Annotated in this window: 56 protein-coding genes (1 of these 56 only partly in view); 27 read left to right on the top strand and 29 right to left on the bottom strand. The window is 61.1% G+C overall.

Translation table 11 applies throughout. The features are described from left to right. The 3 genes from Q0478_RS11630 to sucC all read right to left on the bottom strand — a co-directional run. Positions 1 to 1,202, bottom strand: a 1,202-nt coding sequence (locus Q0478_RS11630) for a thiamine pyrophosphate-dependent enzyme (protein ID WP_298679459.1), incomplete at its 3' end; no start/stop codon positions are given. 98 nt (positions 1,203 to 1,300) lie between these two features. Then, positions 1,301 to 2,185 (bottom strand): succinate--CoA ligase subunit alpha, encoded by an 885-nt coding sequence (gene sucD / locus Q0478_RS11635; protein ID WP_298679461.1) that lies wholly within the window; start codon positions 2,183 to 2,185, stop codon positions 1,301 to 1,303. An 83-nt stretch (positions 2,186 to 2,268) separates the two neighbouring features. After that, positions 2,269 to 3,462 (bottom strand): ADP-forming succinate--CoA ligase subunit beta, encoded by a 1,194-nt coding sequence (gene sucC, locus Q0478_RS11640; protein WP_298679463.1) that lies wholly within the window; start codon positions 3,460 to 3,462, stop codon positions 2,269 to 2,271. A gap of 268 nt (positions 3,463 to 3,730) precedes the next feature. Between sucC and Q0478_RS11645 the strand changes: the two genes are divergently transcribed. Further along, the gene (locus Q0478_RS11645) at positions 3,731 to 4,345 is read left to right on the top strand and encodes a sulfotransferase family 2 domain-containing protein (protein WP_298679464.1); all 615 of its coding nucleotides are present in this window, start codon (positions 3,731 to 3,733) and stop codon (positions 4,343 to 4,345) included. Between the two features lie 41 nt (positions 4,346 to 4,386). Here the strand turns inward: Q0478_RS11645 and mdh are convergent, their stop codons facing one another. Then, the gene (gene mdh / locus Q0478_RS11650) at positions 4,387 to 5,349 is read right to left on the bottom strand and encodes a malate dehydrogenase (protein ID WP_298679466.1); all 963 of its coding nucleotides are present in this window, start codon (positions 5,347 to 5,349) and stop codon (positions 4,387 to 4,389) included. 159 nt (positions 5,350 to 5,508) lie between these two features. Between mdh and Q0478_RS11655 the strand changes: the two genes are divergently transcribed. Further along, positions 5,509 to 6,255, top strand: coding sequence for a sulfite exporter TauE/SafE family protein (locus tag Q0478_RS11655; protein ID WP_298679469.1), 747 nt, complete (start codon positions 5,509 to 5,511; stop codon positions 6,253 to 6,255). A gap of 3 nt (positions 6,256 to 6,258) precedes the next feature. Here Q0478_RS11655 and Q0478_RS11660 read toward each other — a convergent pair whose 3' ends face one another. Continuing rightward, complete coding sequence (locus Q0478_RS11660; protein WP_298679471.1) at positions 6,259 to 6,591, bottom strand: hypothetical protein; 333 nt, start codon at positions 6,589 to 6,591, stop codon at positions 6,259 to 6,261. 302 nt (positions 6,592 to 6,893) lie between these two features. Here Q0478_RS11660 and Q0478_RS11665 point away from each other — a divergent pair, with 302 nt between their 5' ends. The 10 genes from Q0478_RS11665 (at position 6,894) to Q0478_RS11710 (ending at position 14,570) form a co-directional block, all read left to right on the top strand. After that, positions 6,894 to 7,742 carry a CoA ester lyase gene (locus Q0478_RS11665; RefSeq protein WP_298679473.1) on the top strand — a complete coding sequence of 283 codons (849 nt, stop codon included), beginning with the start codon at positions 6,894 to 6,896 and terminating at the stop codon, positions 7,740 to 7,742. A 12-nt stretch (positions 7,743 to 7,754) separates the two neighbouring features. Then, positions 7,755 to 8,300: an NnrU family protein gene (locus Q0478_RS11670; protein WP_298679476.1), complete on the top strand. Its 546-nt coding sequence runs from the start codon at positions 7,755 to 7,757 to the stop codon at positions 8,298 to 8,300. 4 nt (positions 8,301 to 8,304) lie between these two features. Then, on the top strand, positions 8,305 to 8,508 hold the full coding sequence (locus Q0478_RS11675; protein WP_298679478.1) for a DUF1737 domain-containing protein: 204 nt from the start codon (positions 8,305 to 8,307) through the stop codon (positions 8,506 to 8,508). 13 nt (positions 8,509 to 8,521) lie between these two features. After that, positions 8,522 to 9,553, top strand: a complete 1,032-nt coding sequence (locus tag Q0478_RS11680) for a MaoC family dehydratase (RefSeq protein WP_298679480.1) — start codon at positions 8,522 to 8,524, stop codon at positions 9,551 to 9,553. A gap of 259 nt (positions 9,554 to 9,812) precedes the next feature. Further along, on the top strand, positions 9,813 to 10,196 hold the full coding sequence (gene sdhC / locus Q0478_RS11685; protein WP_298679482.1) for a succinate dehydrogenase, cytochrome b556 subunit: 384 nt from the start codon (positions 9,813 to 9,815) through the stop codon (positions 10,194 to 10,196). An 11-nt stretch (positions 10,197 to 10,207) separates the two neighbouring features. Next, the gene (sdhD, locus tag Q0478_RS11690; protein WP_298679484.1) at positions 10,208 to 10,579 is read left to right on the top strand and encodes a succinate dehydrogenase, hydrophobic membrane anchor protein; all 372 of its coding nucleotides are present in this window, start codon (positions 10,208 to 10,210) and stop codon (positions 10,577 to 10,579) included. 13 nt (positions 10,580 to 10,592) lie between these two features. After that, on the top strand, positions 10,593 to 12,398 hold the full coding sequence (gene sdhA / locus Q0478_RS11695) for a succinate dehydrogenase flavoprotein subunit (RefSeq protein ID WP_298679489.1): 1,806 nt from the start codon (positions 10,593 to 10,595) through the stop codon (positions 12,396 to 12,398). After that, positions 12,398 to 12,736 carry a hypothetical protein gene (locus Q0478_RS11700; protein WP_298679490.1) on the top strand — a complete coding sequence of 113 codons (339 nt, stop codon included), beginning with the start codon at positions 12,398 to 12,400 and terminating at the stop codon, positions 12,734 to 12,736. Before sdhA ends, Q0478_RS11700 begins: the two co-directional genes overlap by 1 nt. A gap of 13 nt (positions 12,737 to 12,749) precedes the next feature. Next, complete coding sequence (locus tag Q0478_RS11705; RefSeq protein WP_298679491.1) at positions 12,750 to 13,535, top strand: succinate dehydrogenase iron-sulfur subunit; 786 nt, start codon at positions 12,750 to 12,752, stop codon at positions 13,533 to 13,535. A gap of 192 nt (positions 13,536 to 13,727) precedes the next feature. After that, on the top strand, positions 13,728 to 14,570 hold the full coding sequence (locus Q0478_RS11710) for a DUF1989 domain-containing protein (RefSeq protein ID WP_298679492.1): 843 nt from the start codon (positions 13,728 to 13,730) through the stop codon (positions 14,568 to 14,570). A 102-nt stretch (positions 14,571 to 14,672) separates the two neighbouring features. Here Q0478_RS11710 and deoD read toward each other — a convergent pair whose 3' ends face one another. Together deoD and Q0478_RS11720 are read right to left on the bottom strand one after the other, a co-directional pair. Further along, entirely contained in the window at positions 14,673 to 15,380 is a 708-nt protein-coding gene (gene deoD, locus Q0478_RS11715) for a purine-nucleoside phosphorylase (RefSeq protein ID WP_298679493.1), read from the bottom strand. 68 nt (positions 15,381 to 15,448) lie between these two features. After that, complete coding sequence (locus Q0478_RS11720) at positions 15,449 to 17,416, bottom strand: protein meaA (protein ID WP_298679494.1); 1,968 nt, start codon at positions 17,414 to 17,416, stop codon at positions 15,449 to 15,451. 164 nt (positions 17,417 to 17,580) lie between these two features. On the opposite strand from Q0478_RS11720, the gene Q0478_RS11725 reads away from it, so the two are divergent. From Q0478_RS11725 to Q0478_RS11755, 7 genes are all read left to right on the top strand, one after another. Continuing rightward, the gene (locus Q0478_RS11725; RefSeq protein ID WP_298679495.1) at positions 17,581 to 18,936 is read left to right on the top strand and encodes a 1-acyl-sn-glycerol-3-phosphate acyltransferase; all 1,356 of its coding nucleotides are present in this window, start codon (positions 17,581 to 17,583) and stop codon (positions 18,934 to 18,936) included. 147 nt (positions 18,937 to 19,083) lie between these two features. Beyond that, positions 19,084 to 20,370, top strand: coding sequence for a crotonyl-CoA carboxylase/reductase (gene ccrA, locus Q0478_RS11730; protein ID WP_298679496.1), 1,287 nt, complete (start codon positions 19,084 to 19,086; stop codon positions 20,368 to 20,370). A 193-nt stretch (positions 20,371 to 20,563) separates the two neighbouring features. After that, positions 20,564 to 20,776 (top strand): hypothetical protein, encoded by a 213-nt coding sequence (locus Q0478_RS11735; protein WP_298679497.1) that lies wholly within the window; start codon positions 20,564 to 20,566, stop codon positions 20,774 to 20,776. Further along, the gene (locus Q0478_RS11740; protein WP_298679498.1) at positions 20,712 to 21,440 is read left to right on the top strand and encodes a LuxR family transcriptional regulator; all 729 of its coding nucleotides are present in this window, start codon (positions 20,712 to 20,714) and stop codon (positions 21,438 to 21,440) included. The genes Q0478_RS11735 and Q0478_RS11740 overlap by 65 nt, the downstream gene beginning before the upstream one ends. Positions 21,441 to 21,515: 75 nt before the next feature. Further along, a complete protein-coding gene (locus tag Q0478_RS11745) occupies positions 21,516 to 22,151 on the top strand; it encodes an acyl-homoserine-lactone synthase (protein ID WP_298679499.1) in 636 nt (211 codons plus the stop codon). Positions 22,152 to 22,212: 61 nt separating this feature from the next. Further along, positions 22,213 to 23,739 carry an ATP-dependent RecD-like DNA helicase gene (locus Q0478_RS11750; protein WP_298679500.1) on the top strand — a complete coding sequence of 509 codons (1,527 nt, stop codon included), beginning with the start codon at positions 22,213 to 22,215 and terminating at the stop codon, positions 23,737 to 23,739. After that, positions 23,736 to 24,455, top strand: coding sequence for an SDR family oxidoreductase (locus Q0478_RS11755; protein WP_298679501.1), 720 nt, complete (start codon positions 23,736 to 23,738; stop codon positions 24,453 to 24,455). The genes Q0478_RS11750 and Q0478_RS11755 overlap by 4 nt, the downstream gene beginning before the upstream one ends. 23 nt (positions 24,456 to 24,478) lie before the next feature. On the opposite strand, the gene Q0478_RS11760 is transcribed toward Q0478_RS11755, so the two are convergent. From Q0478_RS11760 to trpS, 15 genes are all read right to left on the bottom strand, one after another. Beyond that, entirely contained in the window at positions 24,479 to 24,997 is a 519-nt protein-coding gene (locus Q0478_RS11760; protein WP_298679502.1) for a DUF2478 domain-containing protein, read from the bottom strand. 116 nt (positions 24,998 to 25,113) lie between these two features. Beyond that, positions 25,114 to 25,875: a TIGR02186 family protein gene (locus Q0478_RS11765; RefSeq protein WP_298679503.1), complete on the bottom strand. Its 762-nt coding sequence runs from the start codon at positions 25,873 to 25,875 to the stop codon at positions 25,114 to 25,116. Beyond that, positions 25,875 to 26,795: a sulfite exporter TauE/SafE family protein gene (locus tag Q0478_RS11770; RefSeq protein ID WP_298679504.1), complete on the bottom strand. Its 921-nt coding sequence runs from the start codon at positions 26,793 to 26,795 to the stop codon at positions 25,875 to 25,877. The genes Q0478_RS11765 and Q0478_RS11770 overlap by 1 nt, the downstream gene beginning before the upstream one ends. Before the next feature lie 240 nt (positions 26,796 to 27,035). Further along, on the bottom strand, positions 27,036 to 28,013 hold the full coding sequence (locus Q0478_RS11775; protein WP_298679505.1) for an ABC transporter permease: 978 nt from the start codon (positions 28,011 to 28,013) through the stop codon (positions 27,036 to 27,038). Further along, positions 28,013 to 29,116, bottom strand: a complete 1,104-nt coding sequence (locus Q0478_RS11780; protein WP_298679507.1) for an ABC transporter permease — start codon at positions 29,114 to 29,116, stop codon at positions 28,013 to 28,015. The genes Q0478_RS11775 and Q0478_RS11780 overlap by 1 nt, the downstream gene beginning before the upstream one ends. Continuing rightward, positions 29,116 to 30,666, bottom strand: a complete 1,551-nt coding sequence (locus Q0478_RS11785) for an ABC transporter ATP-binding protein (RefSeq protein WP_298679509.1) — start codon at positions 30,664 to 30,666, stop codon at positions 29,116 to 29,118. The genes Q0478_RS11780 and Q0478_RS11785 overlap by 1 nt, the downstream gene beginning before the upstream one ends. Before the next feature lie 69 nt (positions 30,667 to 30,735). Continuing rightward, positions 30,736 to 31,740, bottom strand: coding sequence for a BMP family ABC transporter substrate-binding protein (locus Q0478_RS11790; protein WP_298679511.1), 1,005 nt, complete (start codon positions 31,738 to 31,740; stop codon positions 30,736 to 30,738). Between the two features lie 135 nt (positions 31,741 to 31,875). After that, complete coding sequence (gene rimI / locus Q0478_RS11795; RefSeq protein WP_298679562.1) at positions 31,876 to 32,301, bottom strand: ribosomal protein S18-alanine N-acetyltransferase; 426 nt, start codon at positions 32,299 to 32,301, stop codon at positions 31,876 to 31,878. Then, positions 32,291 to 32,863 carry a tRNA (adenosine(37)-N6)-threonylcarbamoyltransferase complex dimerization subunit type 1 TsaB gene (gene tsaB / locus Q0478_RS11800; protein WP_298679512.1) on the bottom strand — a complete coding sequence of 191 codons (573 nt, stop codon included), beginning with the start codon at positions 32,861 to 32,863 and terminating at the stop codon, positions 32,291 to 32,293. Before tsaB ends, rimI begins: the two co-directional genes overlap by 11 nt. Next, positions 32,853 to 33,419 carry a NifU family protein gene (locus Q0478_RS11805; protein ID WP_298679513.1) on the bottom strand — a complete coding sequence of 189 codons (567 nt, stop codon included), beginning with the start codon at positions 33,417 to 33,419 and terminating at the stop codon, positions 32,853 to 32,855. Before Q0478_RS11805 ends, tsaB begins: the two co-directional genes overlap by 11 nt. Before the next feature lie 330 nt (positions 33,420 to 33,749). After that, entirely contained in the window at positions 33,750 to 34,325 is a 576-nt protein-coding gene (locus tag Q0478_RS11810) for an ATP-dependent Clp protease proteolytic subunit (RefSeq protein ID WP_298679515.1), read from the bottom strand. A 24-nt stretch (positions 34,326 to 34,349) separates the two neighbouring features. Then, on the bottom strand, positions 34,350 to 34,805 hold the full coding sequence (locus Q0478_RS11815) for a universal stress protein (protein ID WP_298679516.1): 456 nt from the start codon (positions 34,803 to 34,805) through the stop codon (positions 34,350 to 34,352). A 72-nt stretch (positions 34,806 to 34,877) separates the two neighbouring features. Next, the gene (locus tag Q0478_RS11820; protein ID WP_298679518.1) at positions 34,878 to 35,477 is read right to left on the bottom strand and encodes a 2-hydroxychromene-2-carboxylate isomerase; all 600 of its coding nucleotides are present in this window, start codon (positions 35,475 to 35,477) and stop codon (positions 34,878 to 34,880) included. Then, positions 35,470 to 36,333 (bottom strand): branched-chain amino acid aminotransferase, encoded by an 864-nt coding sequence (locus tag Q0478_RS11825; protein ID WP_298679520.1) that lies wholly within the window; start codon positions 36,331 to 36,333, stop codon positions 35,470 to 35,472. The genes Q0478_RS11820 and Q0478_RS11825 overlap by 8 nt, the downstream gene beginning before the upstream one ends. Before the next feature lie 173 nt (positions 36,334 to 36,506). Beyond that, positions 36,507 to 37,547 carry a tryptophan--tRNA ligase gene (trpS, locus tag Q0478_RS11830; RefSeq protein WP_298679521.1) on the bottom strand — a complete coding sequence of 347 codons (1,041 nt, stop codon included), beginning with the start codon at positions 37,545 to 37,547 and terminating at the stop codon, positions 36,507 to 36,509. An 88-nt stretch (positions 37,548 to 37,635) separates the two neighbouring features. Between trpS and Q0478_RS11835 the strand changes: the two genes are divergently transcribed. Continuing rightward, positions 37,636 to 38,322 carry a rhomboid family intramembrane serine protease gene (locus Q0478_RS11835; RefSeq protein WP_298679523.1) on the top strand — a complete coding sequence of 229 codons (687 nt, stop codon included), beginning with the start codon at positions 37,636 to 37,638 and terminating at the stop codon, positions 38,320 to 38,322. Here Q0478_RS11835 and murJ read toward each other — a convergent pair. The 3 genes from murJ to Q0478_RS11850 all read right to left on the bottom strand — a co-directional run bounded on the left by murJ (position 38,297) and on the right by Q0478_RS11850 (position 43,899). Then, positions 38,297 to 39,838, bottom strand: coding sequence for a murein biosynthesis integral membrane protein MurJ (murJ, locus tag Q0478_RS11840; protein WP_298679525.1), 1,542 nt, complete (start codon positions 39,836 to 39,838; stop codon positions 38,297 to 38,299). The genes Q0478_RS11835 and murJ overlap by 26 nt on opposite strands. A gap of 109 nt (positions 39,839 to 39,947) precedes the next feature. Continuing rightward, positions 39,948 to 42,719: a [protein-PII] uridylyltransferase gene (locus tag Q0478_RS11845; RefSeq protein ID WP_298679527.1), complete on the bottom strand. Its 2,772-nt coding sequence runs from the start codon at positions 42,717 to 42,719 to the stop codon at positions 39,948 to 39,950. A gap of 7 nt (positions 42,720 to 42,726) precedes the next feature. Further along, positions 42,727 to 43,899 carry a penicillin-binding protein activator gene (locus Q0478_RS11850; protein ID WP_298679529.1) on the bottom strand — a complete coding sequence of 391 codons (1,173 nt, stop codon included), beginning with the start codon at positions 43,897 to 43,899 and terminating at the stop codon, positions 42,727 to 42,729. Positions 43,900 to 44,039: 140 nt separating this feature from the next. Between Q0478_RS11850 and rsmI the strand changes: the two genes are divergently transcribed. From rsmI to gshB, 3 genes are all read left to right on the top strand, one after another. Then, on the top strand, positions 44,040 to 44,867 hold the full coding sequence (gene rsmI, locus Q0478_RS11855; protein ID WP_298679564.1) for a 16S rRNA (cytidine(1402)-2'-O)-methyltransferase: 828 nt from the start codon (positions 44,040 to 44,042) through the stop codon (positions 44,865 to 44,867). Between the two features lie 33 nt (positions 44,868 to 44,900). After that, positions 44,901 to 45,296 carry a YraN family protein gene (locus Q0478_RS11860; protein WP_298679531.1) on the top strand — a complete coding sequence of 132 codons (396 nt, stop codon included), beginning with the start codon at positions 44,901 to 44,903 and terminating at the stop codon, positions 45,294 to 45,296. 62 nt (positions 45,297 to 45,358) lie between these two features. Continuing rightward, positions 45,359 to 46,294: a glutathione synthase gene (gene gshB / locus Q0478_RS11865; RefSeq protein ID WP_298679533.1), complete on the top strand. Its 936-nt coding sequence runs from the start codon at positions 45,359 to 45,361 to the stop codon at positions 46,292 to 46,294. A 2-nt stretch (positions 46,295 to 46,296) separates the two neighbouring features. Here the strand turns inward: gshB and Q0478_RS11870 are convergent, their stop codons facing one another. Both Q0478_RS11870 and Q0478_RS11875 read right to left on the bottom strand, forming a co-directional pair. After that, positions 46,297 to 47,817, bottom strand: coding sequence for a YifB family Mg chelatase-like AAA ATPase (locus Q0478_RS11870; protein ID WP_298679535.1), 1,521 nt, complete (start codon positions 47,815 to 47,817; stop codon positions 46,297 to 46,299). Positions 47,818 to 47,895: 78 nt separating this feature from the next. Further along, on the bottom strand, positions 47,896 to 48,582 hold the full coding sequence (locus Q0478_RS11875; RefSeq protein WP_298679537.1) for a glutathione S-transferase: 687 nt from the start codon (positions 48,580 to 48,582) through the stop codon (positions 47,896 to 47,898). Between the two features lie 140 nt (positions 48,583 to 48,722). Here Q0478_RS11875 and coaBC point away from each other — a divergent pair, with 140 nt between their 5' ends. The 4 genes from coaBC to Q0478_RS11895 all read left to right on the top strand — a co-directional run bounded on the left by coaBC (position 48,723) and on the right by Q0478_RS11895 (position 53,496). Continuing rightward, positions 48,723 to 49,916, top strand: coding sequence for a bifunctional phosphopantothenoylcysteine decarboxylase/phosphopantothenate--cysteine ligase CoaBC (gene coaBC / locus Q0478_RS11880; protein WP_298679539.1), 1,194 nt, complete (start codon positions 48,723 to 48,725; stop codon positions 49,914 to 49,916). 78 nt (positions 49,917 to 49,994) lie between these two features. Next, positions 49,995 to 50,411: a dUTP diphosphatase gene (gene dut / locus Q0478_RS11885; RefSeq protein ID WP_298679566.1), complete on the top strand. Its 417-nt coding sequence runs from the start codon at positions 49,995 to 49,997 to the stop codon at positions 50,409 to 50,411. Beyond that, entirely contained in the window at positions 50,411 to 51,436 is a 1,026-nt protein-coding gene (moeB, locus tag Q0478_RS11890; RefSeq protein ID WP_298679541.1) for a molybdopterin-synthase adenylyltransferase MoeB, read from the top strand. Before dut ends, moeB begins: the two co-directional genes overlap by 1 nt. A 47-nt stretch (positions 51,437 to 51,483) precedes the next feature. Then, positions 51,484 to 53,496 carry a M3 family metallopeptidase gene (locus Q0478_RS11895; RefSeq protein ID WP_298679543.1) on the top strand — a complete coding sequence of 671 codons (2,013 nt, stop codon included), beginning with the start codon at positions 51,484 to 51,486 and terminating at the stop codon, positions 53,494 to 53,496. Positions 53,497 to 53,559: 63 nt separating this feature from the next. Here Q0478_RS11895 and Q0478_RS11900 read toward each other — a convergent pair whose 3' ends face one another. Continuing rightward, positions 53,560 to 55,053 (bottom strand): phosphomannomutase/phosphoglucomutase, encoded by a 1,494-nt coding sequence (locus tag Q0478_RS11900; RefSeq protein WP_298679545.1) that lies wholly within the window; start codon positions 55,051 to 55,053, stop codon positions 53,560 to 53,562. Between the two features lie 26 nt (positions 55,054 to 55,079). Beyond that, on the bottom strand, positions 55,080 to 55,368 hold the end of the coding sequence (locus Q0478_RS11905) for a capsule biosynthesis protein (RefSeq protein ID WP_298679547.1). It continues 1,313 nt past the right edge of the window; the window shows 289 of its 1,602 coding nt (coding positions 1,314–1,602); its start codon lies off the right edge, out of view; it ends in the stop codon at positions 55,080 to 55,082.

The following is a 55,368-nucleotide window of genomic DNA, read 5'->3' on the forward strand; positions in this document are numbered from 1 at the left end:
ACGCCCTGGCCTGCAAAGGCTGCGTCCCCGTGCAAGAGCACGCCCATAACCTGCTTGCGCTCTTTGTCGCCCAGCTGGTCCTGCTTGGCGCGCACCTTGCCGATCACCACGGGGTTGACCGCCTCAAGGTGGCTCGGGTTGGCCGTAAGAGACAGGTGCACGGAGTTGCCATCAAAACTGCGGTCCGAGCTGGCGCCGAGGTGATATTTCACATCGCCGGAGCCGTCGACATCTTCGGGCTTGAAGCTGCCGCCCTGAAACTCGTTGAAGATCGCGCGGTAGGGCTTGCCCATGACGTTGGCCAGAATATTGAGGCGGCCACGGTGGGGCATCCCGATGACGATCTCTTTGACGCCAAGCGCGCCGCCGCGTTTGATGATCTGTTCCATCGCAGGGATGAGGCTTTCGCCGCCATCAAGGCCGAAGCGCTTTGTGCCCATGTATTTCACATGCAGGAACTTCTCAAAGCCCTCGGCCTCGACCATCTTGTTGAGGATCGCCTTGCGGCCCTCGCGGGTGAATTTGATTTCCTTGTCGTAGCCCTCGATGCGCTCCTTGAGCCAGCCGGCCTGCTCCGGATCGGAGATGTGCATGTATTGCAGCGCGAAGGTGCCGCAATAGGTGCGCTTCACGATGTCAAGGATCTGGCGCATGTTGGCAAAATCAAGGCCCAGCACCTTGTCGATGAAAATCGGGCGGTCCATGTCGGCCTCGGTGAAGCCGTAGGATTTTGGATCAAGCTCGGGGTGGGGTGTTTGTTCCACCATGCCGAGCGGGTCCAGATCGGCGATCAGGTGGCCGCGTATACGGTAGGCGCGGATGATCATCAGCGCCCGGATGCTGTCGAGCACGGCCTGGCGCACGGCTGTGTCTGAGGCGTCAACGCCGGCTTTGGCCGCGCCGTCCTTGATCTTGGCAGTGGCGGCCTTGGCCTCGGGCTCGCTCCACTGGCCTGTCAGCGCCTGGGTGAGGTCATCGGCGGGCATGGGGGGCCAATCGGTGCGCGCCCAGCTGGGGCCTTGGGCCTTGGCTTTCACATCAAGCTCGCCATCCCCCAGAGCGGCAAAGAAGCTCCGCCAGGCCTCATCTACCGCGTTCGGATCGGCGGCATATTGGGCGTAGAGCTGTTCCAGATACTCCGCATTGTGGCCCTGCATGAAAGAGGAAGCGTGAAACTGGTCGTTGGAGGATTGGTCGGTCATGAAAACACCTATGCGTTCGAGCCTGTGGGTCTGCGCGTTTTGGCTCGTGACGGGTTGAGGGGCAGCGGCACCGCCTGGCGCCGCTGCTGTTTGGCTTGTTATTTGCCGATCGCTTCGATCACGGCTTCGCCGAGGCTGGCAGGGCTTTCAGCCACCACGATACCGGCTTTGCGCATGGCTTCGATCTTGTCTTCCGCGCCGCCCTTGCCGCCGGCGACAATGGCGCCCGCGTGGCCCATGCGGCGGCCGGGAGGGGCTGTGCGGCCCGCGATGAAGCCGGCGGTTGGCTTCCAGCGGCCCTTTTTCTTCTGGGCGGCGAGGAATTCGGCGGCCTCTTCCTCGGCGGAGCCACCAATTTCGCCGATCATGATGATGCTCTGTGTTTCAGGGTCATCAAGGAACATGTCGAGCACGTCGATATGCTCTGTGCCTTTGATGGGGTCGCCACCGATGCCCACGGCAGAGGACTGGCCGAGGCCAAGATCGGTTGTTTGCTTGACGGCCTCATAGGTGAGCGTGCCGGAGCGGGAGACAACGCCGCAGGAGCCGCGCTTGTGGATGTGACCCGGCATGATGCCGATTTTGCACGCCCCTGGCGTGATGACACCGGGGCAGTTTGGCCCGATGAGGCGGCTCTTGCTGCCTTCCAGCGCGCGCTGCACGCGCATCATGTCGAGCACGGGGATGCCCTCGGTGATGCAGACGATCAGCGGCATTTCAGCGTCAATCGCTTCAAGGATGGAGTCTGCCGCGAAGGGCGGGGGGACGTAGATCACCGAGGCATTGGCCTCTGTCACATGCATGGCCTCATGCACGGAGTTGAAGACCGGCAGCTCAAGGTGGCTGCTGCCGCCTTTGCCCGGCGTGACGCCGCCGACCATCTTGGTGCCATAGGCAATGGCCTGTTCAGTGTGGAATGTGCCCTGCGAGCCGGTGAGGCCCTGACAGATGACTTTTGTGTTTTCGTCTACGAGGACTGCCATTTTTTGGCTCCTGTGTTGGTAGGGTGTGCCCTTGTGGCGCACCTGAATCTGGGGAAGGTGCGCAGAGACTGCGCACCCTACGATTAACCTTTCACGGCTTTCACGATCTTCTGCGCGCCGTCCTTGAGGTCGTCCGCGGCGATCACGTCGAGGCCGGAATTGTTGATGATGGCTTTGCCTTCATCAACATTCGTGCCCTCCAGGCGCACAACCAACGGCACCTTGAGGCCCACTTCTTTCACGGCCGCCACAACGCCCTCGGCGATCACATCACAGCGCATGATGCCGCCGAAGATGTTGACGAGGATGCCTTTGACCTGCGGGTCAGAGGTGATGATCTTGAAGGCTTCCGTCACCTTCTCCTTGGTGGCGCCGCCGCCCACATCAAGGAAGTTGGCAGGCTCGGCACCATAGAGCTTGATGATGTCCATGGTCGCCATGGCCAGGCCTGCGCCGTTGACCATGCAGCCGATCTCACCATCCAGAGCGATATAGTTGAGGTCATATTTGGAGGCCTCAAGCTCTTTGGGGTCTTCCTCGGTGGTGTCGCGCAGTTCGGCGATGTCGGCGTGGCGGTAGACAGCATTGCCATCAAAGCTCACCTTGGCGTCAAGCACCTTGAGATCGCCGCCATCTGTGATGATCAGCGGGTTGATCTCGAGCATTTCCATATCCTTCTCAAGGAAGGCCTTATACAGCAAGCCCATGAGCGCCACACATTGCTTCACCTGTGGGCCTTGCAGCCCCAGCGAGAAGGCAATCCGGCGGCCGTGGAAGGCCTGATAGCCCGTGGCCGGATCAACAGAGAAGCTCAGGATCTTTTCGGGCGTCGCTTCGGCGACCTCCTCAATATCCATGCCGCCCTCTGTGGAACATACGAAGCTGACACGGCTTGTGCCCCGGTCGACCAGCAGGGCGAGATAAAGCTCGCGCTCGATGCCGGAGCCGTCTTCGATGTAGATGCGGTTGACCTGTTTGCCCACGGGCCCGGTCTGATGGGTGACAAGGGTGCGCCCCAGCATCCGCTTGGCCTCTTCGGCGGCTTCCTCGACAGAGCGCGCCAGGCGCACGCCGCCGGCCTCGCCGGCATCGGCTTCCTTGAACTTGCCTTTGCCGCGCCCGCCTGCGTGGATCTGCGCCTTGACAACCCAGAGGGGTCCGTCAAGTTCGCCTGCGGCTGTTTTGGCATTTTCGGCTTTGAGAACGACACGGCCATCTGAAACTGGCGCGCCGTAGGAGCGAAGGAGGGCCTTCGCCTGATACTCATGGATGTTCATGAAGCTTTCCCGTCTGGTTGCTGCTGTTCTGTGTCTACTTGCACAAGGTTTCTCAAAACCTAAGACTATTTTGCTTATTTGGGGGGTCTGACCGCATATTTCTGCAATTTGTGATCACAGGAAATATTTGTGTGATCACAAAAGCCGCTTCCGCAGCGTCCCGCAGAATCACTTTGGCGCAAATGACGGCTTTGGGCGCTGATGGGTCGTTGATGTTGCGTCCTGCGGTGGCAGCGGGCAGACTTGGGGCAGTTTTCGGGAGTGTGACATGCCGCTGCTGCACAGCGCGACGAGTGTGATTTTTTTTGCCCATATCCCCAAAACCGGGGGGTCAAGCCTTGAGCATTGGCTGGCCGGGCGTGGCCAGCTGCGCTTGCGCGGGCGCACCCCCCTGCCGGGTGCGCGCTGCACGCCGCAACACATGCACGCCGCAGACTATGCGCCGCTGTTGGAGGGACAGCTGATTGATGCCGAATTTGCCGTGCTGCGCGACCCTGTGGCGCGCATGGTGAGCGAATACCGCTATCGCCGTGCGCAGGTGCTCAAGAGAGGGCGGCGCGAGATGCCGCCTTTTGAGCGCTGGGCCGCTCGGGCGATGCGCCTTTACGCGCAAGACCCGTATTTTCTGGACAACCACATCCGCCCACAGGCGCAGTTTGTGCGCGCCACGACACGGCTCTTTGCCTTTGAGGCGGGGCTTGCGCCCATCACGCACTGGCTTGAGGCGTTTTGCGGCGTGTCAGGGCCCAAGCTTGAACACCGGCTGGCCAGCACGGGGGAGGATGTGCCAGTGAGCGCGGCGATGCGCGCGCGGATCGAGGCGTTTTACGCCGAGGATTACGCGCTGATTGCCCAGAGCTTTGGCGGCACAAAAAACGGCTGATGCCTTGGGCACCAGCCGTTTTTGTTGTGTCAAAAAGAGGCTCAGGCCAGGGTGGCGTCGATCTCTTTACAGGCGGCAACCAGGCCTTTGACCGCATCGACAGATTTGTCGAACATGGCTTTTTCGTCCTTGTTCATGCTGATCTCGACCACACGCTCAACACCGCCGGCGCCGATAATTGTGGGCACGCCAACATAAAAGCCGTTGAGGCCATAGGCGTTGTCAACATGCGCCGCGCAAGGCAGCAGGCGCTTCTGGTCTTTGAGGTAGGCTTCGGCCATTTCGATGGCGGAGGCAGCGGGGGCGTAATAGGCGGAGCCTGTTTTCAGCAGGCCAACGATTTCGGCACCGCCGTCACGCGTGCGCTGCACGATGGCGTCGAGCTTCTCTTGCGTGGTCCAGCCCATGTCCACAAGGTCAGGCAGCGGGATGCCACCAACCGTGGAATAGCGGGTGAGCGGCACCATCGTGTCGCCGTGGCCACCCAGAACGAAGGCTGTCACGTCGCGCATGGAGACGTCGAACTCTTCGGAGAGGAAATGCCGGAAGCGTGCGGAGTCAAGCACACCCGCCATGCCGCAGACCTTGTGCGCGGGCAGGCCGGAGAACTGCTGCAGCGCCCAGACCATCGCATCCAGCGGGTTGGTGATGCAGATCACGAAAGCGTCGGGCGCGTGTTTGGCAATGCCTTCGCCCACAGATTTCATCACCTTGAGGTTGATGCCAAGCAGGTCATCACGGCTCATGCCGGGCTTGCGCGCGACACCGGCTGTCACGATGCAGACATCTGCGCCGGCGATATCGGCATAATCGGTTGTGCCGGACATGGCGGCGTCGATCCGCTCGACAGGGCCGCTCTCGGCAATATCAAGCGCCTTGCCTTGGGGGATGCCATCGGCGATGTCAAACAGCACGATATCACCAAGCTCCTTGAGCGCTGCGAGGTGGGCGAGCGTGCCGCCGATCATGCCTGAGCCGATGAGGGCGATTTTGGGTCTGGCCATGAGGGTTCTCCAAATGAGAGTTGAATTTGGCGCATGGCCTAGGCGTTTTATCGGCGCAAAGCAAGGGTGCTGCGCCGCGGCATCTGCGCGGAGTGGCTTGTTCTGTGGCGACGGATAGCGCTAAACCGGTTGAGAAACCGTAACTTTAGGGCCGATACCGTGGATTTTGCATTTTTCGCCATTGCCGGCGCGGCGGTGACCTTTGCGGGCATTTCCAAAGGCGGGTTCGGCTCGGGTGCGGCTTTTGCGGCGGCGGCGATTCTGGCGCTGGTGGTGCCCCCGGCCCAGGCGCTGGGGATCATGCTACCGCTTCTGATGCTGATCGATTTTGCCACGCTGAGGCCCTATTGGGGCCGCTGGCGCTGGGCGGAGGCGCGGCTTCTGGTGCTGGCGGGCATTCCCGGTGTGGGGCTGGGGGCGTTGTTTTATGCCTGGGCTGATGCGGATGCTTTGCGGCTCATCATCGGGGCGATAGCGCTGTTGTTTGTGGCCTGGCAGATGGCGGGCCGCGCCGGGATGCTCCTGGCGGCGAAGCGTCCGTTTCCGCTCTGGGGTGGGGTGGTTGCAGGGCTCGTGGCGGGGTTCACGAGCTTTATCAGCCATGCAGGCGGGCCTGCGGCGGCGGTCTATCTGCTCTCGCGTGGGCCGAGCAAGACAGAGTATCAGGCCACCACGGTGCTGGTGTTCTGGCTGATCAACATCGTCAAGGTGGTGCCCTACGCCTTCATGGGAATTTTCACGCTGGAAACGCTCAAGATCGACCTGATGCTCGCACCTTTTGCGCTTCTGGGCGCCTGGCTCGGTGTGAAGGCGCATTTCCTGATCGGGGAGCGCGCCTTTTTCAGGCTCACTTACCTTTTGCTCACCGTAACGGGGGCAAAACTTGTCTGGGACGGGCTCACCTAGCCATCAGGCGTCGTTTTCGCGCGCAGGCAGGGCCTCGGCGAGGGCTTCGTAGGCCTGGCCAGAGGCAACAAGGCAGCTGAGCCCTTGCGCGGTGGTGACAAGAATGGTCCATGTGCCGCTGTCTGCACTTGCGAAGACCTCGACCATGGCATTGTTGGCCCCGAGCCCGACAGATTGGCGGGTTTCGCCATAGCGCTCTGCAAGCCGCGCCAAGACAGCCTCCCGTGGCGCGCAATTGGCTGCGGTTTGAGCCGTCGCACGCTCGGAGAATGCGGCAAGCGGCGCAAGCGCGCAGGCGGCAGGCAGCAGGACAGATTTGAAGTTCTTCAGGGTCATCACGTTACCTTTCTCACCGGCGGGGCCGATGCACTGTTGTGTCCTGTCCTCTTCAAATCCTGTTTTGGCTCGGGGTTGGCGGGTTGGCTCTGAGCACGGCTCAAGCTTGCCTGACAAGACTTGAAAAAGAAGTTAACCGGCCGCGCGCTGCCCCAAAGATGCGGAAAATTATCCGCAAAAACCCCGCCCAAGCGCTGCGAATTCGGAGGATTCTCGCAAAATTCTGCGGTGCAGCGCGTTTGGACTTGAAGTTTTCGGGCAAAAAATGCGACATCTGCGCAAGATTATTACTGGAGAGACCCATGGACACGCCCCGCCCCTACCGCTCGGTTCTGTATATTCCCGCCTCAAAGGAGCGCGCGCTTGATAAGGCGCGCGGGCTGGATGTGGACGCGATCATCTTTGATCTGGAAGACGCGGTGACGCCGGACGCCAAGGTGGCGGCGCGCGACACATTGAAAACCGCCTTGAAGGCGGGCGGCTATGGCGCGCGGGCGCGCATCATCCGGCTCAACGGGCTGGACTCGGCTTGGGGCCGCGAGGATGCGGCGGCGATGAAAGACGCTGCGGCAGATGCTTTCCTTCTGCCCAAGGTCGGCTCTGCCGCCGATGTGGACGCGCTGGCGGCGATCATTGGCACGGATAAAGACATCTGGGCGATGATCGAGACGCCCATGGGCGTGATGAACGCCGCCGAGATTGCGGCGCACCCGCAGATGAAGGGCTTTGTGGCGGGCACCAACGACCTCGCCAAAGAGCTCAACTGCCGCTTCCGTGCCGACCGTCTGCCGATGATCACCAGCCTGTCGATGCTGCTTCTGGCGGCCAAGGCCCACGGGATTGTGGCGATTGACGGGGTGTATAACCAGTTCAAAGACGACGAAGGGCTTGCCGCCGAATGTGCGCAGGGCCGCGACATGGGCTTTGACGGCAAAACCCTCATTCACCCGGCGCAAATCGAGGTGTGCAATGCGGCCTTCTCGCCAAGTGCCGAAGAGATCGACCTGGCGCGCCGCCAGATTGCCGCCTTTGAGGACACCGAGGCTTCGGGGCAGGGGGTTGCAGTTGTCGATGGTAAAATCGTGGAAAACCTGCATGTTGAGACGGCGCGCAAGATCTTGGCACTCGCCGAGGCCGTGGCCGCGCGCTAACGGGAGGCTTTCATGGCACTACTTATACTCGGCGTCGCGCTTTGGGCGTTTGCGCATTTTTTCAAGCGGCTCGCCCCGGCGCGCCGCGCCGCTCTGGGCGACAAGGGCAAGGGGCTGGTTGCGGTTGCGCTGGGTGTTTCCATTGTCTTGATGGTGCTCGGCTACCGCATGGCGGATGGCACAGTGCTGTGGGGCCGCAGCGCGGCGCTTGTCGGAATTAACAACCTCTTGATGTTGCTGGCCTTTTATGTCTTTGCCGCCTCGGTGCGTGGCACGCGGATCACCCGCTGGATCCGCCATGCGCAGCTGACGGCGGTTGCGATCTGGTCGGTTGCGCACCTGCTGGTGAACGGGGATACGCCCTCGTTTGTCCTGTTTGGCGGGCTGGCGCTTTGGGCCTTGGTGCACATGCAACTGATCAACCGCGCCGAGGGGCCACGCGCGCCCTATGTTGCGCCTGCGATGAAGTCGGAGATTCTGGCCGCGGTGATCAGCCTTGTGGCCTTCACGCTTGTTGCGCTTATCCACCTCTGGCTTGGCGTTAACCCTTTTGGATGAAAACATGAAACTTTACAGACTACTGACGAGCGAAGACACATCGGCCTTTTGCCACAAGGTGAGCGAGGCTTTGAGCAAGGGCTGGGAGCTTTACGGCTCGCCCACCTACGCCTGGGACCATGGCGCAAGCGTCATGCGCTGCGGGCAGGCTGTGACCAAGGAGGTGGATGCCGCTTATTCTGCCGATATGAAGCTGGGAGCGCAATGAGATGACTTCGACAATGACAAAGACCAACGCAGGCCGCTTTTTTGAAGACTATACGCTGGGCGAGGTGATCGAACACGCGGTGCCGCGCACTGTGGGCGAGGGGGAGCGCGCGCTCTATCATGCGCTCTACCCCGCGCGCCATGCGCTTTACTCCTCAGATGTGTTTGCAGCGCATTGCGGGCTGGAAGGCTCGCCGATGGATGACCTCGCGGCGTTTCATGTGGTGTTTGGCAAGACAGTGCCGGATATTTCGCTCAATGCGGTGGCCAACCTAGGCTACGCCGAGGGGCGTTGGCTGTTGCCGGTTTCCCCCGGCGATACGCTGCGCGCTGTTTCCGAGGTGATTGGCCTTAAGCAAAACAGCAACGGCAAAACAGGTGTTGTCTGGGTGCGCACCACGGGGCTTAACCAGATGGAAGAACCTGTGCTGAGCTATGTGCGCTGGGTCATGGTGCGCAAGGGCAATGTGGAGGCCCCTGCGCCTGAGACCCATGTGCCCGAGCTGGCAGGGGTGATTGCACCTGAGGATCTGGTGATCCCCGAGGGACTGGATTTCACTGGTTATGACTTTGCGCTGGCCGGCGAGAAGCACCGCTGGGGCGATTATGCGGTGGGCGAAAAGATCGACCATGTCGACGGTGTGACCATCGAGGAAGCCGAGCATATGCTCGCCACGCGCCTCTGGCAGAACACCGCCAAAGTGCATTTTGACGCCACGTTCCGCCCCGATGGGCAGCGGCTGATCTATGGCGGGCATATCATTTCGATGGCGCGCGCGCTCAGCTTTAACGGGCTGGCCAATGCGCAGATGATCGTTGGCCTGAACGGCGGGGCGCATGCCAACCCCTGTTTCAGCGGGCTGACGGTGAAGGCGTGGTCGGAGGTGCTCGACAAGGCCGAGACGGGCGCGCCCGGCGTGGGCGCTGTGCGGCTGCGGCTGGTGGCCACATCCGGCGGCGATGCGTTCACGCTCAAGGGCGAGGACGGCAAATATCTGCCGCATGTCCTGCTCGATCTGGATTACTGGGCCTTGATGCCGCTCTGAGGCGGCGATTCCGCTTGGCTTTGGGGCTGCTCTGGCCGGGCTTAGGCAGGGCTTTGAGCGCGCGGGCCTGCGCAAACCTGTTTTTGTGATCACGCTTTTGGCCAGTGTGATCACAAAAACCTCTTTTGAGCCTATTTGTGGCAAAAAAGCAGGGGGCAGGGGCGTCTCTTTGCGTGACTCTTTGCGCAAAACCGTTATCAAAGGTGTAACGCATGGTGCGCTATAGAGGCGTCCTGCACAGGAACAAGAGGATATGCCCATGGCCAATGGCAAACCCGTAGAGCGCCCGCTTTCACCGCATCTGTCGATCTACCGACCGCAGCTTACCTCCATAACGTCCATTCTCACGCGGATCACCGGCAATGCGCTGATCATCTCGGCAGTGCTGGTTGTCTGGTGGCTTTTGGCGGCGGCCACGGGGCCGGGCTATTACGCCATCGCCAACAGCGTGCTGACCTCCTGGTTTGGCGATATTGTCATGAGCCTCTCGGTTCTGGGCGTCTGGTATCACTACCTCGCAGGTCTGCGGCACCTCTATTTTGATGCTGGCCACGGGTTGGACATCCCCACCGCCGAGAAGCTCGGTTGGGCCTGTCTGATCGGCTCGCTCGTTCTGACCGTAATCACATTGATCATAGTATAAGGGGGCAAAAGATGCGCTATCTGACAGCTCGCAAGCGCGCCGAGGGCAAAGGCTCCGCCCACCATGGCGCAGAACATCACTGGTCCATGCAGGTCAGCGCGGTGGGGCTTGCCCTGCTGGTGCCGGCTTTTGTCTTTGTCATTGGCCGCGCGCTGGGGGCCTCGCACGCCGAGGTTGCCGCCACCTTCCAGAGCCCCTTTGTGGTGATCGTCGTGGGGCTGACGCTGTTCATCGGCCTCAGCCACGCCCGCAAGGGGGCGCAGATCATGATCGAAGATTACACCAAGGGCACCACCCGCAAGGGGCTGATTATCTTCGTGACGGCTCTGACCTATCTGATGACGGCCACGGCGCTTTTCGCGCTGGCCAAACTCGCGCTTTGAGGACCAAATAACCATGGCTGAATACGAATACGAAACACACGAATATGACGTTGTTGTCGTGGGCGCTGGCGGCGCGGGTTTGCGCGCCACGCTGGGCATGGCCGAGCAGGGCCTGCGCACAGCTTGCGTAACCAAGGTTTTCCCCACCCGCTCGCACACCGTTGCGGCGCAGGGCGGCATTGCCGCTTCGCTCTCCAACATGGGGCCGGATCATTGGCAGTGGCATATGTATGACACAGTCAAAGGCTCTGACTGGCTGGGCGATACCGATGCGATGGAATATCTCGCCCGCGAAGCGCCCAAGGCGGTCTATGAGCTGGAGCATTACGGCGTGCCGTTTTCGCGCACCGAAGAGGGCAAGATCTATCAGCGTCCTTTCGGGGGCCACACCACCGAGTTTGGCGAAGGCCCCGCCGTGCAGCGCACCTGCGCTGCGGCGGACCGCACCGGCCACGCCATTTTGCACACGCTGTATGGCCAGAGCCTCAAGAACAACGCCGAATTTTACATTGAATACTTCGCGATCGACCTCGTGATGAGCGAAGACGGGCAGTGCCAGGGCGTTGTCTGCTGGAAGCTTGACGATGGCACAATGCATGTCTTCAACGCCAAGATGGTCGTTCTGGCCACGGGCGGTTACGGGCGCGCTTATTTCTCGGCCACATCGGCGCACACCTGCACGGGTGATGGCGGCGGAATGGTCGCGCGGGCTGGCCTTGCGCTTCAGGATATGGAGTTTGTCCAGTTCCATCCCACCGGCATTTACGGCTCGGGCTGCCTCATCACCGAAGGCGCCCGCGGCGAAGGCGGCTATCTGACCAACTCCGAGGGCGAGCGCTTTATGGAGCGCTACGCCCCGCAATATAAAGACCTTGCCCCGCGCGACTATGTCTCGCGCTCCATGACTATGGAAATCCGCGAGGGCCGTGGCGTGGGTGCTGAGGGCGACCATATCCACCTCAACCTGTCGCATCTACCCGCCGAGGCGCTGGCCGAGCGGCTGCCCGGTATTTCGGAAAGCGCCAAGATTTTTGCCGGTGTCGATGTCACGAAAGAGCCGATCCCGGTGATCCCGACGGTGCATTACAACATGGGCGGCGTGCCGACAAACTACTGGGGCGAGGTGATCAACCCGACGAAGAAAGACCCCAACGCCATTGTGCCGGGGCTTATGGCCGTGGGCGAGGCGGGTTGCGCAAGCGTGCATGGGGCCAACCGCCTCGGCTCCAACTCGCTGATTGACCTTGTGGTCTTTGGCCGCGCCGCCGCCATCCGCGCGGGGCAGATTGTCGACGCCGAGGCGCCCAACCCCGAGCTGAACACAGCCTCTGTCGATGCGGCCTTTGCCCGCTTTGACGGGCTGCGCCACGCCAAAGGCACAACCGGCACCGCCGAGCTGCGCCTTGAGATGCAAAAGACCATGCAGGCCGATGCCGCCGTCTTCCGCACCTCCAAGACCCTCAAAGAGGGCGTCGACAAGATGGGGGCGATTGCCGGCAAGCAGGATGACCTGAAAGTCACCGACCGCTCGCTGGTCTGGAACTCCGATCTTATGGAGACGCTGGAGCTGACCAACCTCATGCCCAACGCCCTGGCCACCATTGCCGGTGCAGAGGCGCGCAAGGAAAGCCGCGGTGCACATGCCCATGAGGATTTCACAACGCGCGATGACGAAAACTGGCGCGTGCACACGATTGCCCATCTTGAGGGCAACAGCGTGAAACTCAGCTACCGCAGCGTTGGCACCGAACCGCTCACCAGCGAAAAAGACGGTGGCATCAGCCTCAAGCGGATCGCACCGAAAGAGCGCACGTTCTGATGGGTTTGCGCGCGGCATATCTTGCAGGGGCGCTCGCGCTGCTTGCGGGCTGTGACACGGCCGAAAAGGCCGTGGACGATGCCGCGCGGGTGACGGCCAAGGCCACGGTGGAGAAGGTGCTGACAGCCCATCTCCCTCAAAGCCTGGCCCAAAGCCAGATCACGCCCTATTCAGAGTGCATCCTCACCCATGCCAGCGGGCGCGAGCTGTTCCGGCTGTCGCGCGCCGCGATCACGGGGGTTGCGCCCAGCACAATCGGTTTGGTGACGGATATTATCCAGCGCCCCGCCACAACCACATGTATTGCCAAGGCTTCCACGGGCCTTTTGGCCTCCTAAAGGAGAAAAAGAGATGGCCGAGTTCAGACTTCCAGTAAACAGTCGTATCACCACGGGCAAGACATGGCCCAAGCCCGAAGGCGCCACCAACCTGCGCCAGTTCGACATTTACCGCTGGAACCCGGATGACGGGAAAAACCCCAGCGTGGACACCTATTTTGTGGATATGGACAGCTGCGGGCCAATGATTTTGGACGCGCTGATCAAGATCAAGAACGAAATCGACCCGACGCTGACCTTCCGCCGCTCTTGCCGCGAAGGCATTTGCGGCTCCTGTGCGATGAACATTGACGGCGTCAACACGCTGGCCTGTATCTATGGCATGGATGAGGTGAAAGACGGCACGGTTGTGAAGGTCTACCCGCTGCCGCATATGCCGGTCGTCAAGGATCTCATTCCGGATCTCACGCATTTCTATGCCCAGCACGCGAGCATCATGCCCTGGCTGGAAACCAAGACAAACCGGCCGCAGAAAGAGTGGAAACAGTCGATCGGGGACCGCAAGAAGCTTGACGGGCTTTATGAATGCGTGATGTGCGCCTGCTGCTCGACCTCTTGCCCGAGCTACTGGTGGAATTCGGACAGATATCTCGGCCCGGCTGCCCTGCTCCATGCTTACCGCTGGGTGATTGACAGCCGCGACGAGGCCACAGGCGAGCGGCTCGATGATCTGGAAGATCCGTTCAAGCTCTATCGCTGCCACACGATCATGAACTGTGCCAAGACCTGCCCCAAGGGGCTCAATCCGGCCAAGGCGATTTCCGAACTCAAGCGGATGCAGGTCAACCGCGTTGTTTGAGGCGCTGATTTAGCAGGTTTATTATTGCGGGCAGCGTCCATCGGGGGCTGCCTGTTTCTTTGCGGGCTGAGGCTTTCGGAGCGCGTGATTGGCCTTGCCCCGCGCGGCGGGCTGGCGCTAACCTGGCGCGCAGGCCTTGCGCTTGTTCGCGCGCCCCGCCAGAGGGGCGGGGCCACAGAGGGAGACGCCGCTATGAAGGCACCAGAAGATGCGGCCGCGCGCCGCGCTGTGACACCAGTGATCTGTTATCCCAACGACACCCTGCCCAGACCGCCGATGGCACTCTACCGCGCCGCGCGCGCGGGGGCTAAGAAGATCGGCGAGGCCCTGGCCGCGCCGCGCGCGGCCTGTAGCTTTGAGGTGCCGCAGGGCTGTTTTTTTCGCATCACGAGCGTCGAGGGGCCGCAAGTGGGCGATCTCAACCTGTGGAACCGCAACGATCTGGGCGAGCGCTTCTACTCGGGCAAGACCCGTGCGCTGCACGGCACGCATCTCACCGCGGGCGAGCGGATGTGGAGCAGCCTGCCGCATCTGCGCCCGATGGCCACCATCCTCGAGGACACGCTGGGCTGGTATGGCATCGACGCCTATGGCGGCGCGGTGCATGACGTGATCGGCACGCGCTGTGACCCCTACACCGGCAATTTGCTATCGGGCGCGCAGTATCACCACTGCTGCCACTCCAACCTGACGCGGGCATTGGCCGACCATCTGGGCGTGAGCCTCGCGGAGGCCGAGCCGCATGTGCATGATGTGCTCAACGTGTTTATGTGCACCGGCTTCACGCGGGACACAGGGCAGTATTTCATGAAGGCCAGCCCCGTGCGGGTGGGGGATTATCTGGAGTTTTTCGCCGAGATTGACCTTTTGGGCGCTTTGTCGGCTTGCCCCGGAGGGGACTGCTCCAGCGAGCACACCTCTGATGCGGCGGCTTGCTATCCGCTGCTGGTGGAGGTGTTTGAGCCCGCCGAGGGCGCGCTTGCGGGCTGGGAGGCCCCTTTGCCGAACGGCTATGACGGCAGTCACGGGCGGTAGGGTTTGGATCGGTTTCGCATTGCGCTGCGCGCAATCCGACCAAGGCGAGAGGGGCCAGCCCCTCTCGCGCTCTCCCCGAGGTATTTTTGACCAGAAGAAGGGTTAAGAAGGGAAGGCGGCTTTTAGGGCGATTTGGACCATATCGCCGAAGCTGCTCTGGCGCTCGGAGCTGGGCAGGGCTTCGCCTGTTTGCAGGTGGTCGGAGACGGTGAGCACGGCCAGGGCGCGTGCGCCGAAGCGGGCGGCGACGGTGTAGAGCTCGGCGGCCTCCATCTCGACGGCGAGGATGCCGTGGCGGGTCATTTGCTCGGTGAGGTCGGGGCGCTCGTCATAGAAGACATCGGAGGAGTAGATGCCGCCCACATGGGGCGCTGTGCCCATGGCCTCGGCGGCGTTGACGGCGGTGCGCAGAAGCGAGAAATCGGCTGTGGGGGCGAAGTTCACTTCGCGAAAGAGGCCCATGGAGGGGGTGTTGAGCGAGGTGGCGCTCATGGCGATGATCACGTCGCGGATTTTCACATGTGCCTGCATGGCCCCGCAGGAGCCGATGCGGATGAGGGTTTTGGCGCCATAGTCGCGGATCAGCTCGTTGGCGTAGATTGACAGGCTCGCCATGCCCATGCCCGAGCCGTGGATCGTGACAGGGTGGCCCTGATAGGTGCCTGTATAGCCGAGCATACCGCGCACCTCATTGACGAGTCGGGGGGTGTCCAGGAAGGTTTCGGCAGCCCATTTGGCGCGCAAGGGATCGCCGGGCATGAGGACGGTTTCGGCGATATCGCCTTTGCTTGCGCCAATATGGGGGGTCATTGTCAGGGCCTTTCGCTTGATTTGGCTCTAGTATGGCCAAAGCGAAAGGCTCTGCAATGGGGCTTGGGTTATTCTGCGGCTTCGGCCTTGGGATCGGCCAGGGTGATCACATCCATCATGATGGTGTTGAGCTCGAAATCCTTGGGCGTATAGACCCGCGCAACCCCCATGGCCAGAAGGCGTTTGGCATCGTCATCCGGGATGATGCCGCCGACGATCACCGGGATATGCGACAGCCCGGCCGCTTGCATCCGCTGCATCAGCTCTTCCACCAGCGGGATATGGCTGCCTGAGAGGATCGAGAGGCCCACCACATGGGACATCTCTTCTTGCGCGGCGCGCACCAGCTCTTCGGGGGTGAGGCGGATGCCGTCATATTTGATCTTCATGCCGCAGTCGCGGGCGCGGAAGGCGATCTGCTCGGCCCCGTTGGAATGGCCATCCAGGCCCGGTTTGCCGATGAGAAAGCTGAGCCGGCGGCCGAGCTTATCAGACATATGGTCTACAGCGGCGCGCAGCTCATCCAGCCCTTCGGTCTTGTTGGAGGGCGCAGGCGAAACCCCCGTCGGCCCGCGGTATTCGCCGTGCACGGCGCGCATCTGGGCGGCCCATTCGCCTGTTGTGGCCCCGGCTTTGGCGGCGGCGATGGAGGCGGGCATGATGTTTGCGCCCGTGGCGGCGGCGTCGCGCAGCGCGGTGAGGGCCGCTTGCACGGCCGCTTCGTCGCGCGCGGCGCGCCAGTCTTCAAGGCGGCCGATCTGCTCGGCTTCCACGGCCGGATCAACCGTCATGATGCCGCCATCGGCACTCATGAGCGGGCTTGGCTCGGTCTGGGTGTATTTGTTCACGCCCACCACCACGGTTTCACCCGCTTCGATGCGCCCGAGGCGCTCGGCGTTGGAGCTGACAAGCTGGGATTTCATATAGTCAATCGCGGCCACGGCGCCGCCCATGCCATCGAGCCCTGCCAACTCGTGGCGCGCGCCCTCTTTCAGCGCCTCCACCTTGGCGTCAACGGCGGGGTTGCCATCAAACAGGTCGTCATATTCCAAGAGGTCGGTCTCAAAGGCCATGATCTGTTGCATCCGCATCGACCATTGCTGATCCCAGGGGCGGGGCAGACCGAGGGCCTCGTTCCAGGCCGGGAGCTGCACAGCGCGCGCGCGGGCCTTTTTGGAGAGCGTCACGGCGAGCATCTCGATGAGAATGCGGTAGACGTTGTTCTCGGGCTGCTGCTCGGTGAGGCCCAGCGAGTTCACCTGCACACCATAGCGGAAGCGGCGGAACTTGGGGTCTGTCACACCGTAGCGCTCTTGCAGGATCTCGTCCCAGAGATCGACAAAGGCGCGCATCTTGCACATTTCGGTGACAAAGCGGATGCCCGCATTGACGAAAAAGGAAATCCGCCCGCAAAGCGCGGGGAAGTCCTCGGCGGGCACGCGGGGCTTGAGCTCGTCGAGCACGGCCACGGCGGTGGCGAGGGCAAAGGCCAGTTCCTGTTCTGGCGTCGCGCCGGCTTCCTGCAAGTGATAGGAACAGACGTTCATCGGGTTCCACTTTGGCACATGGGTGTAGCAATATTCGGCCACATCGCCGATCATCTTGAGGCTCGGCGCGGGCGGGCAGACATAGGTGCCGCGGCTGAGATATTCCTTGATCAGATCGTTTTGCACTGTGCCTTGCAGCTTGGTGACATCGGCGCCCTGTTCCTCGGCCACGGCAATATAGAGCGCAAGCAGCCATGGGGCGGTGGCGTTGATGGTCATCGAGGTGTTCATCTGCTCAAGCGGGATATCCTTGAACAGGCTGCGCATGTCACCCAGGTGGCAGACGGGCACGCCCACCTTGCCGACTTCGCCGCGCGCCAGCACATGATCGCTGTCATAACCTGTCTGGGTGGGCAGATCGAAGGCGACGGACAGACCTGTCTGACCCTTCTCAAGGTTGGCGCGGTAAAGCGCGTTTGAGGCCTTCGCGGTGGAATGGCCCGCATAGGTTCTGATGAGCCAGGGGCGGTCTTTTTGCACTTGCGTCATGGGGGCCTCGTGAATCAGTTTGAGTAATTATCTTACGTTGCAAGCTTAATACTTGGAATTTTCTGGCGCGTCAATTCGCTGCGTTGCGGCGTAGTTGCGGCTTTGGTGCAGGGCATTGGCGCCAAGAGGCTTGCAACGGCGCGCCGTTCTGACAAACATGCTTCATGTTTCAACCGGTGCAAATCCCGTTTTGGCTTTTGCTGGTCATCCTGCTGTTTGCGGCGGTGACATTTGCCTCGCATTTTCTATTCCCCTCGGTGCGCTGGTTTTTCCGCCGGCGAATGGAAAGGGCGGTGGCGCGGCTCAACAGGCGGCTGGTGCGGCCCATAGAGCCGTTCAAACTCGCGCGCCGCCACGATATGATCCAGCGGTTGCTCTATGACGGCGAGGTTTGGGCGGCGATCTCGGAACATGCCAAAGAGCAGGGGGTGCCTGAGAATGTCGCCTTTGAGCGGGCGCGGCGCTATGCCCGCGAGATTGTGCCCTCGTTCAGCGCCACGCTCTACTACGGCTTTGCGATTCGCCTGGCGCGGTTTGTGTCGCGCCGGCTTTATCGGGTGCGCCTGGGCGCTCTGGCGCGCGAAAAGCTGGCGCAGGTTGACCGTGAGGCCACCGTGGTTTTTGTCATGAACCACCGCAGCAATATGGATTATGTGCTGGTGACCTACCTTGCCGCCGAGCAGAGCGCGCTCTCTTATGCTGTGGGCGAGTGGGCGCGGGTCTGGCCCTTGAGCCGGCTGATCCGCGCGATGGGGGCTTATTTCATCCGCCGCAAATCGCGGGGGGCGCTCTATCGCCGCGTGCTGGCGCGCTATGTGGCGCTGGCCACCGACGGGGGGGTGACGCAGGCGGTTTTCCCCGAGGGTGGGCTTTCGCTTGATGGGGCGCTGGCCGACCCCAAGCTGGGGATCCTGAGCTATATCATCAACGGCTATCACCCGGAAAACCGCGATGTGGTCTTTGTGCCGGTGGCGCTCAATTATGACCGGGTGTTTGAGGACAGGCTGTTGGTGGCCGCTGGGCAGCGGGGCGACAGGCGGTTTGGCGCGCGCATTTCGGTGGTGCTCAAATACATGTGCCGCATCACATGGCGCTGGGCCACGGGGCGGTATCACCGCTTTGGCTATGCGGCGGTGAGCTTTGGGGCGCCGGTGTCGCTGCGCGGCTTTGCGGGCGCGGCGCCGGTCGATGTGGCGGCGCTGGCCAGCACCCTCATGGAGCGGATCGGGGCTGTTGTGCCCGTGTTGCCGGTGCCGCTGGCGGCGCAGGTTTTTTTGCAGGCCAAAGCGCCTCTCACCCGCGCCGGCTATGGCGCGGCCTTTGAGGCGCTTGTGGCGGCGCTGCCAGAGGCGCATATCCACGTCCCGCGCGAAGATATGGCCTATGCGCGCGACTATGGGTTGCAAAACCTGGTGGCGCGCGGCTTTGTCGACGAAACCGATGGCCACTACCGGATTTCGGAAAAAGCCGCGCCAATGCTGCGCTTTTATGGCAATTCCATTGCCCATTTGCTGCGCTAGCGAAAGTCTTTCTGCACTCGCTCGGTTATAAAATTACAAAAATGATCCATTTAGCGTTGCAAAGTTGCGCGCGCCTCGGTATTTCGGAAGCAGTAAATGCGATTCTGCAATGCAGCAGAGCCCCGCCTCAAAACACGGAGAAAACAGATGGCCTTGGACACAGAGACAGGTGTAGCGCCCTACGATGCGCCCGAAAAAGACCTTTATGACATCGGCGAGATGCCGCCTCTCGGCCATGTGCCCAAGCAGATGTATGCCTGGGCCATCCGCCGCGAGCGCCACGGTGAGCCAGACAAGAGCTTTCAGGTCGAGGTGGTCGACACCCCCGTGCTTGACAGCCACGAAGTGCTTGTCCTCGTCATGGCGGCAGGCGTGAACTACAACGGCGTCTGGGCGGGCCTTGGTGTGCCAATCAGCCCGTTTGACAGCCACGGTGCGGAATATCACATTGCTGGCTCGGATGCCTCGGGCATTGTCTGGGCCGTTGGCTCTGCTGTGAAAAACTGGAAAGTTGGCGATGAAGTCGTCATCCACTGCAACCAGGACGACGGCGACGACGAAGAGTGCAACGGCGGCGATCCGATGTATTCTCCCAGCCAGCGCATCTGGGGCTATGAAACCCCCGATGGCTCCTTTGCCCAATTCACCAATGTGCAGGCCCAGCAGCTTCTGCCGCGCCCCAAGCACCTCACATGGGAAGAGAGTGCCTGCTACACGCTCACGCTGGCCACAGCCTATCGGATGCTCTTTGGCCATCACCCCCACGAGCTCAAGCCCGGCCAGAACGTGCTTGTCTGGGGGGCGTCTGGCGGCCTCGGGTCCTATGCGATCCAGCTCATCAACGCGGCGGGCGGCAATGCCATCGGCGTGATCAGCGAGGAAGACAAGCGGGACTTTGTCATGGGCCTTGGCGCAAAAGGCGTGATCAACCGCAAGGATTTCAACTGCTGGGGCCAGCTTCCCACGGTCAACACACCCGAATATGCCGAATGGTTCAAGGAAGTGCGCAAGTTCGGCAAGGCGATCTGGGACATCACCGGCAAGGGCAACAATGTTGACATCGTCTTTGAACACCCCGGCGAAGCGACCTTCCCAGTTTCGACCTTCGTTTGCAAAAAAGGCGGTATGGTCGTGATCTGTGCAGGCACGACCGGCTTTAACTGCACCTTTGATGTGCGCTACATGTGGATGCACCAGAAGCGCCTGCAAGGCAGCCACTTTGCCCACCTCAAGCAAGCGGCCGCAGCCAACCGCCTGATGGTTGAGCGCCGCCTTGATCCTTGCATGTCGGAAGTTTTCCCATGGGATGACATCCCCGCCGCCCATATCAAAATGATGCGCAACCAGCACAAGCCGGGCAATATGGCCGTGCTCGTGCAATCGCCCAAGACGGGCCTGCGCACGCTGGATGATGTGGTCGCGGCCGGCAAGTAAGCCAAACCGCGCCCCTTTGGCCCCGCGTCTGGAGTTTCCGGGCGCGGGGCTTTTCTTTTCAAGGGCTTAAAAAACGCGCCCCCGCCAGTTTGGGGGAAGAAATACTCGCGAGTAGGTGCAAAAACATCGCTGAGCTATCCTCTAGAGACGCGGCGCTTAACCTTTCGTTAACCCTTCAAAGGCGAGTATCATCATGAAGAACGAGTGGATTCTGGACGTTCTGATTGATCTGCGCAGCTTTGCCGCGGCCAACGGCCTGCCCAAGCTTGCCGAGCAGTTGGATGACACGGCGCTTCTGGCGGCCTGTGAGCTGGTTTCTGCGCCTGAAGGGGGAGACGCGCGTGGCGCGAAAGACAGACGGCTTGGCCTTCATCACGATCTTGGAGGCGCTCGAGCAGGCCTCTGAGCTGGAAGAGCTACAAACGCTGTCAGAGCGGTTGCGCGACTATTTTCAGGTTGATCATCTGGTCTATCATTGGGTGAGTGGTGCAGGCGAGCAATATGGCTGCGGCACCTACGATCCTGCCTGGGTTGCGCGCTATGTGGCGCAAGACTATCTGCGCGTGGATCCGGTTGTGACGGGGTGCTATCAGCGCTTTCATCCGGTGGATTGGAAACATCTCAATTGGTCGGGCAAAGCGGCGCAGGCCTTCAAGGCCGAGGCGGTGTCTTACGGGGTGGGCAATCAGGGGTTTTCGGTGCCCATCCGGGGGCCAAGCGGGCAGTTTGCGCTGTTTACGGTCAGCCATCATTGCGATGATGCCAGCTGGGCGCGGTTTATCGTAGAGAACCGCCGGGAGCTGATCCTGACGGGACATTATTTCAACCAAAAGGCGCTGGAGTTTGAGCCGGGCCGCGCGCCCGAGGCGGCCCGGGCCCTCTCCCCGCGCGAAGTAGATGCCATGACCTTTCTGGCCATGGGCTACAGCCGGGCGCAGGTGGCGGATACGCTGTCAATTTCTGAACATACGCTGAGGGTCTATATCGAGTCTGCACGCTTCAAGCTGGGTGCCGCCAACACCACCCATGCGGTGGCGCGTGCGCTCCAGCAGGGGTTGATTGTGGTCTGAGCAGCGTGCGCTGCGCTCAGACTGTGTTAACCGCGCTTTCCTAATCCTTTCAGGCAGGTTCTGAAGGGGGTTCTCATGATCGTCTATCTCCATGCCGACAGCCTGCAAAAGCAGCCTGCGCTGGCCCACAGCATGTTCACCGACCGCGCAAAACAGTTCAAGGAGCGCCTCGGCTGGGATGTGAGTGTCAACAGCAAGGGCGAGGAGCGCGACCAATATGATGCGCTCAACCCGCTCTATGTCATCTGGCAAGAGCCCGGTGGCGGCCACGGCGGCTCGATGCGCTTTTTGCCCAGCACCGGGCGCACGATGACAAACGAGCATTTCTTGCACCTCACAGGCGGGGTGCGTATTGAAAGCCCGTTTATCTGGGAGTGCACCCGCTTTTGCCTCGCCGAAGGCGCAGGTTCGCAGACCGCCGCCGCGCTCATGCTGGCGGGGGCCGAGCTGATGCGCGGCCACGGGATAAAGCATTTTCTCGGCGTGTTTGATGCACCGATGGCGCGCGTCTATCGCCACATCGGGGCCAGCCCCGAGGTGCTCGGCAGCGCAGGTGCGGGGCGGGCCAAGACAAGCGTGGGCCTTTGGGCCTATACGCCCGCCGCCAAGGCCCGGCTGGTGGCCAAGGCCGGTGTGTCCGAGGCGGCCATGCGGCTCTGGTATGAGCGCGCCTTTGGGGCGCGGCCCAAGGCGAAATCGGCGGTGGCCTAATGCACCTCTGAGGGCGCTTTAGCCATTCAAAGCGCGGCAGAAAGCCTCTACTGTCGCGCCCATGAACACCGAGATCACACAGCTGTCCGAAGATCAGGCCGAGGCCTTTGACCGCGTTGCCGAAGTGCTGCGCCCCGCCGGTATCGACATCGAGGAAGGGCTGCTGCTGCCCCCCCAAGGCAGCGCCAACAAGACGCTGGCCATCACGGGCAAGGCCGGTTCGGGCAAGACCCTGCTGCTGGCCGCGCTCTACCGCGCCATGGAGGAAGCGGGGCTGGATGTGGTCTCTGCCGATTACGAGGGCAAGCGGCGCAAAGACCGCCGCACGCTGGCCATTCTGGCGCCCACCAACAAGGCGGCCTCGGTGCTGCGGATGCGCGGCGTGCCCGCCACCACGATCCACCGTATCCTCTACTCGCCCGTCTATGACCCCGAATACGAGCGCATCGCCGAATGGCTGACAGGGCAGGGCGAAAAGCCTCAGATCGAAGACCTGCCCGAAGTGGCGCTGGAGCGTGCTTATGCGTTTTACCAGTCCAACAAGTCGATCCCCGGCGCGCTGGCGGCGGCGGGCTTGCGCGGATCGGACTTTATCACCGGCTGGAAGCGGCGCGACGAGCCGCTCGATGTGGGCATGATCGACGAAGCCTCCATGCTTGATGACAAGCAGTTCGAAGACCTCAAGGAGATTTTCCCCACCCTCATCCTCTTTGGTGACCCCGCGCAGCTTGCGCCGGTGAACCAGTCAGGCACAATGGTGTTTGAAAAGTTGCCCGCGCCGGCTGTGCTCAACCTCAGCCGCATTCACCGTCAGGATGCCAGCAACCCGATCCTCGATCTGGCCCATGCGCTGGCCGATCCGCAACTGAGCTTTGAGAGCTTTGAGCAGATGGTGCAAGAGGCCGCCGCGCAGGACGCGCGCGTGGTCTGGTCCCAGCGGGTCGAGGTGGACCTCATGGCGCGCAGCCCCGTGCTGGTCTGGCGCAATGCCACCCGCATCCGCCTCATCAATGCCTTCCGCCGCGTCTATGACGCGCCCGAAGATGCGCTGCTTGAGGGCGAACCGCTCATCTGCGACGGGCTGGAGCTGCCGCTGAAGCACCGCAAAAAGCGCCTCGATCTGGAGGCGCGCGGCCTCATCAAGGGCGCGCAGGTGATCTACCTCGGCCCGGGGCGCAAGCCCGGCTTCTCGCGCCTGCATGTGGTGGGGGCGGAAGACCCGCAGGTCTCTGCCGCCTCGATTGTGAAGATCGAAAAGCCCGATGAGGAAGAGCCGTTTATTCCCTTCGCCGCCCGCATGGGCGCGGCCTTTTTGCATGGCGCTGCGGTGACCATTCACAAGGCCCAAGGCTCCCAGTGGCGCGATGTGCAGGTCTTCGCCCCCGATCTTTACGCCGCCGCCCGTATGGGGCGCAGCGAGGCGGGCCAACCGCTCTGGAAGCGGCTCGCCTATGTGGCCATCACCCGCGCAGAAGAGCGCCTGCTCTGGGTTGTGCGCAACCGGCTCTCCAAGCCCACAGCGCCGCTCACAACCGACGATCTGATCGTGCCCAAACCCAAGCTGGAGCTGGAGGCAGAAGACCTATGACATCCATCCTCATCACCGGCGCAAGTGCCGGCATTGGCCGCGCGACGGCCGAGCTGTTTCTCGCCCGCGGCTGGCGGGTCGGCCTTCTGGCGCGCAGGGCCGCCGCGCTTCACGCGCTCGCTAAAGGCCAGCCCAACGCCGTGGTGCTGCCCTGCGATGTGACAGAGCCCGCCGCAGTGGCTGAGGTCGTTGAAAGCTTCGTGGCCCAAGCGGGGCGGCTTGATGTGCTCTTTAACAACGCCGGCAGCTTTGGCAGGGCGGCCCCCATAGATGAGCTGCCCCTCAACGCCTGGCAAGAGGCGGTGGATGTGAACCTTCATGGCATGTTCTACGCCGCGCGCGCCGCCTTCGGGCAGATGCGCCGCCAAAGCCCCCAGGGCGGGCGGATCATCAACAATGGCTCCGTCTCCGCCCATGCCCCGCGCGAAAACGCGGTGAGCTATACGGTGACAAAACACGCCATCACCGGCCTTACGAAAAGCCTCTCGCTCGATGGCCGCGCCTATGACATCGCCTGTGGGCAGATCGACATCGGCAACGCGCGCACAGCGCTTCTGGAGGAGGTGGCGGCCAAGACGCCTGACACCCCGCCGCCGATGATGGATGTCGCCCATGTCGCTGAAGCGGTGTTCAACATGGCCAGCCTGCCCGCCGAGGCCAATGTGCAATTCATGACGCTGATGGCGACGAAAATGCCCTATATCGGGCGCGGCTAGGCTCAGCGGGGCTTTGGTGTGGCTCAGGCGGCGCTTTGGCCCTCTTTGAGGGCCTGCTCAAACCAGTCTTCCAGCTTTGCGAGGTCTGGCGCGATCAGCACGCTGCTGCCGCCTGTAAAGGCGTCAAAGGCGGCCAAATTCAGCCTGTTCACCCCCACCAGCACCGGAATATCCCGGCCAATCGCTTCGGCGATCACATTGCGAAAGCCACGTCCATCTGCCTCGTGTTTGCCAAACTTGTTGATGATCAACAGATCCGCAGCCTTGGCGAGCTCCGCCTGCGCCAATCCCACCGCGGCCTCCAGAACAGAAGGATCGAGCCGGCAGCCCTTTGAGTTGCGCCCAAGGCTCTGGGAAATCCGCAAAACCGGGCCGTCAGGCAAGACTTTGACATCCATATCGCAAAACCCCTGCTGACAGGCGGTGTTGATCTGAACCGCGCCACAGCAGCGCAGACCCCGTGCGGCAAGCGCCTGCGAAAGCTGGTGCAACAGCAGGTCCGTGTCGCCGCGCCCGGGGGCCATTGTATGTGCAATTTTCACCGTGATCCCTTTCAGCAAATGGCCCTGGAGCGCGCCTGCGCGGGGCTGTGCGCATCCTATCCGCTCTTGCAGGGGTTTCCTAGCGCGATGCGGCCTGTCTTTGCGCTCAAACCGCCTCAGCTGCGCTGGAAAATCCGGAAGGCAGCGGACGCGCCCCAGCCCGCAAAAATTGCGATGGCCAGCGAAAGAAGCCCGTAAACCAGAGGCTGTTGGCGGCTAAGGTTGTAAAGAAACCGCTCCAGCCCCACTTTTCTCACCTCGATCACCGTGTCAAACTTGGACACCACTTCTCCCCCGCGGGTGAGGAAAATCCGGGTGTCATAGGCCCCTTCGGTGAGGTTTGCCGGCATGGCGATAGAGGTTTTGAACAGGGTCTGCTCGGTCACTTCGATGCTGTTTTCGCGCAGCTGGTAGAGGCCGTTTTCCTTGCGGATGCGGATGACAGCGCTCACAAAAGCGGCGGCGTTCTCCACCTGCATGGGGGCCCCCACCGAGCGGATGGCGCGCGAAATGGACACTTGATGGCGCAGATCTTCTGTATCTGACAAGGCCTCAGAGAAGGGCGCAGAGCTGGCAATGGCGTAAAAGGCCGGCGCGCTGTCCACCTCGATCTCGTCGGTGTTGACCCAGATGCCAAAGCGGCGTTCCTTGCGGCGCACGGTGAGCGGCTGTGCCGGTCCGGCCACGGTGATGATCACCTCCAAAGGCGGCCCCACCGGGATCGCGGCATCCCGTTTCACCGCGCCAAAGATGAGAATTTCGGAGCCGTCAAAATTGGTGGTGATCGAGACACTTTTCTGGCTCAGCCCCAGGACCACATCTTCGGCACGGGCCAGAGGGGCCAGAAAGATCAGAACACAGGCAAGCAGCGCGCGCATCAGTGTCCCCCCGCCAGGCCGATGGAATAAAGCTCGCCCGGCTGCAACAGCAGGTCCAGCGCCAGCTTGCCACAGACCACAAGCACCATCAGCGCCAGAAGGATGCGCAGCTGTTCGGCCTTCATCTTCACCCCGATCCGCGCGCCGATCTGCGCCCCGATAACCCCGCCCACCAGCAAGAGAACCGCGAGCACCATATCCACCGTGTAGTTGGTCGTGGCGTGCAGCAGCGTGGTGAAGGCGGTGACAAAGATGATCTGAAAAAGCGAGGTGCCCACCACAACCTTGGTGGGCATTCCCAGAATATAGATCATGGCCGGCACCATGATGAACCCGCCGCCCACGCCCATGATGGCGGCAAGAATGCCCACAAACACCCCGACAATCACAGGCGGAATGGCCGAGATATAGAGCCCTGAGGTGTGAAAGCGCATTTTCAGGGGCAGCTTGGAAATCCAGCCCCGCTGGCGGCGGCGTTTGGGTGGGGCCGCATTGCCCTTGGCGCGGCGAATGGCGTTGAGGCTCTCGATGAACATCAACCCGCCAACAACCCCCAGAAAGACAACATAACACAGCCGCACAAGCAGGTCGACTTGCCCGAGCGCCTTGAGATAGTTGAACAAAACAACCCCCAAGGCCGCACCCGTCAGCCCGCCCACAAGCAGCACACTGCCCATCTTGAGATCAACGGTTTTGCGCTTGAGATGCGCCAGAACCCCTGAAAAGGAGGAGGCGACAATCTGGTTGGCCTCGGTGGCCACAGCCACAGCCGGCGGAATGCCGATAAAGAACAAAAGCGGTGTCATCAGAAACCCGCCGCCCACGCCGAACATCCCCGACAAGACCCCCACAATGCCCCCCAGCCCCAAAAGGACAAAAGCATTGACCGAAACCTCGGCGATGGGCAGGTAGATCATCATGGCGTGTCCTAAACCGCGGGTTCTGCGCACAAAGGGGCGTTGGGCCGCCCCGGGCGCAAGGGGGTTTTGTGAGTGTAACCTTGGCCAAGGCTTTAGCGCCACCCCCTCTGCCAATGCAAGCGCAACTCACCGCCTTATTGCAGCTGGAAACATCAATTTACTAAAGCTGGCGTTAAAGACGGCAGCTGCTGGCGTTAAAGACGGCAGCTACTGGCGCTAAAGGCGGCGGCTGGGGGTCTCTCAGCGCTCCTTGACATAGGGCTCCCCACCTGCGCGCGGCGGGATGGCCTTGCCCACAAATCCGGCCAGAATAACCACGGTCAAGATATAGGGCAGCGCCTCCATGAATTGCACCGGAATGGTGATCCCGCCCAGCTCAAAGCTTTGAAAACGCACCGCAATTGCTTGCAACAGGCCAAACAGCAGGCAGGCGTAAAGCGCTTGCACGGGCCGCCATTTGGCAAAAATCAGAGCCGCCAAGGCAATGAAGCCGCGCCCAGCGGTCATTTCTTTCACAAATTGTGCTTGCAAGGCGGTCGCCAGATAGGCCCCGGCAATGCCGCAAAGAACGCCGCAAATCATCACCGCCGCAAAGCGCATTCCCTTTACCGAGACACCCGCCGTGTCCACCGCCGCAGGGTTTTCGCCCACCGCGCGCAAGCGCAGCCCAAAGCGGGTGCGAAACAGACCCCACCAGGTCAGCGGCACCAGCAGCAACGCCAGATAGACAATCACCGTATGCCCAGACAGCAGCTCAGAATAGATTTGCATCACCGGCCCCGCTTGCGAAATCTCGCGCACACTGGTCAAGGCTCCGGGCAGGGTGATCGGCTCAAAGCGCGCCGCCCCCACCAGCGAGGGGGTGCGCCCGCCCTGTGCAAACCAGTCCTGCGCAATCAGCACCGTCAGCCCGGAGGCCAGAAAATTGATCGCCACGCCAGAAATGAGCTGGTTGCCGCGAAAACTGATCGAGGCCACGCCGTGAATGAGCGACAACACAAGCGACGCTCCGATGCCCGCCAGCATCCCGATCCAGACATTGCCCACGCTGAAAGCCACCGCCGCCGACAGCAGCGCCGCCGCCAGCATCTTGCCTTCAAGGCCGATGTCAAAAATCCCCGCGCGCTCTGAGTAAAGCCCGGCAAGACAGGCAAGCAAGAGCGGTGTGGCAAGGCGCATGGTGCTGTCAAGCACCTGAAGAATGGTGAGAAATTCCATCACAGACCCTCCGTCTTGCGCTTGGCCATGGCCAGAAACAGCCGCTCCAGCGGCGCGCGCACCATATGGTCAAGCGCGCCGGTGAACAAAATCACCAACGCCTGAATCACCGTGATCAGCTCACGCGGGATATTCGTCCAAAGCGCCAGCTCGGCGCCACCCTGATAGAGAAAGCCAAACAGCAGCGCCGCCAGCAGCACGCCGAAGGGGTGATTGCGCCCCATCAGCGCCACGGCAATGCCGATAAAGCCCGCGCCTTCGGTGGAGTTGAGAATAAGCCGCTCCGCCTCGCCCTGTGTGGTGTTCACCGCCATCAGACCCGCCAAAGCACCCGAGATAAGCATGGCAATGATGGTGATGCGCACAGCGCTGGTGCCGGCATAATTGGCCGCCGTCTCCGAAAAGCCGAAATGACGGATCTCATAGCCCAGCCGCGTGCGCCAAATCAGCAGGTAAACAAAGACACAGGCCGCCAGCGCCAAAAAGAAGCTCACATTGGCCGGTGCACTGCGAAACAGAGGCGTGGCCGCGGTGGAAAACATATCCTGAAAAGTGGGCAAATGGGTGGCCTCGGGAAAGCGCACCGAAGCCGGCTCGCCCGCGCCTTTGGGGCGCAGCACATTCACCAGCATATAGCCCAGCACGGAAAAGGCGATATAATTGAACATGATCGTGGTGATCACGATATGGCTGCCGCGTTTGGCTTGCAAATAGGCCGGAATCAGCGCCCAGGCCGCGCCAAACAGCCCGGCAAACAGGGCTGAGCCCGCCAGCGCCAGGGTCCAATGTGGCCAGGGGATGAACAGGCAGCACAGCGCCACGCCCAGCCCGGCAAACATGGCCTGGCCCTCGCCACCGATGTTAAACAGCCGCGCATGAAAGGCCACCGAAACAGCCAGCCCCGTAAAGATGAAATTGGTCGCATAATACAGCGTATAGCCCCAGCCCGACGAGCGCATGAGCGCACCGTCAACCATGAGTTTGAAAGCGGCCACAGGGTCTTCTCCGATGGCCAGAATGACCAGGGCAGACAGCCCCGCCGCCAGCAGCAGGCTGATCAGGGGCACCAATGTGGCATCTGCCCATTTTGGCATTTTTTCCATCAGGCTGCCTCCCCGCCGGTTGTGCTGTCTGTGCCGCGAATGCCGGCCATGAGCAGGCCCAGCTCGGTTTCAGTCGTGTCTTCGGGCAGGCGCTCGCCCATGATCTGCCCGTCAAACATCACAGCGATGCGGTCGGACAGGCTCATGATTTCGTCCAGCTCCACGCTCACCAGCAAAATCGCCTTGCCCGCGTCGCGCAGCGCGATGATCTGTTGATGGATGAATTCTATCGCGCCGATGTCCACGCCCCGCGTGGGCTGGCCAATGAGCAGCAAGTCGGGGTTGCGCTCGATTTCGCGGGCCAGCACCAGCTTTTGTTGGTTGCCGCCCGAAAAGTTCTTGGCCGCCAGCGTCGCATCCGGCGGGCGCACGTCAAAGCGGGTGATCTTGTCTTCGGCGTCTTGCAGGATTTTGGCCTGATCCATAAACATCCCGCGCTGAAAGGCCGGGTCGCGGTGATAGCCGAAAATGGTGTTTTCCCACGCGGCAAACTCCATGATCAGCCCCTCGCGCTGGCGGTCTTCGGGCACATGGGCAATGCCGCGCGCGCGCCGCGATTGCCCGTCCGAGCGCTGCCCTGTCAGGTCTATCTCGGCCCCGTTCACGCGCACATGCCCGTCGCCGGCCTGCATCCCGCCGAGCACTTTGAGCAACTCGCTCTGCCCGTTGCCCGAAACGCCGGCAATCCCCAGGATCTCGCCGGCGCGCACCTTTAGCGACACGCCCTTGAGCCGCGCAACACCCTTGCTGTCGCGCACCTTGAGGTCTTGCACCTCGAGCACGGTGTCCTTTGGCGCGGCGGGTTTTTTATCGACCCGAAGCAAGACCTTGCGCCCCACCATCAGCTCGGCGAGCGCCTCGGGGCTGGTGTCGCTGGTCTTCACCGTGGCGGTCATCTCGCCGCGCCGCATCACGCTCACCGTGTCGGTGATGTCCATGATCTCGCGCAGCTTGTGGGTGATCAGGATGATGGTCTTGCCCTCGGCCCGCAGCCGCCTGAGGATGCGAAACAGCTGGTCGGCCTCGGCCGGGGTGAGCACCCCTGTGGGCTCGTCCAAAATGAGAATATCGGCCCGGCGATAGAGCGCTTTGAGAATTTCGACACGTTGCTGAAGCCCCACGCCGATGTCTTCAATGCGCGCATCCGGGTCCACATGCAGCTCGTATTCTTCTTCCAGTGCCTTGAGGGTCTTGCGCGCCTTGGCGAGCGAGGGGCGCAACAGCGCGCCTTCTTCTGCACCCAAAATGACATTTTCCAGCACGGTGAAATTTTCCACCAGCTTGAAATGCTGAAACACCATGCCAATTCCCGCTGCAATCGCGGCCTGGCTGTCGGGGATCTGGGTCTTCTTGCCATGAATGAAAATATCGCCCCGATCGGCCTTGTAAAAGCCGAAGAGGATCGACATCAGCGTCGATTTGCCGGCGCCGTTCTCGCCGATGATCCCGTGGATTGTGCCGGGCATCACCTTGATGGAAATGTCCTTGTTGGCCTGCACAGGGCCAAAGGCCTTGGAAATGCCGCTCAGTTCAATCGCCGGCTCAGTCATGGTCTGTCCCCCAAGCGGTAAAGGCCGCGCAGGTTTGGGCGCGGCCTTCTGCTGTTGTGGTGCCTTGGCTCAGAAAGAGAGCGCCGGGCAGCTGTCGTTGGCATAGTAGCTCACCACATCAAGCTCGCCCGCGATGATCTTGGCGCGCGCCGCCTCCACGGCTGCTTTCATCTCGTCACTCACCAGGGCCGCATTGTGGCTGTCCATGGCAACGCCCACGCCTTCCTCGGCGAGGCCCAACACGGTGCTGCCCCCGGTCTCAAGCGCGGTGCCGGCCTTCATGGAGTTGTAGACGGCCACATCCACCCGCTTGAGCATAGAAGTGAGAACCTTGCCGGAGTGCAGGTGGTTCTGGTTGCTGTCCACACCGATGGAGAGAATGCCCTCATCCGCCGCCGTTTGCAGAACGCCCACACCTGTGCCGCCTGCCGCCGCATAGATCACATCCGCACCCTGGCTGATCTGCGCCTTGGCCAGCTCAGAGCCCTTCACGGGGTCGTTCCAGGCTGTCGGGGTCGTGCCGGTCATATTGGCCACAATGTTGATATCCGGGTTCACCGCTTTCGCGCCCTGCGCATAGCCACAGCCAAAATGGCGGATGAGCGGAATGTCCATGCCGCCAATAAAGCCCACGGTGTTTGTTTTGGAGGCCATGGCCGCCATCATCCCGACCAGATAGGAGCCTTGATGCTCCTGAAAGCTGATCAGGGCCACATTTGCCGGAATTTCGGGCAGCCAGCCGTCAATATTCACAAATTTCGTCTCAGGATAGTCGCGCGCGACCTCGTCCAGCGTTGAGGCAATGGCAAAGCCCGTCGTCACGATCGGGTTCGCGCCGGCCTCTGCAAAGCGGCGCAGGGCCTGCTCGCGCTGGGCTTCTGATTGCAGCTCGATCTCGCGATAGCTGCCGCCGGTTTCTTTGGCCCATTTCTCAGCGCCGTTAAAAGCGGCTTCGTTGAAAGATTTGTCAAATTTGCCGCCCAGATCGTAGATGAGGGCAGGTTCGGCCAGTGCGGCGCTCGCACTCAAGGCAAGCGCTGCGGCACCGCCGAGGAATTTTTGCATAAGGCTCATATGGGTCTCCCAGAATTATTGCGCAGGGCAAAGGCCGCTGCGAAAAAGAGCAGATCAGGTGATCAACGCCAATTAGGCGTGTTTCAGGCGAGAGGGTCAACCGATTCTTGCGCCCTGACCCTAAGGCAAGAGCGCTCAAACAGCGGCTTTGCGCCGCAAGACAAGCGCATCAATGGCCGGGCCTTCGGCGCGTGCATAATAGCCGCGCCGCCGGCCCACCTCGCCAAAACCTGCGCTTGCATAAAGCGCGCGCGCCGCGGCGTTGTCTTCGGCCACTTCGAGAAACAGCTGCCTGACACCCGCGCCCTGAAGCCGCGCCAGAAGCTCTGCCAGAAGGGCCGCCCCCGCGCCCTTGCCCTGCGCCTTGGGGCGCACGGCAATGCTCAGAAGCTCGGCTTCATCCAGCGTGATCCGCACCAGCGCAAAGCCCTCGGGCTGCGCAACACAAAGCACCGCTTCCTGCGCCAGCAGATCTGCCATTTCCGCCGCGCTCCAGGGCCGCGCAGGAAAGCAGAGCGCATGGATCTCTGCCAGGCTTGCCGCGTCGCCCTCAGGCATCATCAAGAATGCGCGGCGGCGCATCCGAGGCCGGGGCCGCATCGGCGGCGCGGATGTAAAGCGGGGCAGGGGGCGGGCCGTCGCCGCGCGCCGCTGCAATCCGAGCGATCCGTTCTACCATCTCTTCAGGCTCAGGCAAGTCAAGCGCCCCCGCCGCCTCAGCCACAAGCTCGGCCTCATTGCCCGCCGCTGACAGATAAACCTGCCCCTGCGGCGCGGGCAGGGCCACAGGGCGCGCCGCTGCGTGCCCAAAGCGCGCGGCCTCAAAGCCGCTCACCCCATGCGCCGGAATATTGAGCGAAAGCGCCAGCCCCCGCGCCGCCGAAACGGCAATGCGAATGCCGGTAAAATTGCCGGGGCCAACCCCCACGCCTATCTTGGTTATGTCTTGCCAGTCGCTGTCATGGGCGCGCAACAACTCCTCCAGCAGCCCAAAGAGCCGCTCGGACTGACCGCGCTTCATCGGCTCATAGGCCGTTCCAAGCAGCGCCTGCCCACGCAACAAAGCGGCCGCGCAATGCGCGGCCGATGTGTCAAATGCCAGTGTCAGCCTCTCAGACGGCAACAGGGCGCACCTCTGTCACCTCGGGGATATAGTGGCGCAACAGGTTCTCGATGCCCATCTTGAGCGTAATGGTTGAGGAGGGGCAGCCCGCGCAAGCGCCTTGCATATGGAGATAGACCACACCCTTTTCAAAGCCGTAAAAGGTGATGTCGCCACCGTCTTGCGCCACGGCGGGGCGCACGCGGGTGTCCAGTAGCTCCTTGATCTGGGTGACAATCTCACCATCTTCGCCTGTGTGCTCGGCATGGCCGCCGCCTTGTCCACCGCCGGTTTCGGCCAGCGCGGCCTCACCAGATTGGAAGTGTTCCATGATCGCGCCCAAGACCGACGGTTTGATGTGGTCCCATTCGATGCTCTCACCCTTTGTGACGGTGACAAAATCGGTGCCCAGAAACACACCTGTGACCCCGTCGACAGCATAGATCCGCCGCGCCAGCGGCGATGTCGCCGCACTCTCGGCTGTGGGGAAATCTGCCGTGCCCGTGGCCAGCACGGTCTGCCCGGGCAGGAATTTGAGCGTGGCGGGGTTTGGCGTGGATTCAGTCTGGATAAACATGGCGCGGCTTCCTTATCTCTTTGTCCAGATATGCGCGTGGCGGTTGGCAAAGTCAAGTTTTGGAATGGTTCTAAACTGCGCCGGTGCAGCGCGCGCTGGGGTAAGTTAATTTCTGTTTACAGATATGGCTTTTGGGCGGTGCACGCTCGGTGCACGGCCTGTGCACGCATGTCACCCCCCCCTTTTTGAGGGTGTGTTGCGGGCATTAAAGGCCCAAAACGCGGCCTTAACCCTCTGTTCATAAGTGTGTGGGGGGCAAAAAAACGGCCCGCCATTTGGGGGCCGTTTGAACGTTTGGACGCAGCACGCGCAGTGGCGGCTCTTGCGCGCTCAGAGCTCGGACGCGTGGGTGATGACGCGAGACAGAATGCCGTATTCGGTGGCTTCCTTGGTGTCCATCCAATGGTCCCGCTCGATATCTTTCATAACCTTTTCAAGCTTTTGGCCGGTTTGCTCGGAGATGATCCGGGCCAGACGGGCGCGCATGATCTCGATCTGCTCGGCCTGGATGGCAATGTCGGTGACCTTGCCGCCCACCCCGCCAGAGGGCTGGTGGATGAGAAAGCGCGTGTTGGGCAGGCACACGCGGTCCTCCTTGTCAGCCGCAAGGAAGATATGTGTCCCCGCCGAAGCCACCCAACCTGTGCCGACAATCCGCACCCGCGGTTTGATGAAGCGTATGATATCATGGATAGAATCCCCCGCCTCCACATGCCCGCCCTGCGAGTTGAGAAACAGTGTAATGTCCTCGTCACTCTCGGCTGCAAGGGCGAGAAGCTGGCTGACAACGCGGCTGGCCATCTTCTGGTCAATGGCCTCGCAAATCAGAATTTCGCGGGCCTCAAACAGCTTCTGGGCAAGGGAGCCATTTTTTTTGTCGTCGTCTTTCTTGTCGGTCTCGCTCATGGGTTTTCCTGTATTTTCAGTTATTTATGTGATTGCCTCAAGGCGCTCTTTGCTGAGCTCCCCGGGGACAATCGTGATGGGTATTTCAAGGCTGCCAGCGGCACGGGCCAATTGGGTCACAAGCGGGCCGGGGCCTTTCTTGTCGGGGCTCGCACCCAGCACGAGCACGCCGATCTCGCCATCCTCGCGCACCTGCGCCAAAATCTCGCTGATCGGTTCGCCCTCGCGAATGACCAGCTCAGGGTCCACACCCTGCCGGTCGCGCATCCATTTGGCAAAGACCTCGAAATGCGCATGTATCCGCTCGCGCGCCTCCTCACGCATGATGTCTCCCACGCCGATCCAGTGGTTGAACTCCTCCGGGGGAATCACCGCCAGGATTTCCACGCCGCCGCCTGTTTTGGCCGCTCTCATGGCCGCAAAACGCATCGCATTAAGGCATTCACGGCTGTCATCCAGGACAACAAGAAACTTACGCATTCGGGGCCTCACCTAAGCTGTCGGCTGATCATGACCGAAAGCGCAAGCGCGTTCAATAGAAGCCGTGCAGGATCAGCCAAAGGTTTTCGCGCACTCCAAGGCACGCTCCAGCCTGTCGTTGCCCCAAAAGAGCGTATCGCCCACCGTAAAGCTTGGCGCGCCGAACAGGCCCCGAGCTTGAGCCGCCTCGGTCTGCGCACGCAGCGCGTCTTTCACGGCGGGTTCAGCAGCTTGCTGAACAAGGGCCTGAGCCTCAAGGCCCAATGTGTTCAGCAGCTCGGCAATCACTTCGGGGCGCTCCACCGCCCGGTCTTCGGCAAAATTGGCGCGAAAGACGGCACGGGTAAAGTCCATGGCCCAAGGCTCATGCGCATTGGCGGTGACAATACGCGCGGCCAGAAGAGAGCCGCGCGGGAAACTGCTCGGTTTTTGAAAAGCCAGCCCCGCCGCCGCCGCTTCGCGCGCCATGTCCTGCCAAAGGTAAACGCCCTTGGCAGGGTAAAGCTTGAACGGGCTGTCATTCCACCCCTGTGCGGCAAAGATCGGTCCGAGCAGGATAGGACGCAGCACGAGCGCCACGCCGGCCTCGCGGGCCATGGTTTGGATCCGCATGGCGCTCAAATATGAGTAGGGGCTGGCAAACTCGAACCAAAACGCCAAGGGCTCAGCCATGAGATGCGGCCCAATCCCAATAGAGCGCGCGCACCCGTTGGGTGACAGGGCCGACCTGATAACTGGTGTCTTCAAAGGCCGTCACCGGGGTCACTTTTGACATGTTTCCAGACAGGAACACCTCGTCGGCCTCATGAAAATCATCAAAGCTCAGCACGGTCTCATGGACCTTGTAACCATCTGCGGCAAGGTTTGAGATATGCCGCGCGCGGGTGATGCCGGCCAGAAAGGTGCCATTGGCGATTGGCGTGAAAACCTCACCGTCCTTGACCATAAAAACATTGGCCGTGGCGGTTTCGGCGACATTGCCCATGGCATCGGCCACAAGCGCGTTGCCAAAGCCCTTGGCGCGCGCTTGTGACAGCATCCGCGCGTTGTTCGGATACAGGCAACCGGCCTTGGCATTGACCACCGCGCTCTCAAGCACCGGGCGGCGAAAGCTTGTGCGACACAGGGTTGTGCTGGCCGTTTCTGGCGCAAAAGGGATCTCCTCAAGGCAGATTGCAAAGCCGGTTTCCTCCCGGCTGGGCACAATCGCCGTGACATCGCCCCCGATGCCCCAATACATGGGGCGGATATAGACCGGCGCCTCCTTGGGGAAGCGTTTCAGGCCCTCATGGACGATCTCGACCATCTCCGCGCTGCCCACGGTGGGATTGAGCATCAAAGCTTGCGCCGAGCGGTTGACCCGCGCGCAGTGTAAATCAAGATCTGGCACCAAACCGTCGACTGCGCGTGCGCCGTCAAAGACGGTGCTGCCAAGCCAGGCGCCATGGTCGGCGGCCCGGATCACAGGCGCGTCGCCGTCATGCCAAGTGCCGTCAAAATAGGTTTTGATAGTGCTGCCAACTGCCATGAATAGTCCTCCGTTGCCCAAGGGTAGGCCCGTCAGAACAGAGGGTAAAGCGCGAAATCCCTGCGCCGCGGCTGCTGCTGAAAACAGAGGGTGACACCGACGCTTGCCCAGCCCCTTGCAGGGCCTCACCGCAGGATTTTTAGCGCGACACCAGTGCGCGGGCCAGACCGCGCTTAACGCACCATGCCGATGATTTCATAGGTCTTGTCAAGAATGGGCGCCGCAATGGCCCGTGCCGAGCTGGCACCTTGGCGCAGCAATGCGTCAATCTCGTCCTGATTTTCCATCAGCCGTGACATCTCGCTTGAAATGGGGGAAAGCTTGGCCACGGCCAGCTCTGCCAGCAGCGGTTTGAACTCTGAAAACGGCTTGCCGCCCACATCTTGTAACGCCTGCTGGAGGGTCATGTCAGACAGACCGGCATAGATGTTCAAAAGGTTGCGCGCTTCGGGGCGCCCCTCCAATCCCTCTTCCTCTGAGGGCAGCGCATCAGGATCGGTCTTGGCCTTGCGGATCTTCTTGGCAAGCGTGTCAGCGTCATCGGTCATGTTGATGCGGCTGGCGTCGGAAGGGTCGGATTTGGACATTTTCTTGCTGCCATCACGCAGGCTCATGACCCGTGTGCCCGCTCCCTCGATCACCGGTTCGGTGACAGGGAAAAAATCCACCCCGTAATCATTGTTGAACTTGATGGCGATGTCGCGGGTCAGCTCAAGGTGCTGCTTCTGGTCTTCGCCCACAGGCACATGCGTGGCGTGGTAGGTCAAAATGTCAGCGGCCATCAGCGAGGGATAGGCAAACAACCCAAGCGAGGCGTTCTGGCTGTTCTTGCCCGCTTTGTCCTTCCACTGGGTCATGCGCTGCATCCAGCCCATGCGGGCAACACAATTGAAGATCCAGCCGAGCTGGGCATGTTCGGCCACCTGCGACTGGTTGAAGAGAATCGACTTCGCCGGATCAATCCCCGAGGCGATGAACCCTGCGGCCAACTCGCGGGTTTGACGGCGCAGCGCGGCCGGATCTTGCCAGACGGTGATGGCGTGCAGATCAACCATACAATAGATTGTCTCGTAGTCTTCGTCTTGCATCTGCACAAACCGTTTGATCGCACCGAGATAATTCCCCAGCGTCAAGCCACCAGAGGGCTGGATGCCTGAAAAGACACGCTTTTTGAACACCGTGGCGTTGGTCGGGGCTTGGGGCGCATCTGTCATGATGGGTCTCCGTGTGGCAGTCTGTGCCTAGAAGTTTCTTTGCGCTTGGCTTACTCATGCAGAAAAGCAACGTCAAGCAGAGGCCGCCATGCGCCCCCAGAGCCCCGTGAACGATATTTCTCCTGTGGTTGTCGCGCTTGTTGCGCTGATGGTGATTGTGGAAGGGGTCTTTGCCGCTGCGCAGGCCGGATTGCTGGGCGGGCGCTTGGGGATCGGGTGGCGGGTGGCCGCGATCGAGGATTACGCTGTCTTCGGGAGCCTGCTCAAACTGATGTGGGAGCAAAGCAGCTGGCCGCCAGAGCAGCTCATGCGCCTTCTGAGCTATCCTTTTGTGCATGGCAGTTTCACCCATATGATATTTGCCGCCGCGATCACCCTGGCGCTGGGCAAATATGTCGGCGACAGATTCCGCCCCTGGGCGGTGCTTGCGGTGTTTTTTGCGGCCTCTGTGGCCGGAGCGCTGGCGTGGGGGCTGCTTGTGCGCGAAGCCGGGGTGCTGTTGGGCGCCTACCCGGCCGCTTATGGGCTGATCGGCGCGTTCAGCTACATTCTCTGGGTGCAGCTGCGCGCCTTGGGCGAGCCGCAGCTGCGGGCTTTTCAGCTCATAGGTGTGTTGCTGGTCATCCGGTTGGTCTTGGGGCTGTTGTTTGGTTCTGATGGTGCCTGGGTGGCTGAGCTGGTGGGATTTTGCACCGGTTTTCTGGTGTCTTTCCTGGTCAGCCCCGGCGGTTTTGCACGTCTGCGCGCCACTATCCGCGGCGCAGGGCGGCCCTGACCTCAGCCAGGCGGAAGGCCCCGAAAAGCTGGCCGAGGCCAAAATAGCTCACAAGGCTCACCAGCACCAGCAGGGCGAGTGCCAAATAGCGGCTCGGCCCTGCGGTAAAGAGCGCAGAGAGCGCAAGATTGCTGGCCCAAAGCAGCGCGGCCATGGCCAGAGCGGCCAGCACAATCCGCCAGATCCGTTGGCGAAAGCGCCTGTCCAGCCGGGCCAGTTCGCCGAATTTCAGCGCGCCAAAGCCAAGCTGGGCAACCATGACCCAAGCGGCCACCGAGGCCGCAACGGCCGGTGCAAGCCAGCCGAGATAGGGCTTGAGCCCGAAAGCCAGCGCCGCGTTGATCAGCATCGCCACAAGGGCAAAGCGGAAGGGGCTTTTTGTATCTTCGCGGGCAAAAAATAGCGGTTGCAGAGTTTTTTGCAACACAAAGGCGGGCAGCCCAAGGCCGTAGATGCTCACCGCCACAGCCGTTGCGGCAGCGTCATCGCTGGTGAAGTTGCCACGCTCAAAAAGCACCGATACCAATGGTAGGGGAATCACAAGCAGCGCCAATGCTGCGGGCAGGGTGAGCGCCAACGACAGCTCTGTGGCCCGCGAATAGGCATTCTGCGCGCCCGCTGTGTCTGCGGCTTTGAGGCGGCGCGACAGATCGGGTAGCAAAACGATGCCCACAGCGATACCGACCACCCCGAGCGGAAGCTGATAGAGGCGGTCGGCCGTATAGAGCCAGCTGACAGCTTTTTCATAATCCGAGGCCACCAGCTGCCCCACCACAAGGTTGATCTGCACAACACCCATCGCCAATGCGGCCGGCACGGCGACCCGCAACAGCCGGCCCATTTCGGGGCTGGGACGTGGCCATTTGGGCACAATGCGCAGCCCCGCACGGCGACTGGCGACAGCGACGAGCGCAAGCTGGGCGACCCCTGCGAAAGGCACCATCCAGACCAGAGCCAGCGCAACGTTGCCACCTCTCATGGCTGCATACAGCATGGCACAGGACAACAGGATATTGAGCAAGACCGGCGCAGCCGCAGCGGCCGCAAAGCGGCCCGTGGCATTGAGCACGCCTGAAAACAGCGCCGCCAGCGAGATAAAGAAAATATAAGGAAAGACAATGCGGCCAAAGCCTGTGGCCAGATCAAAGCGCTCATCCCCGGCAAAGCCCCCGGCGGTGGCCCAGACAAGCGCTGGCATGAAGACCAGGGCCAGCCCCGTCAAGGCCAATAGCGCAAGGCTCAGCCAGCTCAAAGCGGCGGCGGCAAAGCCTTCCGCATCTTCGCCCGCCTCGAATTTTTTGGCAAACATCGGCACAAAGGCCGCATTGAACGCACCCTCCGCAAAAAAGCGGCGAAACAGGTTGGGCAGGCGGAAAGCCACAACGAAAGCATCCATCACCGCACCAGGGCCGATGTAGGAAGAAATCAGAATGTCGCGCAGAAAGCCCAGGATACGGCTCATCAGCGTCCAAAAGCCGACGGTAAATATACCTGAGAGAAGGCGAATTTGTTTCATTCAGGGCGCTCGCTTGTTGCCTGATCAGGGTTTAGACGATTGGCCGCCCACAAGGAAGCGCAGGTTTTGAGCCCGCCCCCAAGGATATGTCCGCCAAAAGGGGATGTCGCTATGAGCGGGCGCGTTCGGCACCTTCGGAGATGGCGCTGCGCAGTTTGTTTTCCAGCGTTTTTTGTTTGCTCTCGGTATAGAATTTCAACCCGAACATGTCTTTGACATAGAAGGTGTCGACCACCTGTTCACCATAGGTCGCTATCACGGCAGAGGCGATGTAGACATTGGCATTGGCCAGCGTGCGGGTGAGATCATAGAGCAGACCCGGGCGGTCGCGGGTATCGACCTCGATGATGGTGTAGATTTCGGAGCCTTCATTGTCGAAGGTGATCGACGTCGGCACCCGAAAGGCGCGTTCGCGCTTCTTAAGCTTGTCGCGGGTCTGGATGGCCTCCCCGGTGATCAGCTCTCCGGCCAGGGTGCGCTCGATCATCTTGCGCAGCCGCGGCAGGCGGCTGGCTTCATAGGGGTGTCCCTCGGCATCTTGCACCCAAAAGGCTGCGGTGGCGTAGCCGTCTTTGGAGGTGAAGGTGCGCGCGTCAACAATATTGGCGCCCGCCAGCGCAAGAGCGCCGCACATGCGGCTGAAGATGCCGGGGTGGTCGGCCATCACAAAGCACACGCGGGTGGCGTCGCGGTCTTCATCCGGGTGCAGATCCATGCGGATTTCGCTGTCATTCAGCCCTTTGAGCAAATTGGCAAACACAACATGGGCGGTCACATGAAGGCCCTGCCAGTAGGGGGGATAATGGCGCGCAGTCTCGTGTTTGATGTCCTTTTTGGGCCAATCCGACAGCTCGGCCCGCAGGGTTTTCTTGGCTTCGGCGCCGCGGTTTTCGCGGTTGAGGGCTTCCATTCCCTCTTCCAGCGCATGGCGGGTCTGGCGGTAGAGGGCGCGGATAAGCGCCGCTTTCCAGTTGTTCCAGGTGTCCGGGCCAACGCCGCGGATGTCACAGACTGTGAGCACGGTGAGCAGATCGAGCCTTTTGACAGATTGCACGGCCTTGGCAAAATCGCGCACCGTGCGAGGATCGGCGATATCGCGTTTCTGGGCCATATCGGACATCAAGAGATGGTAGCGCACCAGCCATTCAACCGTGTCGCAATCATTGCGGTTGAGGCCGAGCCGAGGGGCAACTTTGCGCGCAATCTGGGCCCCGAGAACAGAATGATCCTGATCGCGGCCCTTACCAATATCATGCAAGAGCATAGCCACCATGAGGATCTTGCGGTCCACGCCACCGCCGCGCAGGATCTCGGTGGAGATGGGCAACTCTTCCTCAAGCTCAAGCCGCTCGATGCGCGAGAAATGCGAGATCACCTGAATGGTGTGCTCATCGACCGTATAGGCGTGATACATGTTGAATTGCATCATGGCCACGATCGGCTCAAATTCGGGAATGAAGGCTGCGAGCACCCCGAGTTCGTTCATGCGGCGCAGGGCGCGCTCCGGGTTGCCGTGTTTGAGCAGCAGATCCAGAAAGATGCGCTGGGCTTCGCGGTTTTCTCGGAATGGCTCGTCAATGAGAGGCAGGTTTGCTGTGACAAGGCGCATAGCATCTGGATGGATGAGCATTCCTGTGCGCAGCCCTTCTTCAAACACCCGCAAGAGATTGAGCGGATCGGAGAGAAAACGGGTTTCATCGGCAACGGCAAGGCGGCCGTGAATGATCTCATATCCTTCTTTTGCCTTGGGCTTTCGGGCAAAAATGCGCTGGAGCAACGGTTCTGGCTTGGCGTGTATCGCTTCAAGTTTGGTCAGAAAAATGCGCGTCAGATCGCCCACGCGGGTTGCGGTGCGAAAGTAGTCCTGCATGAAGTGCTCAACGGCGCGCCGCCCTGAGCTGTCGTGGTATCCAAGGCGCTCGGCCACTTCGACTTGCAAGTCAAAGCTGAGCTGTTCATTGGGCCGTCCGGTGATCAGATGCAGCTGGCAGCGCACCGCCCATAGGAAGTTTTCGGCCTTTTCAAACAAGGCGAATTCTTCGGGTTGAAAGACCTTCAGGCGCACCAGTTCTTCAATGCTTTCCACATGGTGCACATATTTTGCAATCCAGTAGAGCGATTGCAAGTCACGCAGCCCACCTTTGCCCTCTTTGACATTGGGTTCCACGACATAGCGCTCGCCCTGGCGCTCGTGGCGCTCGTCGCGCTCGGCAAGCTTGGCGGCTACAAATTCGGTTTCACTGCCTTGGAACAGTTCATGGCTCAATCGCTGGATCAACTGGCTGGCCACAGCGGCCTCTCCGGCCAGAAACCGCTGCTCCAGGAGGGCAGTACGAATGGTGAAATCTTCACCGCCCAGGCTGATGCATTCGGAAATTGTGCGGCTGGCATGGCCGACCTTGAGGCGCAAATCCCAGAGCATGTAGAGCATGGATTCGATCACGCGCTCCGCCCGGGGCGTGATGGTTTTCGGTGTCAAAAACAACAGGTCTACATCTGAGTGTGGCGCCATTTCGCCGCGCCCGTAACCTCCAACAGCCAGAAGCGCCAGCTGTTCGGCGGGGTCTGTTTTAACGGATGGGTGCATCACCTCGCTGGCAAGCGCGAAAGCGGCTGTCACAAGGCAATCGGCGAGCCAACAATAGGTTTGCCTGGCCTGTTTCGCGGCGAAAGGGGTGCTTGCAAGGCCCGCTGCAATTGCCTCCATGCCAGCTTTGCGCTGGCCCAGCAACAGGGTGATGGCCGCCTTGCGCAGCGCGGCTTCGTCAGGCCCGTGCTCGCGCGCGAGCTGTTGCAGCTGCTCTGTCAGGCGTTGCCGATCCAGGATTTGCCCGGCAGGGCAGATCAGCTCGGTGGGCGGCTGCGGGAGGTTGAATTGCATATGTGCCTCAGAAGCCCGCACCGGCGAAGGCACGGGGGGCGGCGTCAATGATCACAAGCTTCTTGTCTTGTATCTGCCCAATGGCCAGGCCGCGCTCGTTTGTGCCATCCGCACGAAACCGAAAGATTCCGTTGGACCCCTGAAACCCGGCGCTTTGCGTCAGGGATGCGCCTGACAGCGCATTTGGCTTCCCGGTGCTGGCCAGCGCGCCAACCGCGGCGAGCCCGTCATAGGCCAATGCGGCAAGCGGATGGGGCAACGCGCCATAGGCCGCTGCGTAGCGGTTTGAAAAGGCTGTGGCTGCTTCGGGCTGAGGCAGAGCGAACCAACCGCCCTGAAGCCCGGAAAGCTGCATGTTTTGCGCCGGGATATCCCACCGCGACAGCCCAATGAACTGGGTGTTCTGGGGGCTTATGCCAACATCGGGCAACATCTGGGCGTAAAACGGCAGGGCGGCATCCGAGGTGGAGGTGAGAAAGATCGCATTGGCGCCCGTGGCCTCTTTTGTGGCCTTGATCCGCTGGATCGCATCAGAGACCCCTTCTTGAGAGCGCTCGTAGCTGACTGTGCCTGCGAGCCTTGCCCCGCTTTGGGCGATGGCCTGGCTGATGGCCGCCTTGCCAAGTTGACCGCCGATCTCGTCATCATGAATGACAAGTATATTGTCTTTGCCATTGCGCTTGGCAAACGCTGTGAGGCGTTCGGCGGTGTTGGCAAAGGTGGCTCCGAGCAAGAACAGATTGCCCCCGGCAATGGTGGTGTTGTTTGAAAAGGCGAGCACATTTACCCCGCTTGGGGCAACAGCCACCGCGGCCGCATTGGCTGACTCGGCACGCAGGGGGCCAATGATGATCTGGGCACCGTCTGCGACGGCCTGCTTGGCGGCGAGTTCGGCGCGCTGGGCCTCGCCTGCGGTGGCATAGACCCGCAAGTCGATTTGCACGCCTTCAAGGTCGGCCACGGCGAGGCGCGCGGCATTTTCAAGCGAATCGGAAATGAGCGTATCCCCGCCAATTTCGCTTCCGCGCGGCACCAAAAGCGCGACACGCACCGGCACACCAGCCTGAAAATTCCCGCTGCCTGACAGGGCCATCGGCTGGCAAGCCGACAACCACAGCAGAGCGGACAGCGCCAAAAGGGCCACGAAGGACTTGCGAGCAGCATTGAAAACAGCAAACATGGATAACTCTTTCTCCCTGAGGCTTGAAGATCGGGGACAGTGCGCGCACAGTCTGTCCAAGCCGGTTTGATTGCCGGTGATAATAAACGTCACGACGTGGGGGTCTAGGGGTGATTCATAAAGAAACGGTGCTGGAGCCGATGCTCTACCTGCTGGCCACGCCGCTGGGAACCGCGCGCGATATCACGTTGCGGACCTTGGATGTCTTGGCCAGTGCGGATGTTCTGGCAGCCGAAGACACCCGCACACTCAAAAAACTTATGGAAATTCATGGAATTGCGCTGGGCGCGCGCCCGGTGATTTCCTATCACGATCACAATGGCGCGCGCGCGCGGCCCAAGCTGCTTGAGGCGCTCGCGGCGGGCAAATCGGTGGCCTATGCCTCGGAGGCGGGCACTCCGATGATCGCGGACCCGGGCTATCATCTGGTGCGCGATGTTCAAGCCGCCGGCTTTGGCGTGACATCTCTGCCCGGGCCGTCTGCTGTTATCACGGCACTGACCCTGGGTGGGCTGCCCACGGATGTGTTTACTTTTGCAGGCTTTCTGCCCAACGCCAAAGCGGCGCGGCGCAAGGCCCTGGCCGGGTTTGCGGACATCGAGGGCACGCTGGTTTTTTATGAATCACCCAAACGTGTGGCCGGCATGATTGCGGATGCTTCGGACATTCTGGGCGCCACGCGTGAGGCGCGTATTTGCCGCGAACTCACCAAGAAATTTGAAGAGGTGATTGCCGGTTCGCTGGGGGAGCTGTCAGAAGTGCTGGCAGAGCGCAGCCTGAAGGGCGAGATCGTTGTTCTGATCGGCAAAGGCGCACCGCTGGAGGTGACACAGGAGGCCTTACAAGAGGCTCTTGAGGCGCTTTTGCAGGACATGAGCCTGCGCGATGCAGCGGACAAGCTGGCGGCAGACACCGGTGTCAAGCGGCGCAAAATCTATCAAATTGGCCTTGAGCTGCAAACGCCTTAAGCCTTTGTTAGCCAATATGTGCTGAGATGCCTTATGATGTCTCACTGCCGCACTCATCCGTCTCGCCCCGCACAGCGCCGTGGAAAAACTGCCTACCTTGCAGGGATTGCTGCCGAGCAGTCGGCGCGCCGCCGTTATGAGCAGGCGGGCTATCGTCTGCTGGCAGAGCGCTGGCGCGGTGGAGGCGGGGAGATAGATCTGATTTTTGAAAAGAACGGCGAGACTGTTTTTGTTGAGGTCAAGCGGGCCCGGGAGTATGCGCAGGCGCTGGCGCGGATTGGCCCGGCGCAACAGGCGCGTATCGCGCTGGCCTGTGAAGAATATGCCGCCCGCCTGCCGCAGGGGCGGCTCAGCCTGATGCGAATAGATGTGGCCTTGGTCAATGGAACGGGTGCCTGCCATATTGTCAAAAACGCTTTTGGCGCGTGAGCCATTGAAGCTTGCGCCAATCTCGGCCATCAATGCGCTCATCGCTGCAAGAAGGCTGGCCCATGAAAATCGCATTTCAAATGGACCCGATTGGTCCGATCAACATCAATGCCGATAGCACGTTTCGAATTGCCGAGGAGGCGCAAGCGCGCGGACATGCGCTTTTTTATTATACGCCTGACAAGCTGAGCTATCGGGAAGGGCGCATTCTTGCGCGCGGGCATGCGCTGACAGTGCAGCGCGTTGAGGGTGACCATTTCGCCCTTGGGCCAGAAACCGAGGTGGATTTGTCAGACTTTGATGTGGTCTGGCTGCGCCAAGACCCGCCTTTTGACATGTTTTACATCACCACCACCCATTTGCTTGAGCGCATTCACCCGAAAACGCTGGTTGTGAATGATCCTTTCTGGGTGCGCAACTACCCTGAGAAGCTCCTTGTTCTGGACTTCCCCGATCTGACGCCGCCCACCATGATCGCGCGGGATTTGAACGATCTGAAGGCCTTCAAGGCCGCGCATCAGGATGTGATTCTGAAGCCGCTTTATGGCAACGGTGGTGCCGGAGTTTTCCGCCTCACACCGCAGGACCGCAACCTTGCCTCTCTGCATGAGCTCTTCACAGCCAACAGCCGTGAGCCATTGATTATGCAGAAATTTCTGCCAGATGTCTCCAATGGTGACAAGCGGGTGATCCTTGTGGATGGCACAGCCGTCGGGGCGATCAACCGTGTTCCGGCGGCAGGGGAAACCCGCTCGAACATGCATGTTGGCGGCCGGCCTGAAAAAGTCGGCTTGAGTGAGCGTGATCTTGAAATTTGCGCCCGCATCGGGCCGCTTTTGAGGGAAAAAGGGCAAATATTTGTCGGGATAGATGTGATCGGTGACTATCTCACCGAGATCAACGTCACTTCGCCCACCGGTATCCAGGAGCTGGAACGCTTTGATGGTGTCAATATTGCCGCCAAAATCTGGGATGCGATTGAGGCCAAGCGCCCTTGACCCTAGGGTGAAGGTTCGGCCGTGGGGCTTGCGCGAAAGCTGACCGCCTCGGCGATGTGGGGTTTGCGCAGATGCTCTGCCCCGTCGAGGTCGGCAATGGTGCGCGCCACCCGCAATATGCGATGATAACCGCGCGCCGTCAGGCCAAACCGGTCGGCGGCTTTGAGCAAAAAGGCCCGCCCCTCGGGGTCGGGGGTGGCAATCTCCTCCAGCAGGGCACCTTCGGCATCTGCGTTGAGATGCACGTCCTTGACCGCCTCAAAACGCTGCACCTGCCGTGCACGGGCACGCATGACATTGCCGGCAATCTCTTCGGAGGTGGCGCCCGCCGAGGGCAATTCAAGCTCGCTCAGCGACACGGCGGGCACCTCAAGGCGAAGGTCAAAACGGTCCATCAACGGCCCGGAAATACGCCCGAGATAATCTTCGCCACACTGTGGCACCCGCGCGCAGGCGCGCGCCGGGTCAAACAAATACCCGCATTTGCAAGGGTTGGCAGCTGCGATGAGCAAGAAGCGACAAGGGTAGCGGACATGGGCATTCGCCCGGCTGACCACAACCTCGCCTGTCTCGATGGGCTGGCGCAGGGTCTCCAGAACCGCACGAGGAAACTCGGGGAATTCATCCATGAACAACACCCCGTTGTGCGCAAGGCTGATTTCGCCCGGTTTGGCGCTGCGCCCACCGCCGACAATGGCCGCCATCGAAGCCGTGTGATGGGGCTCGCGAAAGGGGGCTTGGCGCGAAATGCCCCCTTCTTTGATCAGCCCCGAGAGGGAATGAATCATGGAGGTGTCCAGGGCTTCTGTGGCCGTGAGCGGGGGCAAAAGCGCGGGCAGCCGTGCTGCAAGCATGGATTTTCCAGCCCCCGGTGGGCCGACCATCATCATATGGTGGCGGCCCGCTGCGGCAATTTCCAATGCGCGTTTTGCCCGTTCCTGCCCTTTTACATCCCGCAGATCGCGCCCGCCTGCTGGCGCGCGCAGCTCGCCGGGCTGGGCAGGCGGCAGGGGCATCTGCCCGGTGAGGTGCTGAATGGCATGAAGCAACGAGGCGGGCGCAATCACCTGTGCGGCCTCCACCCAGGCGGCTTCCGCCCCGGACAGCTGTGGGCACATCAGGGTGCGGTTTTCCTGCGCGGCGGCCAAGGCGGCAGGCAAGGCACCACTCACCGCAACCAGTGCCCCGTCCAGTGACAGCTCGCCAAGAGAAGTGAGCCCTTCCACCGCATCTTTGGGCAAAATTTCCAAGGCGGCCAGAAGCGAGAGGGCAATCGGCAGATCGAAATGGCTGCCCTCTTTTGGCAAATCTGCGGGCGAGAGATTGATTGTGACCCGCTTGGAGGGCAGCGCTATGGCGAGCGCACTGAGGGCCGCGCGCACGCGGTCGCGCGCTTCGGACACAGCTTTGTCGGGCAGCCCCACGATCGAGAAGGCTGGCAAGCCGGGGGTCAGGGCGCATTGGACTTCAACAGCGCGCGCCTCAACGCCTTCAAAAGCAACTGTATAGGTGCGTGCAACCATGTCTGCCTCTCGTGTGATGGTTAACGGTTAGGCAGCCAAGGTTTATAATTGGTTAACAAATGGACTGAAACAGCGGTCTTAGGCCATCGGATCGGGCCAGGGGGCTGTTGGCAGCGGCTGTGGGTAGGGGAAGGGATCATAGCGCCGTGCGATGCCGTCAGCGCGCCAGGCGCAAAAGGCGGGGTCGGCCAGCGTGAGATCGCGATAGCGGGCCAGTTCGGGGCTCGCCGGCAGGCCATATCCGGCAAAGCGTGCCATGAGGGGGGCATAAAAGACATCAGCCAGGCTGTAGGCACCAAACAACCATGGCCCGTCGACCGTATGGGCGCGGGCCAGCGCCACCAGTGTTTCAACACGTTCCAGATCGGCTTGCACCGACTCCGAGGGCTCATAGCCGACCCATTGATGAAACAATTGCATCGGGCAGGCTTGCCGCAGAGCGCCAAATCCCGCGTGCATTTCTGCCACCATGGAACGGGCCCGGGCGCGGGCCAGCGGCGCGGCGGGCCAATACCCCAAATCAGGATGGCGTGTGGCCAGCTCTTCCGCAATGGCGAGGCTGTCTGTGAGCAAGGCCCCATCGGCGCATTTGAGCACCGGCACGCTGCGGGCCGGTGCAAGTGGCAGCAGATCAAGAGGCAACTGCCCGCTGTAGAGCCCCAGCAGATGGGCGCGATAGGGCAGCCCGAAGCGTTCCAGCATCAACCAGCCCCGGAGGGACCAGCTCGAAAAGGCTTTGTCGCCAATAAAAAGATCATATGTCATGGCGCATACAATAGGCCCCCAAACGACCAGAGAACAGTGCATTCTGGCGCCGCTCTGGCCGGTCACGCCGTGCAAGGGCCATTGAGTTTATGGTCTGCTCGGCATAACTCTGAGACAGCGGGAAGATTTGGAGGCCCAACATGCTGGCAGGCAAAAGACTGTTGCTCATCATCGGGGGAGGCATTGCCGCCTATAAATGCCTTGATCTTCTGCGCCGTCTGAAAGAACAGGGTATGCAAGTGACCCCTGTGCTGACGGCCGCAGCGCAAGAATTTGTCACGCCACTCTCGGTGGCTGCATTGGCGGGTGAAAAGGTCTACACCGATCTTTTTGACCTCACTGATGAGTCCGAGATGGGCCATATCCAGCTCAGCCGTGTGGCTGATCTTGTGTTGGTGGCGCCGGCCACGGCCGATTTGATGGCCAAGATGGCAGGGGGGCATGCCAATGATCTGGCGAGCACGCTGCTCATGGCGACAGATACACCTGTGATGATTGCGCCGGCCATGAACCTGCGCATGTGGCAGCACCCGGCGACACAGCGCAACGCGGCGCAGCTGCAAGCCGATGGCATCACGCTGGTGGGGCCAAATGCGGGGGGCATGGCCTGCGGGGAATATGGCCCCGGGAGGATGTCTGAGCCCCTGGAGATTGTTGCGGCCATCAAGGCGGCGCTGTCAAACGGGCCGTTGACGGGCAAGCGCCTGTTGGTGACCTCGGGGCCAACCCATGAGCCGATTGATCCGGTGCGCTACATTGCCAATCGCTCATCCGGAGCACAGGGCAGCGCCATTGCCGCGGCTCTCGCAGCGCTGGGTGCTGAGGTTGTGTTTGTGACAGGTCCGGCCGATGTGCCTCCGCCTGAGGGCGTTGAGGTTGTGGCGGTGCAAACGGCCGCCGAGATGCTTGCGGCGGTTGAAAAGGCGCTGCCGGTCGATGGGGCCGTCTTCGCGGCGGCCGTGGCCGATTGGCGCGTGGCCAGCGCCCAAAAGTCCAAGATTAAGAAAGACAAGGGCAAGCTTCCGGTGCTCGAATTTGCGGAAAACCCTGATATTCTGGCGCAAATCAGCCAGATGAAAACCGGACGCCCCAAGCTTGTTGTCGGGTTTGCTGCGGAAACCGATGATGTGATTGCCCTTGCCCAGGCCAAACGTGTGCGCAAAGGCTGTGACTGGATTGTTGCCAATGATGTCCGCCCGCAAACCGGCATCATGGGCGGAGAGGAAAATGCGGTGCATGTGATCACGGCTGACAGCTGCGAGAGCTGGCCGCGTATGCAAAAAACACAGGTTGCTTGTCAGCTTGCAGACCGTATTGCAGCGGCTCTTGCGTGAGGATTTGAGTATTTTTGCCAAGAAAAAGAAGGGCGTAATGTGGTTACGGTAAGATTTGCATGGGAGCCTTGGGCGGATATGTCCTTGGGCCTGCCCGCCTATGAAACCACGGGGGCGGCGGGGGCGGACTTGCGCGCGAATTTGGCTGATCGCGGCGAGATTGTTTTGGCCCCAGGCGCGCGCGCGCTCGTGACGACGGGGTTGCGGGTCGAAATTCCTGCGGGCTATGAGGCGCAGCTGCGTCCGCGCTCGGGGCTTGCGCTCAAACATGGGATTACCTTGCCCAACAGCCCGGGAACCATTGATGCGGATTATCGCGGCCCTCTCGGGGTGATTGTCTTGAATGCGGGGCAGGAGGCGTTTTGTTTGAGCCACGGCGAGCGCATGGCGCAACTGATTGTGGCACCGGTGGTGCAGGCACGCTTTGAGCTGGTTGCCGAGCTTTCGCAAACCCCGCGCGGTGCCGGTGGTTTTGGATCGACGGGGCGCAGCTGATGGCGCTCGCGATGGTCGGATGGATGGGGATTCTCTGGGCTTTGGGCGGGTATTTTCGCTGGCCCCGGCCTTTGGTTTGGGGGCTCATTGTGGTGAGCTATCTGGCCGGGTTGGGGCTGCAAATGACTGTGCCACAGGGCGAGCCCGGGGGGTGGGCGTTGTTTGGCGGGCTGGCGGCGCTTGCGGGGCTTTATGCTTTCGGACTGGCGCGGCTGAAGGCCCGCATGGTGCCGCAACCGGACCCTGCACCGCGCCCAACGGGGCTGTTTCGCGACGCGGAGCTGGAGCGCTACACACGCCATATTGTGCTGCGCGAACTGGGCGGGCCGGGGCAGCGCAAGCTCAAAGAGGCCAAAGTTCTGGTCGTCGGGGCGGGGGGGCTTGGCTCACCTGCGTTGCTGTATCTGGCGGCGGCCGGTGTCGGGACCCTTGGGGTGATTGATGCGGATCGGGTGGACAACAGCAATTTGCAGCGCCAGATCATTCATCGGGACGGCACAATCGGCCTGCCCAAGGTGCAATCGGCCGCAGAGGCGCTGCGCGCGCTCAACCCTTTTGTGGCGGTGCGCCCCTATGAACGCGCCCTGACAGAGGAAATGGCCGGCGAGCTTTTTGCGCAGTATGATGTGATTTTGGATGGCACAGATAATTTTGCCACCCGATACTTGAGCAATTCTGCCGCTGTTGCCCAAGGCAAGCCATTGATTTCAGGGGCTTTGGCGCAATGGGAGGGGCAGATTTCTGTCTTTGACCCCGCTGAGGGAGGGCCTTGCTATGAATGCATCTTCCCGGAGGCCCCGGCGCCGGGGCTGGCGCCGTCTTGCGCAGAGGCAGGCGTTGTTGCCGCGCTGCCCGGGGTGATCGGCTCCATGATGGCGCTGGAAGCGATCAAGCAGATCACCGGGGCAGGCCATGTAACACGAGGCGAGATGCTGATTTATGACGGGCTTTACGGAGAAAGCCGCAAAATCAAGCTCTCGCCGCGCGCGGGCTGCGCTGTTTGTGGTGCTCTAGAGAACCGTTGAAACGCTGGTTTTACGCCAATGCAGGCGGGTAGAAAAAGGAAGATCATATGAACAATCCGCTCTTGGCAGACTGGGACACGCCTTTCCGGATCGCGCCGTTCCAAACTTTCTCTGATGACGATTTCGCACCGGCTCTTGAGGTCGCTCTGGGGCGGCACAACAGCGAGATCGCGGCCATTGCTGCCCAGCAAGATGCGGTTTCGTTTGAGACGGTCATCGGGGCGTTGGAACGTGCGGGGAAAGACCTGGAGAAGGTGCTCTCGGTGTTTTACACGGTGTCAAGCGCAGACAGCACAGCTGCGCGCGAGGCTCTGCAAAGGGAATTCGCGCCCAAACTCGCGGCTCATTTTTCGCAGATTACAGCCAATAAGGCGCTGTTTGCGCGGATTGAGGCGCTCTGGACGGTGCGCGACACGCAGGATTTGACCCCAGAGCAGCAGCGGGTGTTAATGTTGACACGGCGCGGCTTTTTGCGCGCCGGAGCGGCGCTCACCGGTGCGCAGGATGTGCGGATGGGCGAAATCAAATCACGCCTGGCGCAGCTTGGAACAAGTTTTACGCAAAATCTTCTGGCAGATGAACGCGATTGGTTCATGCCCCTGGGCGATGGTGACCTGGCAGGGCTGCCACAATTTGTAATTGATGCGGCGTGCGCCGCGGGGGCTGAAAAAGGCCAACCCGGCCCCGTGGTAACCTTGTCACGCTCGCTTATCGTGCCTTTCTTGGAGTTTTCCTCGCGGCGGGATTTGCGCCGCAAAGCCTTTGAGGCCTGGAGCGCACGCGGAGCCAACGGTGGGGCCACAGACAACCGCGCGATCTGTGCCGAGATTCTCGCGCTGCGCCAGGAGCGGGCCGCACTCTTGGGATATGAAAGTTTTGCAGCCTATAAACTGGAAACGGAGATGGCCGGAACGCCGGAGGCGGTGCACCAATTGCTGAGAGATGTTTGGGGGCCTGCCAAAGCGCAGGCCGAGGCAGACGCCAAGGTGCTGACGGCGATGCTGAAGGATGACGGTATAAATGAACCGCTGGCACCTTGGGATTGGCGCTACTATGCGGCCAGGCGACGCGAGGCGGAGCATAACCTAAACGAGGCGGAGCTAAAGCCCTATTTTCAGCTCGACAAGATGATTGAAGCAAGCTTCGCCTGTGCGAACCGGCTGTTCGGGCTGGACTTTGCTCCCTTGGATGTCGCGCTTTATCACCCGGATTGCCGGGCCTGGAATGTGACCCGGGATGGCAAACATGTTGCGGTCTTTATCGGCGATTATTTCGCGCGCGGCTCAAAACGCTCCGGAGCGTGGTGTTCGGCGATGCGTGCGCAAGCAGGCTATCCGCAGGCACAGAGCCCGGTTGTGATCAATGTGTGCAACTTTGCCAAGGCAACACCAGCATTGCTGAGCTATGACGATGCGCGCACCTTGTTTCACGAGTTTGGCCATGCGCTGCACCAGATGTTGTCAAATGTCACCTATGAGAGTGTCTCCGGAACATCCGTCGCACGGGATTTTGTGGAGCTGCCCAGCCAGTTGTTTGAACATTGGTTAACCGTCCCGGCGATCCTGACAGAGTTTGCGATCCATTGCGAGACGGGCGCCCCCATGCCGGCCCCACTCTTGGAAAAGCTGTTGGGGGCAGCCCATTTCGATATGGGGTTTCAGACCGTTGAATACCTGGCCTCTGCCATGGTTGACCTGGCGTTTCACGAGGGGGCGGCTCCGCAAGATCCGATGGCGCGGCAGGCCGAGGTTTTGGCCCAGATCGGGCTGCCTGCGGCGATTGCCATGCGCCATGCAACGCCGCAATTTGCGCATGTGTTTTCCGGCGATGGCTATGCTGCGGGATATTATTCTTACATGTGGTCGGAAGTTATGGACGCGGACGCCTTTGCCGCCTTTGAGGACTGCGGCGATGTGTTTGATCCGGCGCTCGCAGCATCTTTGGAGCGCAATATTCTGTCGCGTGGGGGGGCAGAGGAGCCTTCCGAATTATATGTGGCGTTTCGGGGGCGGATGCCTGGGGTTGAGGCTTTGCTCCGCGGGCGCGGGCTTGGCACATGAAACAAACGCCCGCCCCCGGGGCGCTGCCCCCGGACCCGCGCGATATTTTGAAAGAGAAGAAGATCAGAAGGTTTGATCATAGGCCCCAACCGCGGGCTCTGTGCGAATGATGCTGTCGAGTGCGCCGAAAATGGCGCGCATTTCTGTTTCGCTATGGGCGCTTTCACATACGACCACGAGATTGGGAGTGTTGGAGCTGGCGCGCACGAGCCCCCAGGAGCCGTTGTCCAGAATAACCCTTGCACCATTGACCGTGACCACGTCCTTGATGGCGCGCCCAGCCAGGGGTTCATGGGCGTCTGCCATGGCTTTGATCTTGTCGACGAGACGTTGCAACACGCTGTATTTTTCGAGATCAGGGCAATGGGGTGACATGGTTGGTGTGGCCCAAGTTTGCGGCAAGGCGCGGCGCAAATCTGACATTTTCATATCCGGGTTGCGATCCATGAGCTTGCAGATTTCGACCGCGACGCGCAGCCCACAATCATAGCCCCGCCCGATGGGGCCCGCGAGGAAGTAATGCCCCGATTTCTCAAAACCGGCCAGCGCGCCCAGCTCCTTGACCCGGCGTTTCATGTGGCTGTGGCCTGTTTTCCAATAATCGGCGCTTGCGCCATTGGCTTTCAAAACGGGATCTGAGGCGAAGAGCCCTGTTGATTTGACATCGGCAACAAAGATGCTGTCGGGGTGAAGCTTGCTCAGGTCGCGTGCCAAGATAACGCCCACTTTATCGGCAAATATTTCTTCACCTTCGTCATCAACAACACCACAGCGATCGCCATCTCCGTCAAAGCCCAGGGCAAAATCGGCGCCGCTGTCTTTGACCGAGGCGCTCATGTCATGCAGCATCTCCAATGCTTCCGGGTTCGGATTGTAATGGGGGAAGCTGTAATCGAGCTCGGTATGGGAGGGGATAACCTCCACGCCGATCCGCTCAAAGACCTCAGGTGCAAAGGCGGCGGCGGTGCCGTTGCCTGTGGCGCAGACCACGCGCAGCTTGCGGCGCATTTTGAAATCGCCCACGAGATCGTTGATATAGGCGTCGCGGACCCCGTCAACAAAGCTATAGGCGCCGCCACTGCGCGGTTGTCCACGGCCTTGCAGCACAATATCGCGCAGCTCGGCCATGTCTTCTGGCCCGTGGGTAAGTGGGCGCTCAAACCCCATTTTCACGCCGGTCCAGCCGTTTGGGTTGTGTGAGGCTGTGACCATGGCAACGGCGGGGACATCAAGATGGAACTGGGCAAAATAGGCCATTGGCGAAACCGCTGGACCTATATCCTGAACATGAATACCGGCCTGCATCAGCCCGAGCATCAACGCATTTTTGATGGAGAGGGAATAGTCGCGATAATCATTTGCGACCGCAATCACCGGTGCAACCCCACGGGCGTGCATCTGGGTGCCAAGGCCAAGGCCAAGCGCTGTGATCCCAGGCAGGTTGATCTCTTCTGGGTATTTCCAGCGCGCATCATATTCGCGAAAACCTGTCGGGGTGATCATCGGGTCGCGCAGGAACGACCAGGTGTTGGGGGTGCAAACGTCAACTGGGTGCATTTTGGATACTCTTGTAAAGGGCGTCTTCAGTTGGAGACTTGTTCGCGCAAGATGGAACTTGTCAATGAAACCATGAGATATATGCCCGAGAAAATCAAAAATGCCAGAATCGTGTTTTCAAACCTGCGTGGATAGCTTGGGGCATCCGAGGCGATCGGACGGACAGGCACGGTGAGATAGCGCACTTGTCGCCCGGCTTCGAGCGCGGATTGTTTTTCGCCTTGCAGGGCCGATTGCAAGAAAGCGTCAGCCGTGGCGAGGTCGGCGCGCGAGAGTTCTATTTCCGTGGATTGCTGAACGAGCGAGAGCCCCGAG

This window comes from uncultured Lentibacter sp., assembly GCF_937123735.1.
Classification (GTDB): domain Bacteria; phylum Pseudomonadota; class Alphaproteobacteria; order Rhodobacterales; family Rhodobacteraceae; genus Lentibacter.

Bases quoted from the DNA above. Each gene is read 5' to 3' on its own strand.
- sucD (WP_298679461.1), bottom strand. From the start codon at position 2,185: ATGGCAGTCCTCGTAGACGAAAACACAAAAGTCATCTGTCAGGGCCTC.
- sucC (WP_298679463.1), bottom strand. From the start codon at position 3,462: ATGAACATCCATGAGTATCAGGCGAAGGCCCTCCTTCGCTCCTACGGC.
- Q0478_RS11645 (WP_298679464.1), top strand. From the start codon at position 3,731: ATGCCGCTGCTGCACAGCGCGACGAGTGTGATTTTTTTTGCCCATATC.
- mdh (WP_298679466.1), bottom strand. From the start codon at position 5,349: ATGGCCAGACCCAAAATCGCCCTCATCGGCTCAGGCATGATCGGCGGC.
- Q0478_RS11660 (WP_298679471.1), bottom strand. From the start codon at position 6,591: ATGACCCTGAAGAACTTCAAATCTGTCCTGCTGCCTGCCGCCTGCGCG.
- Q0478_RS11665 (WP_298679473.1), top strand. From the start codon at position 6,894: ATGGACACGCCCCGCCCCTACCGCTCGGTTCTGTATATTCCCGCCTCA.
- Q0478_RS11670 (WP_298679476.1), top strand. From the start codon at position 7,755: ATGGCACTACTTATACTCGGCGTCGCGCTTTGGGCGTTTGCGCATTTT.
- Q0478_RS11675 (WP_298679478.1), top strand. From the start codon at position 8,305: ATGAAACTTTACAGACTACTGACGAGCGAAGACACATCGGCCTTTTGC.
- Q0478_RS11680 (WP_298679480.1), top strand. From the start codon at position 8,522: ATGACAAAGACCAACGCAGGCCGCTTTTTTGAAGACTATACGCTGGGC.
- sdhC (WP_298679482.1), top strand. From the start codon at position 9,813: ATGGCCAATGGCAAACCCGTAGAGCGCCCGCTTTCACCGCATCTGTCG.
- sdhD (WP_298679484.1), top strand. From the start codon at position 10,208: ATGCGCTATCTGACAGCTCGCAAGCGCGCCGAGGGCAAAGGCTCCGCC.
- sdhA (WP_298679489.1), top strand. From the start codon at position 10,593: ATGGCTGAATACGAATACGAAACACACGAATATGACGTTGTTGTCGTG.
- Q0478_RS11700 (WP_298679490.1), top strand. From the start codon at position 12,398: ATGGGTTTGCGCGCGGCATATCTTGCAGGGGCGCTCGCGCTGCTTGCG.
- Q0478_RS11705 (WP_298679491.1), top strand. From the start codon at position 12,750: ATGGCCGAGTTCAGACTTCCAGTAAACAGTCGTATCACCACGGGCAAG.
- Q0478_RS11710 (WP_298679492.1), top strand. From the start codon at position 13,728: ATGAAGGCACCAGAAGATGCGGCCGCGCGCCGCGCTGTGACACCAGTG.
- deoD (WP_298679493.1), bottom strand. From the start codon at position 15,380: ATGACCCCCCATATTGGCGCAAGCAAAGGCGATATCGCCGAAACCGTC.
- Q0478_RS11720 (WP_298679494.1), bottom strand. From the start codon at position 17,416: ATGACGCAAGTGCAAAAAGACCGCCCCTGGCTCATCAGAACCTATGCG.
- Q0478_RS11725 (WP_298679495.1), top strand. From the start codon at position 17,581: ATGTTTCAACCGGTGCAAATCCCGTTTTGGCTTTTGCTGGTCATCCTG.
- ccrA (WP_298679496.1), top strand. From the start codon at position 19,084: ATGGCCTTGGACACAGAGACAGGTGTAGCGCCCTACGATGCGCCCGAA.
- Q0478_RS11735 (WP_298679497.1), top strand. From the start codon at position 20,564: ATGAAGAACGAGTGGATTCTGGACGTTCTGATTGATCTGCGCAGCTTT.
- Q0478_RS11745 (WP_298679499.1), top strand. From the start codon at position 21,516: ATGATCGTCTATCTCCATGCCGACAGCCTGCAAAAGCAGCCTGCGCTG.
- Q0478_RS11750 (WP_298679500.1), top strand. From the start codon at position 22,213: ATGAACACCGAGATCACACAGCTGTCCGAAGATCAGGCCGAGGCCTTT.
- Q0478_RS11755 (WP_298679501.1), top strand. From the start codon at position 23,736: ATGACATCCATCCTCATCACCGGCGCAAGTGCCGGCATTGGCCGCGCG.
- Q0478_RS11765 (WP_298679503.1), bottom strand. From the start codon at position 25,875: ATGCGCGCGCTGCTTGCCTGTGTTCTGATCTTTCTGGCCCCTCTGGCC.
- Q0478_RS11770 (WP_298679504.1), bottom strand. From the start codon at position 26,795: ATGATGATCTACCTGCCCATCGCCGAGGTTTCGGTCAATGCTTTTGTC.
- Q0478_RS11775 (WP_298679505.1), bottom strand. From the start codon at position 28,013: ATGGAATTTCTCACCATTCTTCAGGTGCTTGACAGCACCATGCGCCTT.
- Q0478_RS11780 (WP_298679507.1), bottom strand. From the start codon at position 29,116: ATGGAAAAAATGCCAAAATGGGCAGATGCCACATTGGTGCCCCTGATC.
- Q0478_RS11785 (WP_298679509.1), bottom strand. From the start codon at position 30,666: ATGACTGAGCCGGCGATTGAACTGAGCGGCATTTCCAAGGCCTTTGGC.
- Q0478_RS11790 (WP_298679511.1), bottom strand. From the start codon at position 31,740: ATGAGCCTTATGCAAAAATTCCTCGGCGGTGCCGCAGCGCTTGCCTTG.
- rimI (WP_298679562.1), bottom strand. From the start codon at position 32,301: ATGATGCCTGAGGGCGACGCGGCAAGCCTGGCAGAGATCCATGCGCTC.
- Q0478_RS11805 (WP_298679513.1), bottom strand. From the start codon at position 33,419: ATGTTTATCCAGACTGAATCCACGCCAAACCCCGCCACGCTCAAATTC.
- Q0478_RS11810 (WP_298679515.1), bottom strand. From the start codon at position 34,325: ATGAGCGAGACCGACAAGAAAGACGACGACAAAAAAAATGGCTCCCTT.
- Q0478_RS11815 (WP_298679516.1), bottom strand. From the start codon at position 34,805: ATGCGTAAGTTTCTTGTTGTCCTGGATGACAGCCGTGAATGCCTTAAT.
- Q0478_RS11820 (WP_298679518.1), bottom strand. From the start codon at position 35,477: ATGGCTGAGCCCTTGGCGTTTTGGTTCGAGTTTGCCAGCCCCTACTCA.
- Q0478_RS11825 (WP_298679520.1), bottom strand. From the start codon at position 36,333: ATGGCAGTTGGCAGCACTATCAAAACCTATTTTGACGGCACTTGGCAT.
- trpS (WP_298679521.1), bottom strand. From the start codon at position 37,547: ATGACAGATGCGCCCCAAGCCCCGACCAACGCCACGGTGTTCAAAAAG.
- Q0478_RS11835 (WP_298679523.1), top strand. From the start codon at position 37,636: ATGCGCCCCCAGAGCCCCGTGAACGATATTTCTCCTGTGGTTGTCGCG.
- murJ (WP_298679525.1), bottom strand. From the start codon at position 39,838: ATGAAACAAATTCGCCTTCTCTCAGGTATATTTACCGTCGGCTTTTGG.
- Q0478_RS11845 (WP_298679527.1), bottom strand. From the start codon at position 42,719: ATGCAATTCAACCTCCCGCAGCCGCCCACCGAGCTGATCTGCCCTGCC.
- Q0478_RS11850 (WP_298679529.1), bottom strand. From the start codon at position 43,899: ATGTTTGCTGTTTTCAATGCTGCTCGCAAGTCCTTCGTGGCCCTTTTG.
- rsmI (WP_298679564.1), top strand. From the start codon at position 44,040: ATGCTCTACCTGCTGGCCACGCCGCTGGGAACCGCGCGCGATATCACG.
- Q0478_RS11860 (WP_298679531.1), top strand. From the start codon at position 44,901: ATGATGTCTCACTGCCGCACTCATCCGTCTCGCCCCGCACAGCGCCGT.
- gshB (WP_298679533.1), top strand. From the start codon at position 45,359: ATGAAAATCGCATTTCAAATGGACCCGATTGGTCCGATCAACATCAAT.
- Q0478_RS11870 (WP_298679535.1), bottom strand. From the start codon at position 47,817: ATGGTTGCACGCACCTATACAGTTGCTTTTGAAGGCGTTGAGGCGCGC.
- Q0478_RS11875 (WP_298679537.1), bottom strand. From the start codon at position 48,582: ATGACATATGATCTTTTTATTGGCGACAAAGCCTTTTCGAGCTGGTCC.
- coaBC (WP_298679539.1), top strand. From the start codon at position 48,723: ATGCTGGCAGGCAAAAGACTGTTGCTCATCATCGGGGGAGGCATTGCC.
- dut (WP_298679566.1), top strand. From the start codon at position 49,995: ATGTCCTTGGGCCTGCCCGCCTATGAAACCACGGGGGCGGCGGGGGCG.
- moeB (WP_298679541.1), top strand. From the start codon at position 50,411: ATGGCGCTCGCGATGGTCGGATGGATGGGGATTCTCTGGGCTTTGGGC.
- Q0478_RS11895 (WP_298679543.1), top strand. From the start codon at position 51,484: ATGAACAATCCGCTCTTGGCAGACTGGGACACGCCTTTCCGGATCGCG.
- Q0478_RS11900 (WP_298679545.1), bottom strand. From the start codon at position 55,053: ATGCACCCAGTTGACGTTTGCACCCCCAACACCTGGTCGTTCCTGCGC.